The 57,671-nt window shown below is 74.4% G+C and carries 45 protein-coding genes (1 of these 45 running past the window's edge); 22 read left to right on the forward strand and 23 right to left on the reverse strand.

Annotated features, from left to right (window positions below):
• The coding region (locus RND61_RS16085; protein WP_315878642.1) for a transposase at positions 1-330 on the forward strand (330 nt) is incomplete at its 5' end.
• A 783-nt stretch (positions 331-1,113) separates the two neighbouring features.
• Here the strand turns inward: RND61_RS16085 and RND61_RS16090 are convergent.
• Both RND61_RS16090 and RND61_RS16095 read right to left on the reverse strand, forming a co-directional pair.
• Positions 1,114-1,692, reverse strand: a complete 579-nt coding sequence (locus tag RND61_RS16090; RefSeq protein ID WP_315878643.1) for an HD domain-containing protein — start codon at positions 1,690-1,692, stop codon at positions 1,114-1,116.
• Positions 1,693-1,708: 16 nt separating this feature from the next.
• A complete protein-coding gene (locus tag RND61_RS16095; RefSeq protein ID WP_315878644.1) occupies positions 1,709-2,704 on the reverse strand; it encodes an XRE family transcriptional regulator in 996 nt (331 codons plus the stop codon).
• A 263-nt stretch (positions 2,705-2,967) separates the two neighbouring features.
• Between RND61_RS16095 and RND61_RS16100 the strand changes: the two genes are divergently transcribed.
• Both RND61_RS16100 and RND61_RS16105 read left to right on the forward strand, forming a co-directional pair.
• Positions 2,968-3,129 carry a hypothetical protein gene (locus RND61_RS16100; protein ID WP_315878645.1) on the forward strand — a complete coding sequence of 54 codons (162 nt, stop codon included), beginning with the start codon at positions 2,968-2,970 and terminating at the stop codon, positions 3,127-3,129.
• Positions 3,130-3,196: 67 nt separating this feature from the next.
• Entirely contained in the window at positions 3,197-3,532 is a 336-nt protein-coding gene (locus RND61_RS16105) for a DUF6415 family natural product biosynthesis protein (RefSeq protein ID WP_315878646.1), read from the forward strand.
• Between the two features lie 689 nt (positions 3,533-4,221).
• Here the strand turns inward: RND61_RS16105 and RND61_RS16110 are convergent.
• Positions 4,222-4,497: a hypothetical protein gene (locus tag RND61_RS16110; protein WP_315878647.1), complete on the reverse strand. Its 276-nt coding sequence runs from the start codon at positions 4,495-4,497 to the stop codon at positions 4,222-4,224.
• Between the two features lie 134 nt (positions 4,498-4,631).
• Here RND61_RS16110 and RND61_RS16115 point away from each other — a divergent pair, with 134 nt between their 5' ends.
• Positions 4,632-4,994: an arsenate reductase family protein gene (locus RND61_RS16115; RefSeq protein ID WP_315878648.1), complete on the forward strand. Its 363-nt coding sequence runs from the start codon at positions 4,632-4,634 to the stop codon at positions 4,992-4,994.
• Positions 4,995-5,168: 174 nt separating this feature from the next.
• Here the strand turns inward: RND61_RS16115 and RND61_RS16120 are convergent, their stop codons facing one another.
• A complete protein-coding gene (locus tag RND61_RS16120; RefSeq protein ID WP_315878649.1) occupies positions 5,169-6,059 on the reverse strand; it encodes a Gfo/Idh/MocA family protein in 891 nt (296 codons plus the stop codon).
• A gap of 207 nt (positions 6,060-6,266) precedes the next feature.
• Here RND61_RS16120 and RND61_RS16125 point away from each other — a divergent pair, with 207 nt between their 5' ends.
• From RND61_RS16125 to RND61_RS16160, 8 genes are all read left to right on the forward strand, one after another.
• Positions 6,267-7,682 carry a hypothetical protein gene (locus RND61_RS16125; RefSeq protein ID WP_315878650.1) on the forward strand — a complete coding sequence of 472 codons (1,416 nt, stop codon included), beginning with the start codon at positions 6,267-6,269 and terminating at the stop codon, positions 7,680-7,682.
• Positions 7,679-8,863: an ARPP-2 domain-containing protein gene (locus tag RND61_RS16130; RefSeq protein WP_315878651.1), complete on the forward strand. Its 1,185-nt coding sequence runs from the start codon at positions 7,679-7,681 to the stop codon at positions 8,861-8,863. Before RND61_RS16125 ends, RND61_RS16130 begins: the two co-directional genes overlap by 4 nt.
• A gap of 93 nt (positions 8,864-8,956) precedes the next feature.
• Positions 8,957-9,988 (forward strand): glutamine synthetase, encoded by a 1,032-nt coding sequence (gene glnII / locus RND61_RS16135; RefSeq protein ID WP_315878652.1) that lies wholly within the window; start codon positions 8,957-8,959, stop codon positions 9,986-9,988.
• A gap of 652 nt (positions 9,989-10,640) precedes the next feature.
• Positions 10,641-11,636, forward strand: a complete 996-nt coding sequence (locus RND61_RS16140; protein WP_315878653.1) for an NAD-dependent epimerase/dehydratase family protein — start codon at positions 10,641-10,643, stop codon at positions 11,634-11,636.
• Between the two features lie 353 nt (positions 11,637-11,989).
• Positions 11,990-13,240: a sensor histidine kinase gene (locus RND61_RS16145; protein ID WP_315878750.1), complete on the forward strand. Its 1,251-nt coding sequence runs from the start codon at positions 11,990-11,992 to the stop codon at positions 13,238-13,240.
• A complete protein-coding gene (locus RND61_RS16150; protein WP_315878654.1) occupies positions 13,225-13,875 on the forward strand; it encodes a response regulator transcription factor in 651 nt (216 codons plus the stop codon). Before RND61_RS16145 ends, RND61_RS16150 begins: the two co-directional genes overlap by 16 nt.
• Positions 13,876-14,063: 188 nt before the next feature.
• The gene (locus RND61_RS16155) at positions 14,064-17,183 is read left to right on the forward strand and encodes an alpha-N-acetylglucosaminidase (RefSeq protein ID WP_315878655.1); all 3,120 of its coding nucleotides are present in this window, start codon (positions 14,064-14,066) and stop codon (positions 17,181-17,183) included.
• Positions 17,180-19,174 carry a hypothetical protein gene (locus RND61_RS16160; RefSeq protein WP_391653548.1) on the forward strand — a complete coding sequence of 665 codons (1,995 nt, stop codon included), beginning with the start codon at positions 17,180-17,182 and terminating at the stop codon, positions 19,172-19,174. The genes RND61_RS16155 and RND61_RS16160 overlap by 4 nt, the downstream gene beginning before the upstream one ends.
• A 26-nt stretch (positions 19,175-19,200) precedes the next feature.
• Here RND61_RS16160 and RND61_RS16165 read toward each other — a convergent pair whose 3' ends face one another.
• Complete coding sequence (locus RND61_RS16165; RefSeq protein WP_315878656.1) at positions 19,201-19,581, reverse strand: hypothetical protein; 381 nt, start codon at positions 19,579-19,581, stop codon at positions 19,201-19,203.
• Between the two features lie 62 nt (positions 19,582-19,643).
• Between RND61_RS16165 and RND61_RS16170 the strand changes: the two genes are divergently transcribed.
• Complete coding sequence (locus RND61_RS16170; RefSeq protein WP_315878657.1) at positions 19,644-20,414, forward strand: TetR/AcrR family transcriptional regulator; 771 nt, start codon at positions 19,644-19,646, stop codon at positions 20,412-20,414.
• Here the strand turns inward: RND61_RS16170 and RND61_RS16175 are convergent.
• The 9 genes from RND61_RS16175 to RND61_RS16215 all read right to left on the reverse strand — a co-directional run bounded on the left by RND61_RS16175 (position 20,399) and on the right by RND61_RS16215 (position 35,690).
• The gene (locus RND61_RS16175) at positions 20,399-20,749 is read right to left on the reverse strand and encodes a 5-carboxymethyl-2-hydroxymuconate Delta-isomerase (protein WP_315878658.1); all 351 of its coding nucleotides are present in this window, start codon (positions 20,747-20,749) and stop codon (positions 20,399-20,401) included. The two genes, RND61_RS16170 and RND61_RS16175, sit on opposite strands and share 16 nt — an antisense overlap.
• Positions 20,750-20,856: 107 nt before the next feature.
• A complete protein-coding gene (pulA, locus tag RND61_RS16180; protein ID WP_315878659.1) occupies positions 20,857-26,223 on the reverse strand; it encodes a pullulanase-type alpha-1,6-glucosidase in 5,367 nt (1,788 codons plus the stop codon).
• Between the two features lie 134 nt (positions 26,224-26,357).
• Positions 26,358-28,070 (reverse strand): carbohydrate-binding module family 20 domain-containing protein, encoded by a 1,713-nt coding sequence (locus RND61_RS16185; protein WP_315878660.1) that lies wholly within the window; start codon positions 28,068-28,070, stop codon positions 26,358-26,360.
• A gap of 648 nt (positions 28,071-28,718) precedes the next feature.
• Complete coding sequence (locus RND61_RS16190) at positions 28,719-29,273, reverse strand: GNAT family N-acetyltransferase (RefSeq protein ID WP_315878661.1); 555 nt, start codon at positions 29,271-29,273, stop codon at positions 28,719-28,721.
• 292 nt (positions 29,274-29,565) lie between these two features.
• The gene (locus RND61_RS16195) at positions 29,566-30,633 is read right to left on the reverse strand and encodes a LacI family DNA-binding transcriptional regulator (RefSeq protein ID WP_315878662.1); all 1,068 of its coding nucleotides are present in this window, start codon (positions 30,631-30,633) and stop codon (positions 29,566-29,568) included.
• Positions 30,621-32,273 carry a glycoside hydrolase family 13 protein gene (locus tag RND61_RS16200; protein ID WP_315878663.1) on the reverse strand — a complete coding sequence of 551 codons (1,653 nt, stop codon included), beginning with the start codon at positions 32,271-32,273 and terminating at the stop codon, positions 30,621-30,623. The genes RND61_RS16195 and RND61_RS16200 overlap by 13 nt, the downstream gene beginning before the upstream one ends.
• Before the next feature lie 131 nt (positions 32,274-32,404).
• Positions 32,405-33,346 (reverse strand): sugar ABC transporter permease, encoded by a 942-nt coding sequence (locus tag RND61_RS16205; RefSeq protein ID WP_315878664.1) that lies wholly within the window; start codon positions 33,344-33,346, stop codon positions 32,405-32,407.
• Positions 33,343-34,329 carry a carbohydrate ABC transporter permease gene (locus tag RND61_RS16210; protein ID WP_315878665.1) on the reverse strand — a complete coding sequence of 329 codons (987 nt, stop codon included), beginning with the start codon at positions 34,327-34,329 and terminating at the stop codon, positions 33,343-33,345. Before RND61_RS16210 ends, RND61_RS16205 begins: the two co-directional genes overlap by 4 nt.
• Before the next feature lie 83 nt (positions 34,330-34,412).
• Positions 34,413-35,690, reverse strand: coding sequence for an extracellular solute-binding protein (locus tag RND61_RS16215; protein ID WP_315878666.1), 1,278 nt, complete (start codon positions 35,688-35,690; stop codon positions 34,413-34,415).
• Between the two features lie 337 nt (positions 35,691-36,027).
• Here RND61_RS16215 and RND61_RS16220 point away from each other — a divergent pair, with 337 nt between their 5' ends.
• The 3 genes from RND61_RS16220 to RND61_RS16230 are packed head-to-tail and all read left to right on the forward strand — an operon-like array spanning position 36,028 to position 39,727.
• Positions 36,028-37,683 carry a glycoside hydrolase family 13 protein gene (locus RND61_RS16220; RefSeq protein ID WP_315878667.1) on the forward strand — a complete coding sequence of 552 codons (1,656 nt, stop codon included), beginning with the start codon at positions 36,028-36,030 and terminating at the stop codon, positions 37,681-37,683.
• Between the two features lie 25 nt (positions 37,684-37,708).
• The gene (locus tag RND61_RS16225; RefSeq protein WP_315878668.1) at positions 37,709-38,779 is read left to right on the forward strand and encodes a LacI family DNA-binding transcriptional regulator; all 1,071 of its coding nucleotides are present in this window, start codon (positions 37,709-37,711) and stop codon (positions 38,777-38,779) included.
• Positions 38,780-38,815: 36 nt separating this feature from the next.
• The gene (locus RND61_RS16230; RefSeq protein ID WP_315878669.1) at positions 38,816-39,727 is read left to right on the forward strand and encodes a phosphatase PAP2 family protein; all 912 of its coding nucleotides are present in this window, start codon (positions 38,816-38,818) and stop codon (positions 39,725-39,727) included.
• Positions 39,728-39,761: 34 nt separating this feature from the next.
• Here the strand turns inward: RND61_RS16230 and RND61_RS16235 are convergent, their stop codons facing one another.
• From RND61_RS16235 to glnA, 3 genes are all read right to left on the reverse strand, one after another.
• The gene (locus tag RND61_RS16235) at positions 39,762-42,749 is read right to left on the reverse strand and encodes a bifunctional [glutamine synthetase] adenylyltransferase/[glutamine synthetase]-adenylyl-L-tyrosine phosphorylase (protein ID WP_315878670.1); all 2,988 of its coding nucleotides are present in this window, start codon (positions 42,747-42,749) and stop codon (positions 39,762-39,764) included.
• Between the two features lie 86 nt (positions 42,750-42,835).
• Positions 42,836-43,447, reverse strand: coding sequence for a dihydrofolate reductase family protein (locus RND61_RS16240; RefSeq protein WP_315878671.1), 612 nt, complete (start codon positions 43,445-43,447; stop codon positions 42,836-42,838).
• A gap of 191 nt (positions 43,448-43,638) precedes the next feature.
• Positions 43,639-45,000, reverse strand: a complete 1,362-nt coding sequence (glnA, locus tag RND61_RS16245) for a type I glutamate--ammonia ligase (RefSeq protein WP_315878672.1) — start codon at positions 44,998-45,000, stop codon at positions 43,639-43,641.
• Positions 45,001-45,148: 148 nt separating this feature from the next.
• On the opposite strand from glnA, the gene RND61_RS16250 reads away from it, so the two are divergent.
• The 3 genes from RND61_RS16250 to RND61_RS16260 all read left to right on the forward strand — a co-directional run bounded on the left by RND61_RS16250 (position 45,149) and on the right by RND61_RS16260 (position 47,494).
• A complete protein-coding gene (locus RND61_RS16250) occupies positions 45,149-46,249 on the forward strand; it encodes a PP2C family protein-serine/threonine phosphatase (protein ID WP_315878673.1) in 1,101 nt (366 codons plus the stop codon).
• Positions 46,250-46,480: 231 nt separating this feature from the next.
• Positions 46,481-46,876, forward strand: a complete 396-nt coding sequence (locus RND61_RS16255) for a DUF3105 domain-containing protein (RefSeq protein WP_315878674.1) — start codon at positions 46,481-46,483, stop codon at positions 46,874-46,876.
• Positions 46,877-47,074: 198 nt separating this feature from the next.
• Positions 47,075-47,494, forward strand: a complete 420-nt coding sequence (locus tag RND61_RS16260) for a CBS domain-containing protein (protein ID WP_315878675.1) — start codon at positions 47,075-47,077, stop codon at positions 47,492-47,494.
• Between the two features lie 95 nt (positions 47,495-47,589).
• On the opposite strand, the gene RND61_RS16265 is transcribed toward RND61_RS16260, so the two are convergent.
• On the reverse strand, positions 47,590-48,444 hold the full coding sequence (locus RND61_RS16265) for an alpha/beta fold hydrolase (protein WP_315878676.1): 855 nt from the start codon (positions 48,442-48,444) through the stop codon (positions 47,590-47,592).
• A complete protein-coding gene (locus tag RND61_RS16270) occupies positions 48,441-49,076 on the reverse strand; it encodes a DUF998 domain-containing protein (RefSeq protein ID WP_315878752.1) in 636 nt (211 codons plus the stop codon). Before RND61_RS16270 ends, RND61_RS16265 begins: the two co-directional genes overlap by 4 nt.
• An 852-nt stretch (positions 49,077-49,928) precedes the next feature.
• Here RND61_RS16270 and RND61_RS16275 point away from each other — a divergent pair.
• The gene (locus tag RND61_RS16275; RefSeq protein WP_315878677.1) at positions 49,929-51,704 is read left to right on the forward strand and encodes an NAD+ synthase; all 1,776 of its coding nucleotides are present in this window, start codon (positions 49,929-49,931) and stop codon (positions 51,702-51,704) included.
• Positions 51,705-51,793: 89 nt separating this feature from the next.
• On the opposite strand, the gene RND61_RS16280 is transcribed toward RND61_RS16275, so the two are convergent.
• Positions 51,794-52,819, reverse strand: coding sequence for an endonuclease/exonuclease/phosphatase family protein (locus RND61_RS16280; RefSeq protein WP_315878678.1), 1,026 nt, complete (start codon positions 52,817-52,819; stop codon positions 51,794-51,796).
• A gap of 425 nt (positions 52,820-53,244) precedes the next feature.
• Positions 53,245-54,885 (reverse strand): MFS transporter, encoded by a 1,641-nt coding sequence (locus RND61_RS16285; RefSeq protein ID WP_391653558.1) that lies wholly within the window; start codon positions 54,883-54,885, stop codon positions 53,245-53,247.
• 154 nt (positions 54,886-55,039) lie between these two features.
• Here RND61_RS16285 and panB point away from each other — a divergent pair, with 154 nt between their 5' ends.
• Both panB and RND61_RS16295 read left to right on the forward strand, forming a co-directional pair.
• Positions 55,040-55,927: a 3-methyl-2-oxobutanoate hydroxymethyltransferase gene (panB, locus tag RND61_RS16290; RefSeq protein WP_315878679.1), complete on the forward strand. Its 888-nt coding sequence runs from the start codon at positions 55,040-55,042 to the stop codon at positions 55,925-55,927.
• Between the two features lie 186 nt (positions 55,928-56,113).
• Positions 56,114-56,920: a site-2 protease family protein gene (locus RND61_RS16295; protein WP_315878680.1), complete on the forward strand. Its 807-nt coding sequence runs from the start codon at positions 56,114-56,116 to the stop codon at positions 56,918-56,920.
• Here RND61_RS16295 and RND61_RS16300 read toward each other — a convergent pair.
• Both RND61_RS16300 and npdG read right to left on the reverse strand, forming a co-directional pair.
• Complete coding sequence (locus RND61_RS16300; protein WP_315878681.1) at positions 56,910-57,080, reverse strand: hypothetical protein; 171 nt, start codon at positions 57,078-57,080, stop codon at positions 56,910-56,912. The two genes, RND61_RS16295 and RND61_RS16300, sit on opposite strands and share 11 nt — an antisense overlap.
• A 69-nt stretch (positions 57,081-57,149) precedes the next feature.
• Positions 57,150-57,671 carry the 3' portion of an NADPH-dependent F420 reductase gene (gene npdG, locus RND61_RS16305; RefSeq protein ID WP_315878682.1) on the reverse strand. 195 nt of this gene lie beyond the right edge of the window, so only the last 522 of its 717 coding nucleotides appear in the window; its start codon lies off the right edge, out of view; the stop codon is at positions 57,150-57,152.

Raw genomic sequence — 57,671 nt, forward strand, 5'->3', positions numbered from 1 at the left:
GCGGTCGTCGCGGACAAGGCGTATTCGTCCCGGGCGATCCGCCAGTCCCTGCGACGCAGAGGCATCCGGGCGGTGATCCCGGAGCGGGCGGACCAGAAGGCCAACCGCCTGCGGCGAGGGAAGGCCGGCGGCAGGCCGCCGGCCTTCGACCGCGAGCTTTACAAGGCCCGCAACGTGGTCGAGCGCTGCTTCAACCGCCTCAAGCAGTTCCGCGCGATCGCCACCCGCTTCGACAAACTCGCCACCCGCTACAAGGCCGGAGTCCACCTCGCCTCACTCATCCTCTGGCTCCGCGAACCCAACCAAGATCCTTTGTCAGACAGGACCTAGTACGCGCACGCCATTCGTCCCACTGCACTGCCAGCAGAAAGCACTCATGTCGTGATTGAGATCCCTGTGGCTGGGAGCACCAACATGCCTTGGTGGGCGGCCTGCCTACTCGTCATATTCTCTGCCTTGACCTACTTTTGCCTTCGGGCCATTCGGCTCCTCATTCCAGACAGATCTAGCGACCGACTGAAGTGGTGGATCGCAGTCCTCGAACACTGTCGCCGCACTACTGGGGACACCGGACAGCTGCAACGATCCACTAAGAAATGCCACGGGGTGTGCCAGCGGAAGAGCGAGGACCGTAGTCGCACCGGCTGATGTGCTTGTCATCAGCTGTGCACCGCAAGGCCGTGTGATGAGGGGTCTACTCAGGTCAAAGTGTCCCTGTAGCTCTACTTCGACCTGTGAGCCGCGGGCCCGGCCCCGCGCCGGACAGCCGATGAGGGCCGCCACCCCCGGGGTGGCGGCCCTCGCCGTGCGGGCTCCCCATGAGGAGCGAGCGGAACTAGGCCGCCGGCGGCTCGGGACGCGCCAGGTGATGTGGAACCGCTGGTCCGGCGGGAGCCCGAATCTGCCCACCGGGCGGATCTCCTTGATGAGGTAGCCGAAGATCTGGTGGTGGGCCTCCTCGGAGAGCTCGTGCCAGGTCTCCGGGGTCGCGGTCATGGTCTCCCGCATCAAGGACGTGTCCGACTCGGCGCGCAGCCCCTCGACGCGGTCCCCACAGTGCGTGGTCTCGTCGGCGTGCACAGCGCTGAATCGATCGCCGGCGGAGGTCGGCGGTCAGTTCAGGAAGGTCTTGCGCCACTCCAGCGGGGACATCGTCAACGCGGCCTCCGCGAGGGCCCGTGCCGAGGCGGTCTTGAGGCTGTTCAGGGACGTGTCGATCCAGTCCTGGACGAGCGTGTTGCCCTGCGCCCGGTACTCGACCGCCTGAACCAGGCACTCCAGCTTGTCCGCGTCCTTGGCCAGGATCGCCTCCGGGGTGTCATTGGCCTCGTACTCCTCGACCACCCGCTGCACCCCCGCCCTCACCGCCGGGTGCGCGGCCGAGACCTGGTCCGCGGTGACCGCCTCGTTCGCCGCGGCGTCGATGTAGCGGCGGCCGATGTGTGGAATGTCGCCGATCCGGGTCTCCTGCGTGTCGTGGAAGAGGCACAGAAGGGCGACCTTCGCCGGGTCCACGCCCTCCATCATGGCCAGGACGGCGCCGATGATCCCCACGCGGAACGAGTGTTCGGCGACCGACTCGGGGTTGTTGTTGCCGGTGAACCACCATCCGGTCCGCTTGGCGTTCTTGAGCACTCCCATCTCGAAGATGAACCCCGCCGTGCCCCGGGCGTCGGCCGTCTCGTCTGCCATGTGGTGACCTCCGGTCTCAAGTGCGTTCGCGAAGAACGTAGTGCACGGTGGTGAGTTCGCGACGGGACCTTGCCGTGATCCTGTCGCCGTCGAGCAGGTCCTCGGTACGGGTCCTCAGGTCTGCGGCCAGCACCTGGGACGCCTGCGGAAGCCAGGGGCGGGCTGTCAGGAGCGCCCAGAGGGTGTGTGCGTAGAGATCGAGGTACCCGGGGGCGTGGTGCAGCCCGTACGTGAGCCCACGCAGCAGGGTGAGGGGATCCCAGGCGGTCAACTCGCGTTCCTGCATGAATCGGTCGTCGGACTGCGGCAGGCGCACCCCGCCTAGCCAGTACGCCCAGTAGTTAAGGTTTGCGGCCTCGGCCGTGTCGTCGCCCGCCAAGGACCGCTCGATGAAATCGAGCAGGGGTTGAGGATCACCGAGCCGGGCGAGTGCCGTCGCCGTCGAACGCGCCTGCGCCCAGTGCTCCGACCACCCCCGTCGCGTGAGGTTCCCCCGTCGCCCGTGCAGCGCGTGAGCCGTCCAGGAAACAGCGCCGGAACTGCGGTCGTACGAGGCGAGGTAGAGCGCTTGGCGGCACAACAACGCCTCACCCGGCCGCCGGGCCGCTTCTGCGGTCTCCCGAAGGTGGTCGAAGATCTGCGCCCGGTCGCTTGCACCCAGTAACGGGGCAGCGGCCGAAGGCCCTCGGCGGGAGGCGGGAACGCGTCCGGCCAGTGCGGAGGGCGTTACCCCCGTCAGGGCCCAGGCCAACATGTGGGCGGTTTCCCTGGTGTGCACCCACGTCGCCAGCGGGTGAAGATCCGCCGATTCCGGAGGGTCCAGTGCAGCGCCGATGACCTGGTCGGCGTCCATCGCCGGATCGAGCAACCCCAGCACGCCGGGCGCCGCGCCCATCGCCCCCAGCCGCCGGCGGAGTCTCAACAGTGCTGCGGCCTTCATATTGCCCAGGGGGCGTCGTCCGGACTCCCAGCCCTGCACGGTTCCCAGGTCGACGCCCAGAGCCTCAGCCATGGCCGACTGCGTTCGCGGAACACTCTCCCGCACCAGCCGTAACACGAACCCCGAAACGACTCCCGTGGCCGCACGTCCCCGCGCGGGCGGTCTCGCCGGCATACCCAGCTCCCTGCGAACGCCCCGTTCCCCACACGTACTGGCAGTCAGTCCTACCGCATCCTCGCCGACCGTACGTTCAAGACACCACGACGGACAGTACCCGTACGGGTACCGCCTGTTGACGCTTCCCATGCTGTCGCCTTCCCACCGAGGAGAAGCCGATGACCACACCCCTCACTCGTCGCACGGCGGACGACGCTGATGGCCAGCCGTACGGCAGGCCGAGCCCCGGTCTGATGGCCCGCGCCGAATCCGGCTTCGAGAAGTTTTGGGAACGAGTGGGCGCGAACGACCGCCAGGCCGACGAGGAGCCGGAGCAGTGACGGTCGCGTCCGTCTCCTTCGGGCACGAGCACCACCCGTGGACCGGTCGGGCCGTTGGAGGGTCGCGATGACGGAACGGCACCTCACGCCCGTCATGGTCGCGGCCATGTACAGCGACAGCGAGCTGGCCCTGGTACTCGCCGACGGGCAGGCCACCAGCCCGGCTGCCGACGCACTTCGTGACCGGCTGCGCCAGCACCTTCGGGATCTGGTCGGCCCGGCGGAAATCCACGCCACGCGGCTGGCGGACGGTCGGGCCCGGGACATCGTGGAGCACACCATCCGACACGCCCAGGCCCTCGCCCGAGATCCCGGAGGGGACCCTGCGATCATGCTGCGTCTCCTCGCCAAGGCGACCATGTTCCTGCTGCGGTACGCACACGAGGCGCAGCGGTCTCCATAGGAGCCCACCCCTGAGTCCCGTCCGGCTTCTGCCAACGCTGCACGGCAATGCCCCGGTGCTGGTTCAGTCCGGTTCTTGCAGGTGATCGAAGAGACCGCCGGCAGGAAAGGCATCGGTGGGCCCCCTCGGTTCCCTGAAGCCACACACAACGGCTCCACCAGCCGATCGCTCCCACAGCACGAGCCGGGGCGCGGGACTCGCCTTCGCCCGCGAAAGCGGAAGCCGAAGAACAAGAAACGTCCATGACCGCTGAGAAGGACCCCACCGGTGAGCGGCCTCACCGCCCTCGGAACTCCTTGCTGAACAAACGCCGGAAGTGCGACGGACCCTCGCTCAGCGCGCACAGGACTGTGGCGCGGACCACTCGGCGGGCCCAGCGCGGGCGGGGTCGGGACACGGGCCTGGACGGTCGCTGTCGCCATGGGCCCGTGGTGGGCATGGGGGCGCCCCGGGTCTCGTTCGGTGGGATGGACCTCCTGCCCCGTGTGGGGGAGGCAGATGACTGACGGATGACGGCCCCGGCAGGCGGTCCGCGGGACTCCGGGCGCGGCAGGCTCGGTCGTCGGGGGTCCGCACCCCGGTGTGGGCCCTGCTGTACCGCCTCCAGGGCCGGACGGTCCAAGCTCCCGGGCACGGGTAGGAGGGCCCCGGCGGGTGCGGGGCGTCGCCCGCCCGCCGGGGCGGGATGGTCAGTGGGTGGCGCGGATCAGGGTGCGGACCAGGCGGCACGTGGTGTCGGAGGGCGGGTGGATGCCGAGGTTCTCGGCGGTGGCGCGGATCGTGTCGTCGTCGGCCTTGGAGGCGGCGTACACGCCCGAGTCGAGCAGGGCTATCGCGAGGCGCATGGCCTTGAGGTGGCGGTTGTGGGACACGTACCACTCGCGCGGCCGGCCGGCCGGGAGCGGCTTCTTCCGCAGGGGCTTCCAGGGTTCGAGCGGCAGCGGCGTGACGGTGGCGACGGCCATCGGCGACCTCCTGGTGCGGGGTGCGGGGGCCCTCCCCGGACCCTCACTGACTGCTTCGATTCTACCGGGGGGCACTGACAAACGGCCCTGGCCAGACGGGGTGCGGAGCGGTTCCCGGCGGGTACGGTGGCGGCATGGAGATCTGGATCAACCCCGCCTGTTCCAAGTGCCGTGGCGCGCTGAACCTCCTCGACGAGGAGGGCGCCGAGTACACGGTCCGCCGGTACCTGGAGGACGTGCCGTCCGCCGACGAGATCCGCGACGTCCTGGGCCGGCTCGGCCTGGAGCCGTGGGACATCACCCGCGTCCAGGAGGCCGTGGCGAAGGAGCTGGGGATGGCGGACTGGCCCCGCGACGAGGCGTCCCGCGGGCGGTGGATCGAGGCGCTGGCCGCGCACCCGAAGCTCATCCAGCGGCCCATCATCACCGCCGACGACGGCACGGCGGTCGTCGGCCGGTCGGAGGAGGCCGTCCGGGACGCGCTCTCCCGGTCCTGAGCCACGCCATGCCCGCCATGCCCGCCATGTCCGCCATGCCGCCGGGGCGCCGGGGCCGGCAGGGCGGGGAGGGCTCGGTGGGCGGGGCGCGGCGGGGCTGGGGGCGCGGTACCCAGACCGCCCAGGCCCCACCGGGCCCCCAGGCCCTTGAAGCCCCGCAGGCCCCCAAGCCGCTCAGGCTCCCGTCTGGCCCTCCGCCTCTGCCAGGATCTCCGTCATCCGCAGGCCGAACCGTGCGTCGCACCCGTGCGGCACGCCCGTCCGCGCCGCGGCCAGCAGTGCGTCCACCGCCGCCGCGAACGACCCGACCGCGTCGTCCCAGCGCGGCATGGCCACCTGCCCCCGGTCGCCGTACAGCGTGATGCCCGCGTCCGCCGCCGCGACCGGGACGCTGAGCGAGAGGGCCGCCGAGCTGGCCGCGCCGCCCGCGTGCCGCAGCGCCAGTTGCCGGGTGTCGTCCGGGCCCGCCGCGGCCACCACCTGCGTCACGTCGCCCAGCACCGGCAGCAGCACCGACAGGACGTGCGGGCCCACGTCCCACAGGGCGCCCTTCTCCCGCCGCCACGGCGACGCGGCGTACGCGCTGGTCGAACCGGGCGAGAACAGCGCGCCCAGCCAGTGGGCCCGCGCCAGGTACCAGCCGCCCGCCGCCGCCTGCTCCTCGATCCACGGCGCGGTGCCCGCCGCGAACCGCAGCGTGCAGAACACCACGGACGCCACCCCGGACTTCTCCGCCGCCAGCGCCACCTCCCGCGCGCCCGCCACGCTCGTCGCGACCGGCTTGTCCAGCAGCAGGTGGCACCCGGCCGCCGCGGCCCGCACGGCGAACGGCGCCTGCACGTCGGGCGGCAGCGCGACCGCCACGGCGTCGCTCGCCGCGAACAGGGCGTCGACGTCCTCGTACGCGCGCGTGCCGAACTCCGCGGCGAGCCCGGCGGCGGCGTCCGGGCGTCTCCCCCACACGCCGCTGAAGTCGACGCCCGGGTGCGCCGCCAGCGCGGGGGCGTGCGTGCGGGTGGCCCAGGGGCCCGTGCCGAGGAGTCCGATGCGTGTCGCCTTCGTCATGTCCGCAAGTCTGCCCGCTGCTCGAAAACCATGCCGGGCCGGGCCGCGTCCGGTGCTACGTTTCTCGGGCCGGCCGCGGGACTCCGGCGTGACTTCCGGGACCTGCTCTGTAAAGCAACGCTTTCGCTGTTCACGCCCCCATTCCCCGGCCGGCGCACCACCACGCCGCACCGAGACCGACCGGCCGGCCGGCCGACCGGGGGGACCATGGCCGAGACCTTCTCCGACCTCGTCGCCGCCGAGGACGTGCTCCTCTTCGTCAACGCCGCCGTCACCGCGACCGGGCAGCGCGAGTTCCGGTCGTCGGCGGACGAGCAGCGGCTGTCGCTCGACTTCCTCCACGCGTACGTGCGCGTCAACTACCGCCCCCTGTACGCCGCGTCGCTCGCCCTCGACATCAACGACCACAACGCCGCCCTCGTCGTCGAGCGGCTGCTGCGCCACGCGGACGAGGCCGGTCCGCAGGAGAAGCGGCTGGAGGGGCGGCTCATCGCGGCCCGGCTCGCCACGCTGCCCCCGCAGCGTGTGTACCGGCTGTTCGGCGCCCTGCGCGCCGCCCGGGTCAACAACCGGCGTACGCGGGCGCTGATGCGCGACTGGCTGGCGGCCCGCCCCGACCCCGCGCACGACGCGGTGAAGTACCGGGCCGGGCTGAAGCGCGCCGCCCGGCACTCGCACCTGCTCCCCGGCGGCGCGGAGCTGGGCGACTTCCTGTTCGCGCCGCGCCGCCGCGCCCGCTACGAGGACCCGCGCCTCGACGCGTACCGCCGGGCCCGCCACGAGCAGGCCGCGCTGTACGCGCTGCCGTTCACGGTCGCCGAGGGGTTCGCCGCCCGGCACGGCGTACCGCGCGCGGTGTTCCTGGAGCGGATGGCGCCCCGCATGACCCGCCTGGAGCGGCTGCGCGCACAGGGCCGGGCGGGGGCGCCCGGGGCCGACCTGGCGGCGATGCCGCTGACCCGGCTCGCGCTGTACGCGCTGTCGCTCGGGTTCGGGGAGCGGGCGGCGCGGCGGGCGGAGCTGACGGGCGCGCTGCGGGCGGCGGCGCGCCGGGCGGCGGGCCCGTACGCGGGGACGTGGGGGCGGGTCGCGGCGGTGCTGGACGACAGCTACTCGTCGTACGGGTCGGGCGTGAAGCGGCGCCGGCCCCTGGCGGTGGCGCTGGGCTGCCACTTCCTGCTGGAGGCGCTGGCCCGGCCGGGCGGGTACGCGCCGCTGTGGACGTCGGGCTCCACGGACCCGCTGATGGCGCGGCCCTGGGGGCCGACGCCGCTCGGCGCCCGGATCCTGGACGCGCTGGAGACCGACCCGGAGCGGCTGCTGATCGTGTCGGACGGCTGGGACAACGCGCCGCCCGGCCTCGCCGGCGAGGTGCTGCGCGTGTGGCGGACCCGGCTGGACCCGGAGCGGCGGACGAGCGTGGTGCACCTGAATCCGGTGTACGACGCGGACGGCTTCGACGTGCGGCGGCTGGCGCCCTGCGTGCCGACCGCCGGGGTGCGGGACGCGGAGGACCTGCCGTCGCTGGTGGAGATCGCCCGGTTCGCGGAGGGGCGCACGGGGCTCGCCGAGCTGCGGGCGTACCTGGACCGCCGTGTCGCGCTCTTCCTGGGGGACGCGTGACCCGGATCGACCTGGCCGGGCTGGCGGCCGGGCCCGCGCAGGTGTGGGGCGGCGTCCGGCTGGTGCCGCTGCTGCGGGAGCGGCCGATCGAGGGGCTGCGGCTGCACGAGGAGCTGTACGGCGACGCGTACGGGCGGGTCGCGCTCGGCCCGCGGCACACGTACACGTCGTACATCCCGCACGGCTTCGTCGCCGACTGGTCCCCCGGCGGGAGCGGGAACGGCGGCGGGGGCGGGGGCGACCGGCGGCGGGGCGCGGCGTACGGGACGGGGCTGGGCGTCGCCGCGCCGGTGTGCGTGCCCGTGCGGACGCACCACCGGCTGGCCAAGCGGGTCCGGGACGGCGGCGGGGGGCGGCTGCGGTTCCTGCCGCTGCACCTGGCGCTGGAGGGGTACCTGGCGCTGCACTTCGGCGGGCCGTCCGTCGTGTGGGACGAGTGGTCCCGGCAGGCGGTGCGCCGGGGGCTGTCGCCGCGGGAGGAGGACGCGTACGCGGGGCGGTCGGTGCGGGGGCTCGCCGAGGCGCTGCGGGTCTTCGAGATCCACCCGGGGCAGTGCGGCGTGATGGTGTACGCGGCGGACGCGCTCGCCGCGGCGTTCGTCGTGCCGCACCCGGACGACTACCGGGCCCTGCACCCGTCGCTGGTGCGGGACCTGTACGGCGAGCTGGTGCACCAGTACGCGCTGTACGGGCGGCCGGTGCCCGAGTTCGCCGCGCGGATCGACGACGCCGCGGGCCGGGTCCGGACCCTCGCGGACCTGCGGGCCGCGGCGCGCGCCGAGGAGCGCGCGTGGCGGGCGGCGCACGACGGGCTGATGGCGCGCGACCTGCTGGAGACGTCGTACGCGTGGGAGCGGGTGCGCGGGGCGGGGCCGTTCACGCTGTACCGCTTCCTGCCGCCGTTCCGGGCCGGCCGGGGCGGTCAGCACATCGGTGAGGTGATCACGGACCGGAAGGGGCGGACGGCGTACCTGAAGACGTTCCGGCTGTCGGAGAACCAGGTCCGGCGCGGTTACGTGCTGCGGCGGCTGGCGGACTGCGACTGGGACCCGGCCCGTACGGCGGAGGCGCTCGGGACGGGGTACGAGGAGCTGGTCGCCCGGGTCCGGCGCGCGGGTTTCGGGGCGCTGCTCGACGCGCACGGGGTCGCACAGCGCGCGCGTGCCCTGCGGGAAGGCTGAGTAACACGGGGTTCACACACGGGCAATGGCCGGGAAATCCCCCGTTGCCAAGCTGCGCGGCATACCGCTGCACCCGCAAAAGGATGAGGCCCCGTGACCATCAAGGCTGAGTACATCTGGATCGACGGCACCGAGCCGACCGCCAAGCTGCGCTCGAAGACGAGGATACTGACGGCCGCCGTCGCGGACGTCGCCGAGCTGCCGATCTGGGGCTTCGACGGGTCCAGCACCAACCAGGCCGAGGGCCACTCCTCCGACTGCGTGCTGAAGCCGGTCTACTCCTGCCCGGACCCGATCCGCGGCGGTGAGCACGTCCTGGTGCTGTGCGAGGTCCTGAACACGGACATGACGCCGCACTCCACGAACACCCGGGCGCAGCTGGCCGAGGTCGCGGAGAAGTACGCCGCCCAGGAGCCGATCTTCGGCATCGAGCAGGAGTACACCTTCTTCAAGGGCCACCGCCCGCTCGGCTTCCCCGAGGGCGGCTTCCCCGCCCCGCAGGGCGGCTACTACTGCGGTGTCGGCGCGGACGAGATCCACGGCCGCGACATCGTCGAGGCGCACCTCGACCACTGCCTCGCCGCGGGCCTGGGCATCTCCGGCATCAACGCCGAGGTCATGCCGGGGCAGTGGGAGTTCCAGGTCGGCCCGCTCGACCCGGTCACCGTCGCCGACCAGCTGTGGATCGCCCGCTGGCTGCTCTACCGCACGGCCGAGGACTTCGAGGTCTCCGCGACGCTGCACCCGAAGCCGGTGAAGGGCGACTGGAACGGCGCGGGCGCGCACACCAACTTCTCCACGAAGGCGATGCGCGAGGGCTACGACGCGATCATCACCGCGTGCGAGGCGCTCGGTGAGGGCTCCAAGCCGCTCGACCACGTCAAGAACTACGGCGCGGGCGTCGACGAGCGCCTGACCGGCCTGCACGAGACCGCCCCGTGGGACCAGTACAGCTACGGCGTCTCCGACCGCGGCGCGTCGGTCCGCATCCCCTGGCAGGTCGAGAAGGACGGCAAGGGCTACATCGAGGACCGCCGCCCGAACGCCAACGTCGACCCGTACGTGGTGACCCGTCTGCTGGTGGACACCTGCTGCGAGGCGCTGGAGAAGGCCGGCCAGGTCTGATCCCGCCCGTACGCGACGAGGGGGTGCCCCCGGCCGGAGCCGTCCGGCCGGGGGCACCCTCCGTGCTGGTACGGGGGCACGCCGTACGGGGGTGAGCGGCGCGGCGGCGGGAGACGGCCGCCGGGGCGGGGCGAACGCCGTGCGGGCGAGGTGGGGGAAGACCCTCCCGCCGCGCGGGCCGGGCGCCGCGGACGGCCGCGGCCCCGAGGCGCGCCAGGAGCGTGCCGTCCGGGGGCGGTGGGGCGGGCGCCTCGTCGTGGCCGAAACGGCCCGGACGGGCCGCGTGGCCGCGGTGACCCCGAGCCGCCGGGACCATCGGGTGTGGGGCCGCCCGCACGGCGACCGGCCCGGTTCCGATCACCGGGGCGCCCCGTCGGCGGCCCGCCGCCGCCCGGGCGAGTGCCCAGGTCAGGGCGAAAGCACCCGGCAGCGAGCGCACCGGCACGGGGTGGGCGGCCTGGAGGGCGTGCCCGGTCCGCGTACAGCACCGCGCACACCGCGGCGAACAGCGCGGCGTGCAGGGCGCGCACCGGCGAGCGGGACGCGGTCGTGGCCGGAATCTGCCTCCACCCGGGGGAGGTTCCGCTTCCGGCTGTTCCTCCGGTAGCGGAAGCGGTGGGCGGGGCGGGGGCACCGGGGCAGAGTCGGGGACATGAGGCTTTTGATCCTGGGTGGTACGGAGTTCGTGGGGCGGGCCGTGGCCGAGGCCGCGCTCGCCCGTGGCTGGGAGGTGACGGTGTTCCACCGGGGGCGGCACGAGCCGCCTCCCGGCGCGGCGGTGCTGCGCGGCGACCGGTCGGTGCCGGACGGGGCGGGTCTGTCCGCGCTGCGCGGGGGCACGTGGGACGCGGTCGTCGACACGTGGTCGGGCGCGCCCTTCGCGGTGCGGGACGCGGCCCGGCTGCTGGCGGGGCGGGCGGGGCGGTACCTGTACGTGTCGAGCTGCTCCGTGTACGAGTGGCCGATGGTGGCCGAGTTGCGCGAGGACAAGCCGGTCGTGGAGGCGTCGCCGGACGACGGGGACGACGTGCCGTACGCGCGCGCCAAGCGGGGCGGGGAGCTGGCGGCCGTCGGGGCGTTCGGCCCCGAGCGGACGCTGCTGGCGCGGGCGGGGCTGATCCTGGGCCCGTGGGAGAACGTGGGCCGGCTGCCGTGGTGGCTGAACCGGATCGCGCGCGGCGGCCCGGTCCTCGCGCCGGGGCCGCGCGACCTGCCGCTGCAGTACATCGACGCGCGGGACCTCGCCGGGTGGCTGCTGGACGCCGCCGAGGGCGGGCTGGCCGGCCCGTACGACCTGGTGAGCCGGCCGGGGCACACGACGATGGGCGGACTGCTGGAGGCCTGCGTCCGGGCGACCGGGTCGGACGCCGAACTGCGCTGGACGCCGCCCGACCGGATCCTCGCCGCGGGCGTCGAGCCCTGGACGGGGCTGCCCGTGTGGGTCCCGCCGGGCGAGGCGCACGACGCGATGCACGGCGCCGACGTGAGCAAGGCGCTCGCCTCCGGCCTGCGGTGCCGCCCCGTCGAGGAGACCGTCGCCGACACGTGGGCGTGGCTGCGCGGCCTCGGCGGCGAGGCGCCGCGGCGGCCGGACCGGGACCCGGTGGGGATCGATCCCGAGCTGGAGGCGAAGGTCCTCGGGCTGTAGGGGCGGGCCGGGGGCCTGGTCCCGGGCCGGGTCCTGAGCCGGGCCGGGCGCCGGGTCCCGGGCCGGGCGCCGGTTCCTGGTCCGGGCCGGGGTTCCTGGTCGGGGGTTCCGGACCGGGGTGGTGCCAGGTACACCCCGGGTCGGGTGCCCGGCCCCGTGACCCGCCCCCGCCCCGACCGGGAGACTGGGGCTGCGGCGCGACACGGGGCGCGCCGCGGGCACGGGCGCGGGAGGCGACGGTGGCGAGGACGACGGTGGCGGGGACGAGGACGACGGGGACGGCCGGGGCGGGGAACGCGGGTGCGGCGTACGGCGGCGGGGGCGGCGCCCCGGCCGGCCGGGCGCGGGCGGCCCTGCTCGCCGCGGTACGGGGGTTCGCGGTGGCGCTGGTCGCGCTGCCCGCGTCGGTCGCCCTCCTCGTGTGCACCCTGGTGTCGGTGGCCCTGATCCCGCTGGGCGTCGGCGTGCTGACGACCCCGCTGGTACTGGCGCTGGTGCGCTCCCACGCCCGGGCCCGGCGGGCGCTGGCGGCCCGTTGGGCGGGGGTGCGGATCCCGGAGGCGTACCGTCCGCCGCCGGCCGACGCGCGGGGCGGGCTCGTCGGATGGGCGGAGCGCTGCGCGCACCTGCTGAAGGACCCGGCGACCTGGCGGGACGTGCTGTGGCTGGTCACGGACCTGTCCGCCGGGTTCGTCACCGCGCTCGCCCCCGCGCTCGTCCTCGCCTACGGCGTGGAGGGCCTGGTGCTGGCGGCGGGCCTGTGGCGGGCGTTCGACGCGGGCGCCGACCCGTACTGGTACGCCTTCGTGCCCGTGGGCGGTCCGGGCACGGCGGTGGCGGCGGGCGGGCTCGGGCTGGTCGTCCTCGCCGCGGGGCTGCGCTTCGGCCCGGCGCTGCTGCGGGGCCACTTCGCGCTGACGGGGGCGCTGCTGGGTCGGCCGCCGGAGGCGGAGCTGCACGAGCGGATCGACCGGCTCACCGAGACCCGGCACGACGCCGTCGACGCCTCGGCCGCCGAGCTGCGCCGCATCGAGCGGGACCTGCACGACGGGGCGCAGGCGCGGCTGGTCGCCATGGGCATGGACCTCGGCACGATCGAGGCGCTCGTCGAGAAGGACCCGGTGCGGGCGAAGGCACTGCTGGCGAAGGCCCGGCAGGACTCGGCCGCCGCCCTGGCCGAACTGCGCGACCTGGTGCGGGGCATCCACCCGCCCGTCCTCGCCGAGCGGGGCCTGGGCGACGCCGTCCGGGCCCTCGCGCTGCGGCTGCCGCTCCCCGCCGAGGTGGAGGTGGACCTGCCGGGCCGGGCGGAACCGCCGGTGGAGTCCGCCGCGTACTTCGCGGTGAGCGAGATCCTCACCAACGTGATCAAGCACGCGCGGGCGGACCGCGTGTGGATCGACGTCCGGTACACCGGCGTCATGCTGAGCGTCACCGTCACCGACGACGGGATCGGCGGCGCCGGGGCGGGGGCGGCCGGGGGCGGCTCCGGGCTGAGCGGGATCGAGCGGCGGCTCGGTACCTTCGACGGCATCCTGGCCGTCAGCAGCCCCGCCGGCGGCCCGACCGTGGTGACGATGGAGATCCCGTGCGTGTTGTCCTAGCGGAAGACCTGTTCCTGCTGCGGGACGGGCTGGTACGGCTGCTGGAGGCGTACGGCTGCGAGATGCTCGCCGCCGTCGGGACCGGCCCCGAACTGTCCCGGGCCCTCGCGGAGCTGGAGCCGGACGTCGCGGTCGTCGACGTCCGGCTCCCGCCGTCGCACACCGACGAGGGCCTGCAGTGCGCCCTCGCCGCCCGCCGGACCCGGCCGGGGCTGCCGGTGCTGGTGCTGTCGCAGCACGTCGAGCAGTTGTACGCGCGGGAGCTGCTGGCGGACGGCGACGGGGGCGTCGGGTACCTGCTGAAGGACCGGGTGTTCGACGCGGACGGGTTCGTCGACGCGGTGCGGCGGGTGGCGGCCGGTGGTACGGCGATGGACCCGCAGGTCATCTCGCAGCTCCTGGACCGGGGCCGGGCGCGGGACGAGCCGCTGGGCCGGCTCACGCCGCGCGAGCTGGAGGTGCTGGAGCTGATGGCGCAGGGCAGGTCCAACACGGCCATCGCCGCGCAGCTCCGCGTCACCGAGCGGGCCGTCGCGAAGCACACCTCGAACATCTTCGCCAAGCTGGACCTGAAGGTGTCCGACGACGACAACCGCCGGGTCCTCGCCGTGCTGGCGTACCTCGACCGGACCTGAGCCCCGCGCGCGCCCCCTCCGCACTGATCCGCACGAATCCGTACGGATCCGCACGGAACGGCCCGCCCCCCGCGGGCGGGGCCCGGCCGCACGGGTTCGCCCCGTACGCGTCCGCCGCGGTGCCGTTCCGCGTCCTCGCTCCGGGGGCGGGACCCGGCTAGCCTGCGACGGTGCCCGAACCTTCCAGAATGTCCCGCCGTGCCCTGATCGGGGCGGCCGGAGCGACCGCCGCGCTCACCGGGCGCGCCCCCGCGGCCGTGGCCGCGGTCCCCGCGCCGCCGCACCCCGACCCCGTCGCCGCCGCGCGCGCCGCCCTGCACCGCCTCCTGCCCGCCCACGCCGACCGGTTCGACCTCGTGCGGCTGCCCCCGGGCCCCGAGCGGTTCCGCGTCACCGGCGCGCGGGGGCGCGTCCGGGTCGCGGGGACCGGCCCCGTCGCGCTGCTCACCGGCGTCCACTGGTACCTGAAGTACGTGTGCCGGGCGCACGTCTCCTGGTGCGGCAGCCGGCCCGACCTGCCCCGCACCCTGCCCGCGCCGCCCGCGCCGCTCGCCCACCGCGCCACCGTCCCGCACCGGTTCGTCCTCAACGACACCCACGACGGCTACACCGCCCCGTACGCGGACTGGTCGCACTGGGAGCGGCTGATCGACGTGCTGGCCCTGCACGGCTGCAACGAGGTGCTGGTCACCGCCGGCACGGAGGCCGTGTACCACCGGCTGCTCCTGGAGTTCGGCCACACCGACGCCGAGGCGCGCGCCTGGCTCCCGGCGCCCTCGCACCAGCCGTGGTGGCTGTTGCAGAACATGAGCGGGTACGGCGGGCCGCCCGCCCCGGACCTCCTCGCCCGCCGGGCGGCGCTCGGCCGCCGCGTCGCGGACCGGCTGCGGGAGCTGGGCATGTCCCCGGTCCTGCCCGGCTACTTCGGCACCGTCCCGGACGGCTTCGCCGACCGCGTCCCGGGCGCCCGCACGATCCCGCAGGGCACCTGGGCCGGGCTGCCCCGCCCCGGCTGGCTGGACCCGCGCACCGGCGCGTTCCGCCGGGTCGCCGCCGCCTACTACCGCCACCAGCGGGAGCTGTTCGGGGAGGTCCGGCACGTCAAGATGGACCTGCTCCACGAGGGCGGCGACCCCGGCGACGTGCCCGTCCCGGACGCCGCCCGCGCCGTCGAGGCGGCCCTGCGCACGGCCCTCCCCCGGGCGACCTGGGTGCTCCTCGGCTGGCAGGCGAACCCCCGCCGCGAACTGCTCGACGCGCTCGACCGGTCACGGCTCCTCGTCGTCGACGGGCTGTCCGACCTGGAGGCGGTCACCGACCGGGAGCGCGACTGGGGCGGCGCGCCCTACGCGTTCGGCACGATCCCCAACTTCGGCGGTCGCACCACGCTCGGCGCCGCGACGCACCGGTGGGCCGAGCGGTTCACCGCGTGGCGCGACCGGCCCGGCTCGGCGCTCGTCGGCACCGCGTACATGCCGGAGGCCGCCGGGCGGGACCCGGCCGCCTTCGAGCTGTTCTCCGAACTGGCCTGGCGGGAGCGGCCTGTGGACCGCGCGCGGTGGTTCGCGGACTACGCCGACCTGCGCTACGGCGGCCCGGACGCCGCGGCCCGCGCCGCGTTCGCCCGCCTGAGCACCACGGCGTACCGGCTCACCAGCGACGACGGACGGCCGCACGACTCGGTGTTCGCCGCCCGGCCGTCCCTGTCGGCGCGCTCCGGGGCGCACCACGCGACCCGCTCCCCCGCCTACGACCCGGCGGCCTTCGACGGGGCGCTCACCGCGCTGCTCGGCGTGCGGGAGGAACTGCGCCGCTCCGACGCGTACCGCCACGACCTGACGGACGTGACCCGGCAGGCGCTCGCCAACCGGTCCCGGCAGTTGATCGGGGAACTGGACGCGGCGTACGCGGCGGAGGACCGGGCGGCGCTGCGGACGCTGGCCGGACTGTGGCTGCGGCTGATGCGGCTGGCCGACGAGGTGGCGGGCGCCCACCGGGCGTTCCTGCTGGGCCCCTGGCTGGCAAACGCCCGGCGCGAGCGCCTGGAGCACACGGCGCGGGCCCTCGTCACGTCGTGGGCGAACCGGGCGGCGGCGGACGGCGGACGGCTCGCGGGCTACGCCAACCGGGACTGGTCGGGGCTGATCGCGGACGTGTACCTGCCGCGCTGGCGGGCGTACCTGGAGGAGCTCCAGGACGCGCTCGCCGAGGGCCGCGAGCCCCGGCCGGCCGACTGGTACGCCGCCGAGGAGACCTGGAGCCGGGGCACGGAGCCGTATCCGCTGCGGCCGTCGGGCGACCCGTACCGCACCGCCCTGCGCGTGCGCGACGTGCTCGCCCGCGCCCCCCACCAGGGGGCCGTCACCGTCACCTGCGACCCGCCGGCGCTCGCGCCGGGCGGCACCGCCGAGGTGACCGTGACGTTCCGCAACACCAGCGGCCTGGGCGGCACCGGCCCCGTCGACCTGGTCCTCGACGGCCCGGCGCCCGGCGGGCTGCCGCCGCACCGCACCGGCCCCGTCCCCGCCGCCGGGTCCGCCGCGGCGTCCTGGCGGGTCACCGCGCCCGCCCGGCCGCTCACCGACCCGGTCGAGCCGCTGCCCTACACGGTGCGCGCGACGTACGGCACCGGGGGCGGGCCGCCGGTGACGGCGGTGCGGCGGGGCGAGCTGTACGTGGCGGGGCCGCTCGGCGACACGTGGCGCACCCACACGTCGAACGACGCGGTGTTCGGGCGGCTGGGCGGGCGGTTCGCGGTCAACGGCGGGGGCCGGGACCTGTGGCGGCGCGTCGCGGAGTTCGGCGTGTCCTACCGGGAGGGCGCCCTCGCGGAGGGCGGGGTGCTGGAGGCGCGGGTGGAGGCGCAGACGGCGACGGGGCCGTGGGCGCGCGCCGGGATCGCCGTGCGCGACGCGCTGGGCGTGCCGGGGGCGCCCGGGTTCCTGTACCTGGCGGTGACGCCGGCGCGGGGCGCGGTGCTGGCGTGGGACGCCGACGGCGACGGCGCCCTCGACGCGTACCGGCAGCTCCCGGGGGTGGCGGCGCCGGCGCTGCTGCGGTTGTCGCGGTCGTCGGGCGTCTTCACCGGGACGTGTTCGGCGGACGGCGGCACGACGTGGCGCACCGTCGCCGCGGTGCCGGCCGCCGGGGTGCGGGCGGCGCCCGTCCAGGACGCCGGGGTGTTCATGACGGCCGCGCACGGCGGGAGCGGGGCGCGCGGCACGGCGGTGTTCGGCGGGCTCGCGGGGTGGGGGGGCGTGAGGGGGCGAGGTGACCAACCCCACCGTCGCTCGTTGCGTTGGGCGTGAGCACCCAGGAAGCCCAGCACACCCGAAAGGCCGCGGAGCCGGGCGTCGCGGCCTGCGCCGTCGCTCCCGTCGACGTGGAGCAGGCCGAGGCGGCGCTCGTCGAGCACTACCCGCGGCTGGTCCGCATCGCCTATCTGGTGCTGCCGCCGTCCCTCGGCCGCAACCGGCGCGTCCTCACCGCGCACGCGCTGGTCCAGCGGTCGCTGCCCCGGCGCCGCACGGCGGTGGGCGACGAGGCGGCGATGCCGGTGCAGCGGCGGCGCCCGGAGGACGTCGTGGACCCGGGGTACGCGTACGTGCGCGGGCGGGTGCTGCGGCAGGCCCTGGAGGCCGGACTGCCGCTCTGGCGCCGGGCGTGGCCGAAGCGGGCGCAGTTGCCGCCGCTGCTGCCGATGGTGTGGGGGCTGCGGTTGTTCCCCCGGTCGGGCGGTGCCGACGAGCTGGCGCTGGACCAGCGGATGGCGGCCCTGTCGGGTGCCGGCCGGGCCGCGTACGTGCTGCGCTGCCTGGAGCGGCAGGGCGACGCGGAGGTGCGGCGGATGCTGGCCGCGGCGGGGGTCGCGGACCCGAGGGCCGCCCTGGCGGAGGCGGACCGGGTCGGGGCGGCGGGCGGGGCGGACGGCGGGGCGCTGCTGGAGTCGCCGGAGTTCGACCCGTGCACGCTCCAGGCGCGGCCCACGGACCTGATGCGGCGGCGGCAGCACGCGAAGGCGGCGCTCGCGGCGGGCACGGCGGCCGTCGTGTGCGGGGCACTGCTGGGGCTGCCGGGCGAGGGCTGGGGGCGGGACGGCGCGGCGGCGCCGCCGTACGCGCGCAACCCGGTGTCGGAGGCGGCGTTGGACCCGGCGAAGCTGCGGCGGATCGCGCCGGCCGCGTGGCAGCGCTCGTCCCGCACGGACTTCTCGGTGTGGCCGGCGCGGGGCGGGCTGACCGGCGACGAGGCGTTGCTGCGGCGGGCGCTCGCGGTGTGGGCGCGGCCCGGTTCGCGGGTGCGGGCGTCGGCGACGCCGGGCACGCTGCCGGGTCCGCCGATGGGCCCGCCGCAGCTCCTGTTCGCGGACGAGGTGGACGGCGCGCGGGTGGTGCTGTTCCACGACGGGCTGCGCGCGGTGCGGTACGCGGAGCCGACGGACGGCACGGAGGTGGCGGCGCTGGACTTCGCCCGTACGGACGGGGCGGACACGGCCGCGTCGGCGGCCCTGGTGGTGGGGCGCACCCACGCCAACGTGCGGTACCTGACGGCGCCGTGGGTGCGGGGCGTGGCCGTGCGGGACCTGCTGGTGCCGGACGGGGGCACGCGGCCGCTGGAGCGGGACGCGACCGGGGTGACCGCGCCGATGCAGAGCCCGGCCGCGACGCGGGACTGCCGGTCGTGGGACGTGCTGGAGGTGCGGGACGGGGTGGCGACGCGGGTCCTGACGGACCTGGGCGAGCTGACTCCGGCGCGGCTCACGTCGGGTCCGCCGGCGAAGCCCGTGGACGTGACGGACCGGGGCGCGCTGCGGGAGTGGGCACGTACGGCGTGTCTGCTGCCGGTGATGCGGGCGCGGGGCGTGCGGTCGGTGAACTCGTGGCGGTTCGCCGAGCAGGACCTGCCCGGTTCGGGCACCGGGACGGCGGCGTGGCTGTGTACGCGCGCGGAGACGTGGCGGGGGCCGGGCAGCAGGGTGCTGGCGCAGTTCCAGGCGCCCGCGCCGGACGCCGGGCCGGGCGAGCCGCTCGCGGCCGGGGCGCTCGCGGCGAAGGCGGAGGACTCCCCGGCCTGCGGCACGCGCGAACCACACGTACTGGCCGGGGTGTTGTGGAAGGGCCCGGGCGGCCGGTGGTACGTCCTGGCGGCGGGCAGCCCGCGGGTGGCGTCGCTGGCCACGTCCGGCGGCGTCGAGGGCGGCGCCGAGGGGCGGCTGCTGGCGGTCGAGGCGGAGCCGGGCGCGCGGGCGGAGCTGACCGGGAGGCTGGAGGACGGGACCCGGATCGGCACCCTGCGCTGAACGGCCCCGGCGGTTCCGCCGGGTGGCTAGGGCAGCAGGAGCCAGTCGGCGGCGAGGGCGGCGAGGAGGCCCGTACCGAGGAGCCAGGTGCCCAGGCGGGTGCGGCCGTGGCGGCTGAGCTCGATCACCACTCCGCACAGGATCATCGCCAGCCCGTACACGCCGACGACGAGGACCGACGTCCGGCTCGCCAGGCGCAGCGCGAGGACGGCGGCGAGGGTGACCAGCAGGACCGTCGCGACGACGATCCGCAGCCGGCGCGCCTGGCGCGGGGTGAGGCCGTCGTGGGACTGCTCGGGCGCGTCGTCCCCGGCGGGCTCCGGCGCCGCCGCCTCCGGGAGGTCCGGGGTGCCCGGGGTGTCCGGGGCGTCCGCCGTACCGGGGGGGTCCTGGTCCGCTGTGGTCATGTCCCGGAGCGTAACGGACCGCGTGTCCACCGCTGTTCGAAGGGCGCCGTTAGGCTGTTCGCATGACGACCGGGGTGCGCCGACGGATGGGCGTCGAGGAGCGCAGGCAGCAGTTGATCGACGTGGCGCTGGAGTTGTTCGGCCACCGCTCCCCCGAAGAGGTGTCCATCGACGAGATCGCCGCCGCGGCGGGCATCTCCCGGCCGCTCGTCTACCACTACTTCCCCGGCAAGCAGAGCCTGTACGAGGCGGCGCTGCGGCAGGCGGCGGACGAGTTGGCGAGCCGGTTCGTGGAGCCGCGCGAAGGACCGTTCGGTGCGCGGCTGCTGCGGGTGACGGGTCGGTTCTTCGACTTCGTCGAGGAGCACGGGCCGGGTTTCGCTGCGCTGATGCGCGGCGGCCCCACGCGCCCCACCGGTACGGGCCGTTCCACCGGTACGGCCCGCCCGGCCGGTGCGGCGCCGACCGCGCACGCGGTGATCGACGGGGTGCGGCAGGCCGCGTACGACCACGTCGTAGCGCACCTCGGGGTGCGCGGGCGGCCACCCGCCCGGCTCGACCTGGTGGTGCGGTCGTGGGTGGCGCTGGCCGAGTCGACGGCGCTGTTCTGGCTGGACGGGCGGCGCGTCCCGCGCGCCGAGCTGGAGCGGCAGTTGGTGCACGACTTCGGGGCGCTGGTCGCGGTGAGCGCCGCGTACGACGGGGAGATGGCGGGCCTCATGGCCGGCCTGCTCGCGGACGAGCCCGCCGACGGGCCGTTCGGCGACCTCGTCGGGCGGCTCGTGACGCTCCTCGCGGGCACGCCGGCCGTGCCGGCTCAGGCCTTGCGGTAGGACGCGTCGAGATCGCGGATCTCCGCGGAGACGTACACGGTGAGTTCGTCGTCGGGCTTCAGGAAGTCCCGGGCGAGGGCGGCGGCGGCCTCGGCGAGGCGGGCCTTCGCCTCGTCGGTGCGGCCCGCGAGGAGGGCGATCTCCACGTAGACGATGGCGGCGTCGGCCGTTCCGTCCCCGGCGGTGAAGTCGTCGATGCGGCGGGTGCGGGTCCTGCACGCCTCGACGCGGGTGGCGACGGTGTCGGCGACGACGGGGTGCAGGGCCCTGGCGTAGCCCTTCCGGTCGAAGGTGTCGTCGAGGGCGGCGGAGTAGTCCACGGTGATCTGCGGCATGGCCCCACCTTCACCCCGCCCGGCTCCCCGGCACAAGCGCCGCCCGGATGTCGGAACGGCGCCCCGCCTCCCGTGTGGGAGGCGGGGCGCCGCGGTGGCGGGGCGGGTCAGCGGGCGGTGAAGACCGCGACCGTGCGCGCCGGGACCGTGAAGGTGCCCGAGGCCGTGTCGTACGCGGCCGTCCTCACCACGGCGTCCGCGCCGCCGGCCTGCACCGGGTGCAGGGCGTAGCCCTTGCCGGAGAGGGCCGGGACGGTCTGCCGCTGCCGCTCGGGCGTGGCGTTGAAGACCACGACCAGGTCGCCGAGGCGCATGGTGATCACGCCGGGCGTCTCGTCCCGCCCGGACAGCGGGAACGACAGGTCCGACTGGACCCGGTCCGCGGTGGCGAGGCTGAACGCCCGTTCCGTGGTGCGGATCCGCAGCAGGTCCCGGTAGGCGGCCGAGGCGCCCTCGATCTGCGGGCAGCCCGCCTTCAGGGACGGCGAGGACAGCAGCGGCTTCGCGTACGCCCACTTGTCCTGGTTGTCGGCGGCGGGCGGCAGTCCGCGCCCGAAGCCGTTGCCGAGGCGGCAGTCCCAGTGGAGGGCGTTGAACCAGTCGCCGCTGTCGTACGAGTTGCGGTCCAGGGACTTGGAGCGCAGCAGGTCGGTGCCGGCCTGCGACAGGGCGGGGCCCTGGGAGAGCGCGGCGGTGGCCATGGCGAGGACCTGCATCCTGGCCCGGTCGTCCGGGGAGGTGCCGGCCGGGAGCTTGAACGCCAGCGCGTCGTACAGGGTCTCGTTGTCGTGGGCGTCCGCGTAGGCGAGGGCGTCGCCGGGGGCGGCGGCGTAGCCGGCGGGGGCGCCGTTGTAGTCGACCTGGGAGCCCTTGACGCGCTTCCCGGACGTGTCGGTGAAGGTGTAGTCGGCGAGGTTGCCGCTGAGGCCGACCTTGATCAGGTCCTGGTAGTGCAGGAGGCGGGCCTTCTGCTCGGCCGGGGTGCCGTTGGCGGCGGAGCCGTTGGGCTCGGTGTACAGGCCGGAGGCGAAGCCCTGGACGCCGGGGTCGGCGTCGAAGGGGCCGCCGCCGCGGACCGCGTCGCGGGCCCGGTCGGAGAAGGTGGCGATGCCGGTGCCGGCCATGTTCTTCTGCGTGGCCTGGACGAAGCGGGCGTCGTCGGCGACCTCGCCGAAGTTCCAGCCCTCGCCGTACAGGATGACCTTCTTCCCGTCGACGCCGTCCTTCTCGACGGTCAGGGCGTCCAGCGCCTCGCGGACGGCGAGGATGTTTTCCTTCGGGTGGTGGCCCATGAGGTCGAAGCGGAAGCCGTCGACCTTGTACTCCTTGGCCCAGGTGACCACCGAGTCCACGACGAGCTTGCCCATCATCGTGTTCTCGGGCGCCGTGTTGGCGCAGCAGGTGGAGGTGGCGACGGACCCGTCGGCGAGGAGCCGCTGGTAGTAGCCGGGCACGATCCGGTCGAGGACGGACTTGTCGTCCTGGCCGGCGGCGACGGTGTGGTTGTAGACGACGTCCATCACGGTGCGCAGGCCGGTGCCGTTGAGGGACTGGACCATCCGCCGGAACTCGACCGTGCGGCGGGTGCCTTCGGGGTCGGAGGCGTACGAGCCCTCGGGCACCGTGTAGTGGAGCGGGTCGTAGCCCCAGTTGAAGGCGTCCTTCGCGGCGACCTTCGCGATGCACTTCTGCTGCTCGTCGGAGTCGGCGGCGTACGCCTTCAGGTCGCAGTCGGGGGTGGCCCGGCCGGACTTCCGCTCGGGGACGGTGCCGATGTCGAAGGCCGGGAGCAGGTGCACGTGGGAGGTGCCGCTGCGGGCCAGCTTCGCCAGGTGCCTCACGCCGTCCGAGTCGCGGTCGGTGAAGGCGAGGTAGCCGCCGGGGTGCTTCGCGGTGGGGTCGGAGGCGGAGAAGTCGCGGACGTGCAGTTCCTGGATCTGCGCGTCGCGCAGCGGGACCGCGGCGGGCTTGCGGAGCGTCGCCCAGCCCTCGGGGGCGAGCTCGGGGGCGGACAGGTCGACGACGAGGCTGCGCGCCGAGTCGGTGGTGAGGGCCGTGGAGTACGGGTCGGTGACCTTGTTGGTGACGACCTTCTGGACGCTGGGCGCCCAGACCGTGACGACGTACCGGTACGGCTTGCCGGTCCAGGACGGGGAGCCCTTCACGGACCAGACGCCGGTCGTGTCGTCGCGCTTCATCCGGACGGCGCGGCCGTCGAGTTCGAGGGCGACGGACTGCGCGGTGGGAGCCCAGACGGAGAGGGTGGGCGTGCCGCCGCGGAAGACCGGGCCGAGGGCCTTCGCCTTGGCCTTCTCGCCGTACAGGGCGTCGAGGACGCCGGCGGTCTGCACGCCGGTCGCGGTGAGCAGGGCCCCGTTGGCGGCGCGCTGGGTGGCGACGAGCTGGCCGCGCAGGGCGGTGCGGATCCGGTCGCGGTCGCGCGGGTCGACGGAGTACGCGGTGTACTTCGCCAGGTGCGGGAAGGCGGCCTTCTGCGCGTCGGTGAGCGCCGTGCGGTTCAGGCGGAGCCAGTGGGCGCGGTCCTCGCCGGTGAGGGCGCCGTCCTCGACGGCGAGGGAGCCGGTGGGCGAGTGGACGAGCTGGCTGGAGGCCGCGGCGGGCGAGCCGTTCCAGGCGACGGTCGTCCCGTCGATCCACACGGCCGTGGACTTGGCGAGGTCGAGGGCCGCGCCGCCGCCCTTGGGCTGCGGCAGCAGGTACTTCTGCTGTCCGGCGAGCATCCACACCTCGTGGCCGTCGGCGGTGAGGTCGAGGGACTGGTCGGCGGGCAGGTCCTTCTCGTCGCCCTTGTGGAGGATGTAGCTCAGCGACGTGGCGCCCTTGGCGAGGGGCACCTCGTAGACCGCCCCGTACGCGTCGGTGCGGACGGGCAGGAGCGGCTTCGACCAGTCGGTGGGGGCGGCGGCGCCGTTCCAGACGTGCAGGCCCCAGCCGTCGTAGGCGCCGTCGGGGCGGTGGTAGTGCAGGACGGCCTTGGAGGTGTCCTGCGGCGGGTAGGCGCCGGCGGGCGGCTGGTCGAGGGCGGCCTCCTTGCCCTGTTCGATCCACACCTCGCCGGTCTTGGACAGGTCGACGGCGCGGTCGGCGGAGACGTCCTTGTTGCCGTCCCCGTCGATGACGAGGTAGCCGACGCTGGAGGCGCCCGGCTTCAGCTTGACGTACGCGAAGGCGCCATAGGCGTCGCGGCCGGTGAAGGGGTGGCCCTCGGGCCAGGGGGTGGCCTCGCCCTCGGCGATGTCGCCCCAGGCGTACAGGCGCCAGTCGGCGTAGTCGCCGTCGGCGCGCTTGTAGTGGACGATCGCGTGGTCGCGCTGGGTGGCGGTCGGGGCCGGGGTGGCCGGGGCCCGGCCCGCGGTGGTGGCGGCGAGGTCGCTCGCGGTGCGGCCGGCCGTGTCGACGGCGACGGCCTTGTAGCGGACCGGGGTGCCGGCCGGGGCGGTGATCGTGTGGCTCACCGTGTAGGGGGCGTGGTCGGCGGTGCCGAGGACCTGCCACTTCCCGGTGCCCTGCTGGGCGGCGAAGACGACCCGGTTGAGCTGTCCGCCGTCGACGTCGGCGGTGACCTGGACGGTGCCGGAGGCGCCCGCGGCGGGGGCCTTCAGCTCGACGGAGGGCGCGGCCGCCGGGGCGGCGAGGGGCTTGGCGGCCTTGAGGACGACGGCCGACAGCGCCGGGACGGTGACGGTGATCTTCTTGTCGGCGCCGCTGGTCACGGCGCCGGTGTCGCCGTGGACGGGGCGGAAGGCGGTGCCGGCCGACTCGGTGGCCAGCTCGGCGGTCTTCGGGCCCGTGGCGTTGTTGACGGCCACGACGTACTCGGTGCGGGCCTTCGCGTCGATGCGGGAGAACGCGTACACGCCCGCGCCCCGGTCGGCGTGCCGCTCGATCTGCACGCCGTCGGCGAGCGCCGGGTGCGCCTCGCGGAGCTTCGCGAGCGCGGCGATCTGCCGGTACAGCGGGTGGCGGGGGTCGTACGCGTCGGCGGCGTGGGTGCGGTCGGTGCCGATCTGGTCGTCGTCGAGGTAGTCGGCGGTCCTGGAGGCGAAGAGGGTCTGGCGGGCGTCCTTGTCGCCGCCGGGGCCGGTGAAGCCCTGCTCGTCGCCCGCGTAGACGACGGTGTTGCCGCGGCTGAGGAACATCAGCTCGTTGGCGAGGGCGTACCGCTTGAGGAGTTCCGCGTCGGACGCCCCGGCGTTGTCCTGCTTGAGGAAGGCGCCGAAGCGGCCCATGTCGTGGTTGCCGAGGAAGTTGACCGTCTCGTAGGCGTTGGCCTTGTCGGTCGTGTACTTGTGGTCGTCCCCGAACAGCGCGGCGAGCTTCGCCGCGGAGCCGCCCTGGGAGGCGTACTGGCGGGCGGCCTCCTGGAACGGGAAGTCCAAGGTGGCGTCGAGGCGGCCCTCGCGCACGTAGTGCGAGGTGACGGAGGTGTCGGAGGAGTACACCTCGCCGAACATGAAGAAGTCGTCGCGGCCCCGGTCGGCGGCGTACGCGTCGAGGGCGGTGGCCCACTGGGTCCAGAACTCGGTGTTGACGTGCTTGACCGTGTCGATGCGGAAGCCGTCGATGTCGAAGTCGCGCACCCAGCGCTGGTAGATCTTCTCCATGCCCTCGACGACCTCGGGGCGCTCGGTCCACAGGTCGTCCAGGCCGACGAAGTCGCCGTGGGTGGAGGACTCGCCGGCGAAGGTCGAGTCGCCCCGGTTGTGGTACATCGACGGGTCGTTGAGCCACGCCGGGACCTTCAGGTCCTTCTTGTCGGCGGCGACGACGGGCGTGCGCGGGAAGGAGTCGAGGTCCGTCCGGGGGAAGCGGCGCGTGCCGTCGGCGTAGTCGGCGTCGTCGAAGGGGCGGCCGTCCTTCGTCAGGTACGGGAAGGCGCCCTTGGAGAGGTACTCGTAGGACTTCTCCTCGTAGTCGACGACGTCGGCGGTGTGGTTGGTGATGACGTCGAAGAAGACCTTCATGCCCTTGGCGTGGGCCTTGTCGATGAGCCGCTCCAGGTCGGCGTTGGTGCCGAAGTGCGGGTCGACCTGGGTGAAGTCGGTGATCCAGTAGCCGTGGTAGCCGGCGGAGGCGCTGTCGCCCGTGCCCTGCACGGGCTGGTTCTTGAAGATCGGGGCGAGCCAGATCGCGGTGGTGCCCAGGCCCTTGACGTAGTCGAGCCGCTCGGTGAGGCCCTTGAGGTCGCCGCCCTGGTAGAAGCCCTTGTCGGTGGGGTCGTAGCCGGTGGTGAGCCGGGTCCCGGTGAGCCCGCCGCGGTCGTTGCCCCGGTCGCCGTTGGCGAACCGGTCGGGCAGGACGAAGTAGAACTGCTCGCGGGTCAGGTCGTGCCGCGCGGGCTCGGCGGCCAGCCGTCGGTCGGACGGGGGCTCCGGGGGCCGGGGCGCGGCGCTGGCCGGGGCGGCGGCGGGGACGGCGAGCGCGGTGATCGCCGCCGCCGCGAGGGCGGCCACCGATCTGTGCGTCGGGCGCCGCCACCGGTGGCGTGCCGGGGGGCTCAGGCGTGTCAAGGCGGGTTCTCCTCGGTGAGGGTGGTACGGAGAGGAGGCCCCGCACCCGGGCGGGTGCGGGGCTCGGTGGTGCGGGGTCAGTTGCGCCAGGTGTCGCTGAGCGTCACCTTGCCGCTCGCCGGGACGGTGGCGGTGCGGTTGGCGCCGCTCTCCCAGGTGACGTTTCCGGCGGCGTCCTTGCGGATGTACTTGTACGCGAACGCGGTGCCCGCGGGCAGGTTCACGTCGAGCTTCCACACGGGGTAGGCGGCCGGGTCGAGCTTGAGGGCGCTACCGGGGTTCCAGTTGCCGAGGGCGGCGTGGTCGCCGGTGACGTAGATGTTCTGGCCGGGGGTCGTGGTGGCCGTCACGTTGAACGAGGCGCCGCTGGTGGCGGGCGGCGGGGTGGTGGGGTCGGTGGAGCCGCCGCCGCAGGACGTGGCGCCGGTGTGGAGGGCGAGCGCCGTGTTGGCGCCGAGGGTGGCGGTGAACCGGCCGGAGCCGTCGACCGTGACGGGCTTGCCGCTCTGGACGTCGCAGTACGTGCCGGCGGGCAGCGAGGTCTGGAACGTCTGGGTCAGCGGGCCGGTCTCGTGGTTGATGGCCACGTACGCCTTGGTGCCGCGCCCGAAGGCGATGGCGTTGTTGCCGTTGTCCCACCAGTTCGTGACGCCCTGACCGCGGGCCACGTTCCGGAAGGCGACCATCGACTTGATCTCGGTCCAGGCGTGCTGGCACTTCCAGCCGTCGCTGTAGCAGGCGTTGACCTGCCCGCCGGCCGGGGCGCCGGCGTCCTTGTGGGACCACTCGTAGCCGGAGTGGACGTCCGGGGAGCCGTAGGGCCAGGCGAGCATGAAGACGTTCGCGAGGGTGTAGGTGGCGCCGCTCTTGTAGTTGAGGGTGTCGCCGTTGCGCTCGGTGTCGTGGTTGTCGACGAAGACGCCGGACTGGCCGGAGGGCATGTACCCCCACGCCTCGCCGAAGTTCTTCAGGTGGGCGAGCTTCTCGCCGTTGAAGACCCGCTTGAGGTCGCGGGCGTAGCGGAACTCCTGCACGTCGCCGTTGCCGAGGTACTCGCTCGGGGAGACGGCCTCGCCGGCGCCGTGTATCGCCTCCTGCTTCCAGTAGGCGTTGGGGTTGGTCAGCCGGGACTTGATGTTCGCCAGGTCGGCGGCCGGCATGTGCTTGGCGGCGTCGATGCGGAACCCGTCGACCCCCAGCGACAGCAGGTCGTTCATGTACGCGGCGATGCGGCTGCGGACGTACTCCTCGCCGGTGTCCAGGTCGGCGAGGCCGACCAGCTCGCACTGCTGGACGTTCCAGCGGTCCTGGTAGTTGTTGATCTCCGCGGTGCAGTTGTCGAAGTCGGTCGCGGAGTAGGTGCCGGGGTAGGTGTACTTCGTGTACGACGACCCGCCGGTTCCCGTGCCGCTGCCGGAGGTCATGTGGTTGATGACCGTGTCGGCGACGACCTTGACGCCCGCGGCGTGGCAGGTGTCGACCATGCTCTTGAAGGCGGCGCGGTCGCCGAGGGGGCCGGCGATGCGGTAGCTGACGGGCTGGTACGCCGTCCACCACGCGGAGCCCTGGATGCGCTCCTGCGGGGGCGAGACCTGCACGTAGCCGTACCCGGCGGGGCCGAGCGTGTCGGTGCACGCCTTGGCGACCGACGCGAACTTCCACTCGAACATCACCGCGGTGACGTCCTTGTCTCCGGGCGCGGCGGCCTGGGCGGTCTGGCTCGGCGCCGTGACGCCGACTGCGGCTCCCGCCGCGAGGGCGAGTGCGGCGGCCACGGTTCTTCTGGCCATGTTTCCTCCTGGGGAGGGGAGGTGCGGATGCGGTGGGGGCAGCCTCGTACGGCAACGCGCCGTGCCCGCAAGGCCGGTTGAATCTTCTTGCTGCAAGACGGCAGCAACAGTTTTCGGTCGTGACCGTACGAGCCCCCCGGCGCAAGGTCAACCCCTCCGACACACTCCACTTACTTCCGGGTCACAACACGGAAACCAGCGCGTTCAGAGGATTGCAAGGGCTTTCGCAAGGTATTGCAGCAGTGTTACGTTCCCTCACGACTCCGGTCCGGTCGGCCGGGGGTTCGGCCGCTCCGGCCGGCCCCACGCGCCCGGCCGGCCGGGCCGGTCGCGTACCGGGAGGTCCGGGGCACGAAAAGCCCCCGCCGCCCCGCAAGGGCAGCCCCGGGCCTCCTGGCTCCACGAACCACACCCCCGGCCGGAACACCGACACGCGACGCACACGCCCTCCGGCACGCCGTGCCCGGCGGCGGATCCGGGAACGCCGAGCGCGAGCGCGTGCCCCATGAGGTGCCAGTCCCGGATCAGCCGGTCCGGCACCGCTGCTCCTCGGTGACCGCCCGCTCCACGCCCCCCGCCCACCGTCTCCCCGCCCCTCCGCGGCGCCCGGGCGTCACCCCCGCCTCGGCCGCTCTTGCGCGGGCGCGGTCAGCGCAGGTCGAGCAGCATCACGTCGTGGAGGTCGGCACCCTGCCACGGGCGCGCCTCGCCGACCTTGCGGTACCCCCACGCCCGGTAGGCGGCCGAAGCGGCCCTGCTCCCGGGGTGGACGTTGAGCAGCACGCGGGCGGCCCCGACGCCGTCGAGCAGCGTCGCGTGCAGCCGGCGTGCCACGCCCCGCCCGCGCCAGGGCCTCCGTACGGCGAGTTCCATGAGCCCGAAGGTGCGGTGGCCGTCCTCGCGGCGCATGTCGTCGGACACGGGTTCCACGAGCCGGTCCCACCAGACCGTGTCGACTCCGAGGCAGTGGCCGTACGCCATGTCGACCGGCTCGCCGTCCTCGGCGCGGGCCAGGGCGGCCCGGAAGGACTCCTTGCGGCACTGGGAGCGGAAGCGCCGGAAGGTCGCCGCCACGTCGTCCGCGGTCTCGTCGTACGGCGGATCGGCGAACACCTCCGCGTAGACCAGCCTGAACGCGTCCTGTGCCCGTACGGCGGACGGCCCGTCCACACGCTCTACGGTCACGGCGCCCTGCCACGTCATGTCGCGCTCCCTCGAACGGTCTCGCGGATGCGCTCGACGCACTCGCGGGGCAAAGCGCTGTCCACTCCCGCGGCAGCCCGCCGAAACTGCTTCACCTTGCCCATCAGGCGAGGAGACGAGATACCTCCGCACGTCGGTACCGCGCTCACTTCCGCGCACGCCTCATCGGCCTCCCCACCGGCGAGGAGCACCCGGGCGAGCTCGACCCGGTGCGTGGCGCCGTTTCGGGCGCGCCGTCCCGCCTCGTGCGAGGCGGGTGCCGGGCCCGCCGTCCTCGGGCGGCCCCGGCCGCTTACCTCGGCGGGGCCGACGTGGAGCCGCGGACCACCAGTTCCGGCTGGAAGACGAACTCCGTGCGCTGCACCGGGTTCCCCTCGATCTCCTCCAGCAGCGCGTCCACCGCCGCCGTCGCCATCGCCCGCACCGGCTGCCGCACGGTCGTCAGCGGCGGGTCCGTGAAGGCGATCAGCGGCGAGTCGTCGAAGCCGACCACCGACACGTCCGACGGCACGTCGAGCCCGCGGGCGCGGACCGCGCGGATCGCGCCCAGGGCCATCAGGTCGCTGCCGCACACGATGCCCGTGCAGCCCTGGTCGAGCAGGACGCTCGCCGCCGCGTGGCCGCCCTCCACGCCGAACAGCGTCGGCTGGACGTACGCCTCGGCCCGTTCGCGTTCCACGCCCAGCATCCGGTGCAGCGCGGAGACGAAGCCCTCGGCCTTGCGGCGGGAGGGCACGTACCGGGTGGGGCCGATGGCGAGGCCGACGCGCTCGTGGCCCAGCTCCACCAGGTGGCGCACGGCCATGCGGGCCGCGGCCCGGTCGTCGGGCGAGACGAAGTGGGCGTCGATGTGCTCGTTGAAGCCGTTGATCAGGACGAACGGGACGCCGCGCGCGGCGAGCCGCTCGTACCGGGAGGGGTCCGCCGACGTGTCGGCGTGCAGGCCGGACAGGAACACGATGCCGGTGACGCCGCGCTCCTCCAACTGCTCGACCAGCTCGTCCTCGGTGGCCCCGCCCGGCATCTGCGTGCACAGCACCGGCGTGTACCCGTAGCCGGCCAGGACCTGCTCGATGACCTGGGCGAACGCCGGGAAGATGGGGTTGGTCAACTCGGGGATGAGGAGCCCGATGAGGCCCGCGCTGCGCTGCCTGAGCCGTACGGGACGCTCGTAGCCGAGCACGTCGAGCGCCGCGAGCACGCGGTGGCGGGTGGGTCCCGCGACGCCCGCCTTGCCGTTGAGGACCCGGCTGACGGTCGCCTCGCTCACCCCCGCCTGGGCCGCGATGTCCGCGAGCCGCGGGGCGCCGACGGTCAGGTCGCCGGCGCCCCGCGACGGGGGAAGGGTCACACCGCCCACCAGACGGTCGTGTCGGCGGGCAGTTCGACCGTGCCGTCCACGCTGGTGCGGACCGGCTTGTTGGAGAGCAGGACCCGGCCGGGCGCGTCGACGCGGACCGGCTCGCCGGTCGTGTTCGCGGTGCACACGAACCCCTCGCGGCGGAACGCCAGGACGCCCTCGGGCGCCTCCAGCCACTCCACCGCCCCGCCCGCGCCGAGGCCGGGCTGCTCGCGGCGGACGCGCAGGGCGGCGCGGTACAGCTCCAGGGTGGAGCCGGGCACGCCGGTCTGCGCCTCGACGCTCAGGGCGCCCCAGGTGGCGGGCTGCGGCAGCCAACTGCCGCCGGAGCCGAAGCCGTACGAGCTGCCCTCGACGGTCCACGGGATCGGGACGCGGCAGCCGTCGCGGAAGCCGTCCTGGCCGCTGGCGCGGAAGAACGACGGGTCCTGGCGGACCTCGTCCGGCAGGTCGGTGACGTCGGGCAGGCCGAGCTCCTCGCCCTGGTAGACGTACGCGGAGCCGGGCAGGGCCAGCATCAGCAGGGTCGCCGCGCGGGCGCGGCGCAGGCCGAGCTCGCGGTCGCCGGGCACGCGAAGCTGGGTGCCGAGGCCGGGCGGGTTGGCGAAGCGGGTGGCGTGCCGGGTGACGTCGTGGTTGGAGAGCACCCAGGTGGCGGGGGCGCCGACGGGGCGCATCGCGGCGAGGGACGCGTCGATGACCCGGCGCAGCTCGACGGCGTCCCAGTGGGTGCCCAGGTACTGGAAGTTGAACGCCTGGTGCATCTCGTCGGAGCGCACGTAGTTGGCGGTGCGCTCGACGGTGGGGGTCCACGCCTCGGCGACGAGGACGCGCTCGCCGTCGTACTCCTCCAGGACCTTGCGCCAGCTCCGGTAGATCTCGTGGACGCCGTCCTGGTCGAAGAACGGCATCACGTCGTTGCCGAGGAGCTTGAGCTGGTCGTGGGCGCCGATGTCGGGCAGGCCGGGCGCCTTGACCAGGCCGTGGGCGACGTCGACGCGGAAGCCGTCGACGCCCATGTCGAGCCAGAACCGCAGGATGGAGCGGAACTCGTCGTGGACGGCGGGGTGGTCCCAGTTGAAGTCGGGCTGCTCGGGGGCGAACAGGTGGAGGTACCACTCGCCGTCCTCGACACGGGTCCAGGCGGGGCCGCCGAAGATGGACTCCCAGTCGTTGGGCGGGAGTTCGCCGTTCTCGCCCTTGCCGGGGCGGAAGTGGTAGCGCTCGCGCAGCGGGGAGCCGGGGCCCTCGCGCAGGGCGCGCTGGAACCACTCGTGCTGGTCGGAGGAGTGGTTGGGGACGAGGTCGACGATGATGCGCAGGCCCAGCTCGTGGGCCTCGCGGACGAGGGCGTCGGCGTCGAGGAGGGTGCCGAACATCGGGTCGATGGCCCGGTAGTCGGCGACGTCGTACCCGGCGTCGGCCTGCGGCGACGCGTAGAAGGGGCTCAGCCAGACGGCGTCGACGCCGAGCTCCTTCAGGTACGGCAGGCGGCTGCGGACGCCCTCCAGGTCGCCCATGCCGTCGCCGTTGCCGTCGGCGAAGCTGCGCGGGTAGACCTGGTAGATCACCGCTTCTCTCCACCAGCCGGTGTCCGTGCCGGTGGTCGGGGCGGCGGGGGCGGCAAGGTGCTGGGTCATGTCTTCCCTGGGTGGAGTGGGATGGGGGCGGTGCCGGGTCCGGCGACGGGGCTGTCGGGCCGGACCGGCACCGCCGTCTGGGGGCGCGGGCGGGTCGGACGGGTCCCGGTGGGGACGGGTCCGGGCGGTGCTCAGCCCTTGGTGCCGCCCGCCGTGAGGCCGGCGACGAGGTTGCGCTGGACCAGGAGGAACACCAGGCCCGCCGGGATCGTGATGATCACCGCGGAGGCCGTGAGGTAGCCCCACTCGGCCTTGTGCTGGCCGATGAAGCTCTGCAGGCCGACCGAGAGGGTGAGCATCGAGTCGGTGGAGAGGAAGGCGCGGGCGAAGGCGACCTCCCCCCACGCGGTGAGGAAGGAGTAGAACGCGGTGACGGCGAGGCCGGGCTTGGCCAGGGGCAGGATCAGCCGGTAGAAGGTGCCGAAGGGGGTGAGCCCGTCGACCCGGCCGGCCTCGTCGATCTCGTGCGGGATCGTGTCGAAGTAGCCCTTCATCATCCAGGCGCAGAACGGCACCGACACCGAGCAGTACGTGAGGATCAGGCCCAGGTACGAGTCGAGCAGGCCCATGCTGCCGAGGATGTTGTACAGGGCGACGATCAGCACGGCGACGGGGAACATCTGCGTGATGAGCAGCACCCACATCAGCGACTTGTGGCCGGGGAAGCGCATCCGGGAGATGGCGTAGCCGGTGGAGGCGGCGACGAAGACGCCGACGAGCGTGGTGCCGGCGGCGACGAGCAGCGAGTTGGCGAACCAGCGCGGGAACTCGGTCTCGCTCAGCACGTACGCGTAGTTGCTGATCTCCAGGCCGCCCTCGGCGCTGGTCGGCCTGGTCCAGCCGCTCCGGCCGCGCAGCGAGATGAAGACCATGTACGCGATCGGGAAGACCGCGACGAGGCTGGCGAGGACCAGCGCGCCGTGCAGTCCGGCCGAGGCGAGCGGGGAGCGCTCCTCACGGCCGCGGACCTTGCGGGGGCGGGTGCCGCCGGAGCCGGAGCCGGCGGCGCCGGGCGCGCCGGCCGCGGCGCGGGCCGCCGGGGCGTTCTTCCGGGGTTCGGTCACCGTGCTCATCGGACGGCCTCCTGACGGTCGAGGATCCGGCGGTAGAAGACGGCGAAGACGAGGAGCATGGAGAGGATGAGGATCCCGTACGTGGCGGCGCCCGCGTAGTCGCGCACGGAGCCGAAGGCGAGCCGGTAGGCGTAGGTCACGAGGATCTCGCTGTGCAGGGCGTTCGCCTCACCGAGCATCAGGTAGATGATCGGGAACATGTTGAACGTCCAGATGGTGCCCAGCATGATCACCGTGGCGCTGACCGGGCGCAGTCCCGGCAGGGTGACGTGGCGGAACCGCTGCCAGGGGGTGGCGCCGTCCATCTCGGCGGCTTCGTACTGCTCGCTGGAGATGGCCTGGAGGCCGCCGAGGATCGCGACCATCATGAACGGCACGCCGAGCCAGACGTTGACGCCGATGACGGCGACCTTCTGCATGAAGGTGTCGCCGAGCCAGTCGACGGGGCCGATGCCCAACTGGCCGAGGACGGCGTTGAAGATGCCGGACTCGGAGTTGTACATCATGCGCCAGACGTAGGTGGCGACGAAGGCCGGCACCGCCCACGGCAGGATGAGCAGCACGCGGTACAGGGAGCGGCCCTTGAGCTTGCGGTTGAGCAGCAGGGCCAGGCCCAGGCCGATCGTGTAGTGGAGGAACACGCAGGACGCGGTCCACACCACGGTCCACAGGAGCTTGGGGTAGAACTCGCCGTCGGCACCCGACAGCACCCGCCAGTAGTTGTCGAAGCCGACGAACTGGTAGGTGGCCGGGATCTCGGTCGCGCCGAGCTGCTTGGCGACGTTGAGCTCGTTGGCGTCGGTGAACGACAGGTAGACGCCCCGGCCCAGCGGGTAGGCGATCAGCACGCCGATGACCAGCACCACCGGCAGCACCATGGCCCAGGCGTACCAGTGCCGGTCGTACGAACGCTTCATGCGGGTGAGCAGCCCGGCCCGGGCAGGCCGCGCGGCCGTGGCGGGATCTGCGGTGGCTGTCTTCATGGAAGTTGTTTTCCCTCAGTGCGTACGGGTCCGGCCCGGACCGGCGTCCGCGTCCTCGCGGTGCCGGTCCGGGCCGAAGGGGCTCAGTCGACCGAGTACTCCTTGAGGGAGTTGATGTTGGTCTTCCACTTCTCGGCGGTGGTGTCGAGGCCCTTCTCGACGGTGGTGTTGCCCTTGAGGATCTCGATGTACTGCTTGGTCCACTCGGTGAACATGTCGCTCACGCCGGAGACGGCGGGACGCGCGGTGGAGTCGGCCAGCACGTTCTTGAAGGAGGCGCGGATCGGGTCGGCGACGACCTTGACGGTGTAGGCGTCGTCACGGGTCGGCAGGACGCCGGTCTCGGTGGCGGCGAACTCCTGCGACGCGGCGGAGGTCATGAACGCCACGAACTTCTGGGCGGCCGTCTTGTGGGCGGCGTCGGCACCGTTGTAGACGACCAGGTTGTGGCCGCCGGTGGGCGTGCCGGCCTTGCCGGCGGAGCCGGACGGGACCGGGGCGACGCCCAGGTTGTCCTTGTTCTTGAACGCCTTGCCGGTGAGGTCGTCGGCCGTGGACCACGGGCCGTTGACGACCATGGCGACCTTGCCGTCCTTGAAGGCGGCCTGCATGTTGTTGTAGCCGTCGGTGAAGTCCGGCTTGACGGCGACACCGCTCTTGACCATGTCGACGACGGTCTGGAGGGCCTTCTTGCCGGCCTCGTCGTTGACGGTGATCTTCTTGGTCCCGGTGTCGACCATCGTGCCGCCCTCGCCGTAGAGGAACGGCAGGGCGAAGTAGCTGTCCGGGTTGAGGTAGATGCCGTCGACGCCGGTCTTCTGCTTGATGGTCTTCGCCGCGGTGCTCAGCTCGGCCCAGGTCTTCGGCGGCTGGACGCCGGCCTTCGCGAAGACCTCCTTGTTGTAGAGGAGCGCGAGGGCGTCGGTGACCTGCGGGACGCCGTACAGCTTCCCGTTGACCTTGGCGCCGTCGACCAGGCCCTGGTTGAAGGAGTCGATCTCCTTGGTGGCGGGCGTGCCGTCGAGCGGGGCGAGGTACTGGTTCTCGGCGAGGCCGGCGGTCCAGCCGACGTCGGCGCGCAGCACGTCGGGGGCGTTGCCGGCCTGGGCGGCGGTCTTGTACTTCTGCTCGGCCTCGGCGAACGGGACGTTCTGGTACGTGACCTTGATGTCCTTGTGCGCGGCCTCGAACTTCTCGATCAGCTTCTTGTAGGTCGGCGCCTCGTTCGTGGCATCCGAGGTGTCCCACCAGGTGATGGTGACCGGGCCGCCGGCCGCCTTGTCCTCACTGTCGCCGCCGCAGGCCGTCGCCGCGAGGGCCAGGCTCGCGACCAGCGCGGTGGCCGCTATGCCACGCCGCATGTGAACTCCTTCAACTGATCCCGGGAAGACCGAGGCGGAAGGTCTTGCGAAGACTTGCCACCTGCCGACCGCTCCTTCGCGGCGCGCCGGGTTGCCAGGAACGTAACAGGGATGAAAACGAGCCGAAAGACCTTGCGGCAAATTTCTGCAAGGCCAGGGGATCGTTACATCCACGTGTCCCTACAGTTGCCGTCGCATCGCTTGACACTCCAGGCGCGAGCGCCCTCGCGCCCTTCCATGCGCCCCCGCAACCGGCCTTGCGGAGCCCCGGAAGGCTCTGCAAGCCTTTTCACACCGCTTGCAGAACGTCGCGTTCCGGACGAGAGGCACCGCGCCCATGGCCCACGAGCTGACCGCACCGGCCCGGACGTCGCAGGACCGGCACCCCGCTCCGCCCGACCGCCCCGACTGGTGGCGGGACGCCGTCATCTACCAGGTGTACGTGCGCTCCTTCGCCGACAGCGACGGCGACGGGATCGGGGACCTGCGCGGCGTGCGGGAGCGGCTGCCGCACCTGGCGGGGCTGGGCGTGGACGCGGTGTGGCTCACCCCCTTCTACGTCTCGCCGCAGGCGGACGGCGGCTACGACGTGGCGGACCACCGCGCGGTCGACCCGGTCTTCGGGGAGCTGGCGGACGCGGACGAGTTGGTCCGGGCGGCGCACGAGCTGGGCCTGCGGGTGATCGTCGACGTCGTCCCCAACCACACGTCCGACCGGCACCCCTGGTTCCAGGAGGCCCTCGCCGGCACGGGCCGGGACCGGTACCACTTCCGCCCCGGCAAGGGCCCGGACGGGTCGCTGCCACCCAACGACTGGGAGTCCGTCTTCGGCGGCCCGGCCTGGACGCGGGTGCCGGACGGCTCCTGGTACCTGCACCTGTTCGCCCCGCAGCAGCCGGACCTGAACTGGGAGAACGAGGAGGTGCGGGCCGAGTTCGCGTCCGTGCTGCGGTTCTGGCTGGACCTGGGGGTCGACGGGTTCCGCGTCGACGTCGCGCACGGGATGGTGAAGGCGCCGGGGCTGCCCGACATCGGCCACCGCGAGCAGGCCCGGCTGATCGGCGCGCAGCGGCTGCCGTTCTTCGACCAGGACGGCGTCCACGAGATCCACCGCGACTGGCGGCGCCTCCTCGACTCGTACGGGGGGCAGCGCATCGCGGTCGCCGAGGCGTGGGCGCCGACACCGGAGCGGATCGCCCTGTACGTACGCCCCGACGAGCTGCACCAGGCGTTCAACTTCCCCTACCTGCGGTGCCCGTGGGAGGCCGACGCGCTGCGCGCAGTGATCGACGCGTCGCTGCGCGCGACCGCGTCGGTGGGCGCCCCCGCGACCTGGGTGCTGTCCAACCACGACGTGGTGCGGCACGCGACGAGGCTGGGCGGCCTGCGCAGGGCGCGGGCGGCGGCGCTGCTGATGCTGGCGCTGCCCGGCTCCGCCTACCTGTACCAGGGCGAGGAGCTGGGGCTGCCGGAGGTCACGGACCTGCCGGACGAGCTGCGCCAAGACCCGGCGTTCCATCGCGGCGAAGGGCAGGAGGGGCTGCGGGACGGCTGCCGGGTGCCGATCCCGTGGACGCCGGACGGCCCCTCGTACGGGTTCGGGCCGGGCGGGAGCTGGCTGCCGCAGCCCGAGGGGTGGGGCTCGCTGTCGGTGGCGGCCCAGACCGGCGACCCGGCGTCGACGCTGGAGCTGTACCGGACCGCCCTGGCCGTGCGCCGCGGACACCCCGCGCTGGGCGCGGGCGGCCCGGTGGAGTGGCTCCCCGTGCCGCGCGGGCTCCTCGCGTTCCGGCGGGTCGCCCGGGGCGGCGGCGTGGTGTGCGTCGCCAACACCACGGACCGCGCGGTGGAGCTCCCCCGCCCCGGCGGTCCCGGCGGGCGGCCCCTGCTGACCAGCGACGCGGAGGGGGAGACCGCGCCCGGGGACGGTCCGGACGGCCCGGCGGACACCGTCGTGGCCGCCCCCGACTCCTGCTCCTGGTGGGCAATCTGACGTGCGCCCGGTACAGTCCCACCACATGACCGCGCGGCTAGCCGACATCGCAGCCCAGGCGGGGGTCAGCGAAGCCACAGTCAGCCGCGTGCTCAACGGCAAGCCCGGTGTGGCCGCGGCCACCCGCCAGTCCGTGCTGGCCGCGCTGGACGTCCTCGGCTACGAACGGCCGGTGCGGCTGCGGCAGCGCAGCGCCGGACTCGTGGGGCTGATCACACCCGAGCTGGACAACCCGATCTTCCCGGCGCTGGCCCAGGTCATCGGCCAGGCCCTGACCCGTCAGGGATACACGCCGGTCCTCGCCACGCAGACACCGGGCGGATCCACCGAGGACGAGCTGACCGAGATGCTCGTCGAGCGCGGCGTCTCCGGCATCATCTTCGTCTCCGGCCTGCACGCCGACACGACCGCCGACACGCAGCGGTACGACCAGCTGCGCGGCAAGGGCGTCCCGTTCGTCCTGATCAACGGCTTCTCGCCGCAGATCCAGGCGCCGTTCGTCTCCCCCGACGACCGGGCCGCGATGAAGCTCGCCGTCACGCACCTCGCCTCCCTCGGCCACACCCGGATCGGCCTCGCGGTCGGGCCGAAGCGGTTCGTGCCCGTCCTACGCAAGATCGAGGGCTTCCACGCCGGGATGCGGGAGCGGCTCGGCCTCTCCCCGGAGCGGATCGAGGAACTGATCCAGCACTCCCTGTACACGCTCGAAGGCGGGCAGGCGGCGGCGGGCGCGCTCATCGAGCGGGGCTGCTCGGCGATCGTGTGCGCCAGCGACATGATGGCGCTCGGCGCGATCCGCGCGGCCCGGCAGCGGGGGCTGCGGGTGCCGGGGGACGTGTCCGTCGTCGGCTTCGACGACTCGCCCCTCATAGCCTTCACCGACCCGCCCCTGACCACGATCCGGCAGCCGGTGCAGGCGATGGGGCAGGCGGCGGTGCGGGCGCTGCTGGAGGAGGTCGGCGGTACGCCCGCCCCCCACAGCGAGTTCGTCTTCATGCCCGAGCTGGTCGTGCGCGGCTCGACGGCCGCGGGGCCCCGGGGTCAGCGGTCCTCCGGAAGGCGGACTGATGGCGACGAGAATCCGATTGAAGGATGATCGACCTACAGGGCCTTTCTGGCAGACTCTCCGCTCATGGGTGACAGGATTTTGACCACGTTGGAAGGCCGTTCGGCGGGGCGCCCGGCCGCGTGGCGCCGGCTGCGTTCCCCGCGCCATCCGCGCATCTGGGTCGAGCTCCTGCTCCTCGCGGTCAGTTACGGCGTGTACTCGCTCATCCGCAACGCGGTACCGGAGCAGAAGGCGAAGGCGCTGCGCAACGCCGACTGGATCTGGCACGCCGAGCACCGCCTGGGCCTGGCCTTCGAGAAGGCGGTCAACCACGCGGTGAACTCGGTGGACTGGCTCATCGTGTCGATGAACTACTACTACGCGACCCTGCACTTCATCGTCACCATCGGCGTGCTGGTGTGGCTCTACCGCCGGCACCCGGGCCGTTACGCGGCGATCCGCATGATCCTGTTCTCCACCACCGCCGTGGCCCTGCTCGGCTACTACCTGTACCCGCTCGCTCCCCCCCGGTTGATGGAGAGCGAGGACTTCGTCGACACGGTGCTGGTCCACCAGACCTGGGGGTCCATGGCCTCGGGCGACCTGAAGCACATGTCGAACCAGTACGCCGCGATGCCGTCGATGCACATCGGCTGGTCCCTGTGGTGCGGGCTGGCGATATTCGCCCTCGCCAAGGCGCCGTGGGCACGGATCCTGGGGCTGCTGTACCCGGCGGCCACGCTGGTCGTGATCGTCGCGACCGCCAACCACTTCTGGATGGACGCCGTGGGCGGCATGCTCTGCCTCGGCTTCGGCCTCGGCCTCGTGTACGCCTGGTACGGGGCGCTGCCGCACCGGCTGCCGCGGTACGCGCGCGGTCGCACCGCGCGGGGGGACGCCGGCGCCGGTGCGCAGCCGGTCGCCGCGCCCGCCATCGGCGCGGGCGGCTCCGGGGACCCGGCGGCGTCCGCGGTGGGCGCGGCCCACGCGCCGTAGGGCGGCGGGCCCGCGCCCGGCGGGCGGCCGGGGCTCACCCCCCGTAGAACAGCTCGTCCACCACGGCCCGGGCGCGGCGCGTCGTCCGCCGGTAGTCGTCCACCATCTCCCCGGCGTGACCGGGCTCGTACCCCAGGTAGCGGCCCACGGCGGCCAGTTCCCGCGCGTCGGCCGGGAACATGTCGCCGGCGCGGCCCCGCACCAGCATCACGCCGTTGCGGACGCGGGTGGCCAGGACCCACGCCTCGTCGAGGGTCCGCGCGTCCCGCTCGCTGATCAGCCCCGCGTCGCGTGCGGCGGCCAGCGCCCCGCGCGTGCCGGTCGTCCGCAGGCCCGGCACCTCGTGGCCGTGCCGCAACTGCATGAGCTGCACCGTCCACTCCACGTCGGACAGGCCGCCCCGGCCCAGCTTCGTGTGCAGGGTGCGGTCGGCCCCGCGCGGCAGCCGCTCGTTCTCCATCCGGGCCTTGAGGCGGCGGATCTCGCGCACGGCCGCCTCGTCGAGGCCCTTCGCCGGGTACCGGAGCGGGTCGACGAGCTCGATGAACCGGCGGCCCAGGTCGGGGTCGCCCGCCATCGGCTCGGCCCGCAGCAGGGCCTGGCTCTCCCACCCCAGCGACCAGCGCCGGTAGTACGCCTCGTACGACCTGAGCGTGCGCACCAGGGGCCCGCTGCGGCCCTCGGGGCGCAGGTCCGCGTCGATCAGCAGCGGCGGGTCGGCGGTCGGCAGTTGCAGCAGCCGGCGCATCTCGGCGACGACCCGGTTCGCGGCGCGGGCCGCCTCCTGCTCGTCGACGCCGTCGCGCGGTTCGTGGACGAACAGCACGTCGGCGTCGGACCCGTAGCCCAGCTCGTGGCCGCCGAAGCGGCCCATGCCGATGACCGCGAAGCGGGTGGGGAGCGCGTCGCCCCACTCGGCGCGCACGGCGGCGCGCAGGGCACCGGCGACGGTCGCCGCGTTGAGGTCCGTGAGGGCCCGGCCCACCCGGTCCACCAGCGCGCCCGCGTCCGGGTGTGCCGGGGCCTCCTCGGTCCCGTACGACGCGATGATGTCGGCGGCGGCCGTGCGGAACAGCTCCCGGCGGCGGACCCCGCGGGCCGCGGCCACCGCCTGCTCCGGGGTGTCGGCGCGGCCGACCGCCGCGAGGATCTCCGGCTCCAGGTGGCTGCGGCGGCGCGGCTCCAGGCCCTCCCGGGCGCCCAGGATCGCCACCGCCTCGGGGGCGCGCAGCAGCAGGTCCGGGGCGAGGCGGCCGGCGGACAGCACACGGGCCAGGTTCTCCGCGGCGGCGCCCTCGTCGCGCAGCAGCCGCAGGTACCAGGGGGTGGTGCCGAGCGCGTCCGACACCTTCCGGAAGCCGAGCAGACCGGCGTCGGGGTCGGCGGAGTCGGCGAACCAGCCCAGCAGCACCGGCAGCAGGGTGCGCTGGATGGCGGCCTTGCGGCTCACCCCGGACGACAGGGCCTCCAGGTGGCGCAGGGCGGCCACCGGGTCGGCGTACCCGAGCGCCTCGAGGCGCTGCCCGGCCGCCTCGGGGCTGAGCCGGGTCTCGCCGGGGGCGAGCTGGGCGACGGCGTCGAGCAGCGGCCGGTAGAACAGCTTCTCGTGGAGGCGCCGCACGACGGACGCGTGCCGCTTCCACTCCCGGTGCAGCTCCGCGACGGGGTCCGCGCGCAGCCCCAGCGAGCGGCCCAGGCGGCGCAGGTCCTCCTCGCCCTCCGGGACCAGGTGCGTGCGGCGCAGCCGGTGGAGCTGGATGCGGTGCTCCATGGCGCGCAGGAACCGGTACGCCGCGTCGAGCTGCGCGGCGTCGGTCCGGCCGACGTAGCCGCCGGCGGCGAGGGCGGCGAGCGCGTCGAGGGTCGTGCCGCTGCGCAGCGTCGCGTCGCTGCGGCCGTGGACGAGCTGGAGGAGCTGGACGGCGAACTCCACGTCGCGCAGGCCGCCCGGGCCCAGCTTGAGCTCCCGCTCCAGGTGGGCGGGCGGGATGTTGTCGACGACGCGGCGGCGCATCTTCTGCACGTCGGTGACGAAGTTCTCCCGCTCGGCGGCCTGCCAGACCATCGGGGACAGCGCCTCGACGTACGCGGCGCCCAGCTCGGTGTCGCCGGCGACCGGGCGGGCCTTGAGCAGCGCCTGGAACTCCCAGGTCTTCGCCCAGCGCCGGTAGTAGGCGACGTGGCTGGAGAGGGTGCGGACGAGGGGGCCGTTGCGGCCCTCGGGGCGGAGGTTGGCGTCGACGGGCCAGATCGCGCCCTCGACGGTGGTCTCCGAGCAGATCCGCATCAGGTGGGAGGCGAGGCGGGTGGCGGCCTGGAGCGCCTCCCGCTCGTCGGTGCCGTCGACGGCCTCCCCCACGAAGATCACGTCCACGTCGGAGACGTAGTTCAGCTCGTGGCCGCCGCACTTGCCCATCGCGATGACCGCGAGCCGGCACCGCGCGGCGTCCTCGGGGGCGGCGGCGCGGGCGAGGGCGAGCGCCGCGCGGAGCGTCGCCGTGGCGAGGTCGGCCAGCTCGGCGGCGGTCTGGGCGACGTCGGTGGTGCCGCACACGTCGCGGGCCGCTATGGCGAGGAGGCTGCGGCGGTAGGCGACGCGCAGGGAGACCGGGTCGGTGGCGGCGGCGAGGTCGCGCTCGAATTCCGTGACCCCGGGGTGCAGGTCGGCCGCCTCGTACGTGACGAGGGCCCGCCAGTCCAGCGGGTGCCGCGCCAGGTGGTCGCCGAGCGCCTCGGAGGCGCCGAGCACGCCGAGGAGCCGGTCGCGCAGCGGCTTCGCGGAGACCAGCGTGGACAGCAGCTCCTGCGGCCCGTCGGGCTGCGCCTCCGCGAGCCGCACCAGGCCGCGCAGGGCGAGGTCCGGGTCGGCGCTCGCCCCGAGGGCGTCGAGGAGGACGGGGTCGGCGCGGACCGGGGCCAGGGCGGGGCCGGCGAGGAGCCTCTCGGCGGTGGACGCGTCGGTGAAGCCGTGCCGCAGCAGCCGTGTGAAGGTACTGCTCCTACGCCCCGGCGCCGTCGTCATGTCGGCCTCTCCCTCCACGCGTTCACGCTGGGCCCGAGCCTATCCGCCTCCGTGGCGCGGGGTGCCCGCGGCCGTCCGCGCGCCGGTCAGCGGAGGGTCCGGTACCGCAGGTGCGTGACGTCCGGGGCGTCGACGACCCGGTCCTTCGCCAACCGCAGCGCGGGGTCGACGCCGTCGAAGAGGCGGACGCCGGCGCCCAGCACCAGCGGGACGACGTGCAGCTCCAGCTCGTCGACGAGGCCCGCGTTCAGGTACTGGCGCACGGTGTGCGCCCCGCCGGAGATCTGCACGTCCTTGCCGTCGGCCACGGCGCGCGCCTGGTCGAGGGCGGCGCGGACGCCGTCCGTGACGTACGTGAAGACGGTGCCCCCGCGGACCCACGCGTCGCGCGCGCTGGTCGTGAGGACGAACACGGGCGCCCGGAAGGGCGGCGGGTCGGGCCACGCCCGCTCGCCCTCGTCGCACATGCGGCGGCCCATGACGTACGCCCCGGCGCGGTCGAAGTTCTCGGCGACGACCAGCCCGGAGCGGCCGGTCTCCCCGCCGCCGGGCTCCCGGCGGTCCCGCCACGCCCCGACGGCGTCCTGCCAGGCGTGGAGGCGCTCCCCGCCGTCCCCGAGGGGGTTGCCGGGCCCGGCGTGCGGCCCGGCGACGAAGCCGTCCAGGGACATGCCGAGGCTCACGAAGACCTTGCTCATTCCCCCATGCTGACCCGGCGGGCCCCCCGCCGCACCGCGGGACGCCCGCGCGCCCGGGCCCCGGTGCGCCGGCGGCCTGGTCCCGGGGGCGGTCCGGGGCGGCCCAGGGCCGTCGAGGCGGCTCCGGGCCAGCGGCTGACCGCCGCTGGCCCGGGTTATCGATTCTGCTGGGTACCGCCTCCGACCTGCGGCTACAGCACAGGAAGGTTCTTGCGGAGTTCGAAGGCGGTGACCTCGGAGCGGTACTCCTCCCACTCCTGCTTCTTGTTGCGGAGGAAGAAGTCGAAGACGTGCTCGCCCAGGGTCTCCGCGACCAGTTCGCTGCGCTCCATCAGGGAGATCGCCTCGCCCAGGTTCTGCGGGAGCGGTTCGATGCCCATCGCGCGGCGCTCGCCGTCGGAGAGGGCCCACACGTCGTCGTCGGCGCCGGGGCCGAGCTCGTAGTTCTCCTCGATGCCGCGCAGGCCCGCGGCGAGGAGGACGGCGTAGGCGAGGTACGGGTTGCAGCCGGAGTCGAGGGAGCGGACCTCGATGCGGGACGAGCCGGTCTTGCCGGGCTTGTACATGGGGACGCGGATCAGCGCGGAGCGGTTGTTGTGGCCCCAGCAGATGTACGAGGGGGCCTCGCCGCCCGACCCTGCGGTGCGGCTGGAGCCGCCCCAGATGCGCTTGTACGAGTTGACCCACTGGTTGGTGACGGCGGAGATCTCCGCGGCGTGGCGCAGGAGGCCCGCGATGAAGGAGCGGCCGACCTTCGAGAGCTGGTACTCGGCGCCGGACTCGTAGAACGCGTTGCGGTCGCCCTCGAAGAGGGAGAGGTGGGTGTGCATGCCGGAGCCGGGGCAGTCCGAGAAGGGCTTGGGCATGAACGTCGCCTGGACGCCCTGCTCCAGCGCCACCTGCTTCATGACCAGGCGGAACGTCATGATGTTGTCGGCCGTCGACAGGGCGTCGGCGTAGCGCAGGTCGATCTCCTGCTGGCCGGGGGCGCCCTCGTGGTGGGAGAACTCCACGGAGATGCCCATGGACTCCAGCATCGTGATGGCCTGGCGGCGGAAGTCCATGCCGACGTTCTGCGGGGTGTGGTCGAAGTAGCCGGAGTTGTCGGCGGGGGTCGGCCGCGAGCCGTCGACGGGCTTGTCCTTGAGCAGGAAGAACTCGATCTCGGGGTGGGTGTAGAAGGTGAAGCCGAGGTCGGAGGTCTTCGCGAGGATGCGCTTGAGGACGTAGCGGGGGTCGGCGAACGACGGGGAGCCGTCGGGCATGAGGATGTCGCAGAACATCCGGGCCGTGCCGGGGGCCTCGGCGCGCCACGGGAGGATCTGGAAGGTGGCCGGGTCCGGCTTGGCGATCATGTCGGACTCGTACACGCGCGCGAAGCCCTCGATGGCGGAGCCGTCGAAGCCGATACCCTCGTCGAACGCCTGTTCCAGTTCGGCGGGGGCGACGGCGACCGACTTGAGGAAGCCGAGCACGTCGGTGAACCACAGGCGCACGAAGCGGATGTCGCGCTCCTCCAGGGTTCGGAGCACAAATTCCTGCTGCTTGTCCATTTCCACACCCATCCTCGCTGATCACGGCCAGCATGCCACCACATGGTTTCGTGCGCGTTGCGAACCCATAGTGCCCGGCCGGGTGTGGCACGCGTAACGCCAGGGGCCGTGGAGGGCGGGCGGCCCGGGGTTCGCGCAGACTGGGGCCATGGACCGTGTCCCGAAGGAACTGCCCGGTGCCCGGCCGCCGCGCTGGCTGCGCGTACTGCCCTGGGTGCTGCTGCTGTGCGTGCTCGCGGCGCAGTTCCTGACGCCCGAGACGGTGCAGCTCAGCTTCGCGTTCGCCGTGGTCGCGCCGCTGGCCTCGCTGGCGTACGGGGTGCGCGGCACGTCGCTGGTGGCGGCGGCGGTCATGCTGGCGCTGGTCGTGCCCTACGCGCGGGCCGCGCACGTGAGCGGCGGCGACCTGCTGGCGCTCGGGCTGATCGGGGCGGTGAGCGTGCTGCTCGCGTGGGCGCGGGCCCGGCGCGAGGCCCAGTTGGTGACGGTGCGCACGGTCGCGGAGGCCGCCCAGTACGCGGTGCTGCCGCCGCTGCCGCCGCAGGTGGGGCCGGTGCGGTGCGGGGCGCTGTACCGGGCGGCGGTGCGAACGGCGCTGGTCGGCGGGGACCTGTACGACGTGCAGCCGGGCCCGTACGGGGTGCGGGCGATCGTGGCGGACGTGAAGGGGCACGGGCTGTCGGCGGTCTCGACGGTGGCGGCGCTGCTCGGCACGTTCCGGGAGGCGGTGCTGGACGAGCCGGAACTGGCGGGGGTGGCCGCGCGGCTGGACCGGCGGCTGGTGGTGGACTCCTCGCGGGGGGAGGAGACGGAACTGTTCGCCACGGCCGTGCTGATGGAGATCCCCTGCGACGGGCCGGACGGGGAGCCGGGCGACGGGTCGGGCGGGAAGGTCACGACGCGGGTGCTGAGCTGCGGCCACCCCCCTCCGCTCCTGGTGACGCGGGGAGGGGCGCGGGAGGTCGAGGTGGAGTCGGGCCCGCCGCTCGGGCTGGGTCTGACGGAGTTCGCGGCACCGGTGCCGGTGACCGTGCCGCTGGAGCCGTCGTGCGTGCTGCTGGCGCACACGGACGGGGTGACGGAGGCGCGCAACGCGGCCGGGCAGTTCTACCCGCTGATGGAGCGGATCCGGCCGGAACTCGACCCCGTGGCGCTGGTGCGGTCCGTGTGGCGGGACCTGTCGTCGTACACCAGCGAGATCGTCGACGACGTGGCGCTGCTGGCGCTGCGGGTGAGTCCCCGCGACTGAGCGCCGCACCCGCGTCCTCACCCCGACCCTGAGCGCCGCCGCCGTCGCCGGCCTGGCCGGCTTCGTCGGCTTCATCGGCTTCATTCGGCTTCGGCGCGTACGTGCTCGACGAGGAGTCGCGGGAGGAGCGGCAGCAGGAGGCCGCGGCCAGGCCCCATCGAGGACGGGAAGCCGTGGGACGGGAAGCCGTGGGACGCGAAGGAGCTGGGCCGCGACCACGTCACGCGGGCCGTGACGTACCCGATGCAGCCGCCGGTCGGCGGTGACCGCCACCAGGTCTGGACGGACTGCGACGGCACCGTCCACGAGGAGCCCGCCCCCGGGGTGGACGCCGTCCACTCGCCGGAGCACGGCGCGGTGGGGGTGACGTACGGCGGCAAGGCCCCGGAGGACGCCGTCGAGGCGCTGGAGGAGAAGGTCGCCCGGACGCCGTACGCGCACGACGATGAGCCCGGTCCCGGACCGGGCGGGCGCGATCACGCTGTCGGCGCGGGGCGAGCAGGTCACCGTGGACGAGCCGACGACCCGCGCGTGAACCGGTTCCTCGCCGCGTACGCCCAGGGCCCGTGGACGCCCGAGCCGGGCGCGGCGTGCACGGGCGGGACGAACGGGACGGCGGGACGGTGACCCGTACGGGCCCGGGCCGGGTCGTCCGGCCTGCGGCGGGGGGCGGTGGTGTCGGCGCTGCCGTTCGCGGGGTGGGCCACGGTCACGGCGCCGGGCCGGGACGCCGGGCGGCCGCAGCGGTCGCGGGGGTGGAGGGGCGCGTCCAGAATGGAGGGGCTCGGGGAGACGACGTACGCCCTTGACGGAGGAACGCACCCCATGACCACCGCCCGAGACATCATGCACCCCGGGGCCCACTGGATCCCCGCCCACGAGACCCTGGACCGTGCCGCGCAGGTGATGCGCGAGCAGGGCGTGGGCGCACTGCCCATCGCCGACGAGAACGAGCGGCTCTGCGGGATCGTCACGGACCGCGACATCGTCGTCAAGTGCGTGGCCGCGGGCCACGACCCGTCGCGTGTGGCGTGCGGCGACGTGGCGGAGGGCACCCCCCGCTGGATCGACGCGAACGCGGACGTGAACGAGGTGCTGCGCGAGATGCAGGGCCACCGGATCAAGCGCCTCCCGGTCATCGACAACAAGCGGCTGGTCGGCATCATCAGCGAGGCCGACCTCGCGCGGCACCTGCCGCAGGACAAGGTCGCAGAGTTCGCCCAGGGCGTGTACGCGCGGGGCTGACCCGGCGCGGGCCTGACCCGGTACGGACCTGTCCCGGCGGGGCGGACGCCCGTCCGGCCTCACCCGCCCCGTCCGGCTCACCGACCCCGTCCGGCTCACCGGCCCGGCGGGTGGAGGACCGCCTCGGCGACCGCGCCGGGGCGGTCCAGCATCATCAGGTGGCCCGCGCCCCGTACGAGGGTGAAGCGGGCGTCCAGCGCGGCGGCGAGGCCCCGCTGGCGGGCCGTCCAGCGGTCGGTGCCGTCCGGGGAGTCCGGCGCGGCCAGCACCGTGACGGGGAGCGCCCGGGGCAGCGGACGGCGGGCGCGCAGGGCGAGCACCCCGGCGGCGACGGCCCGGTAGTGCGCGTTCTCCAGGAGGGCGCCGTCCAGGACCCGGCGAGTGCGGTAGCAGCGGCGCACCCGCTCGCGGCCGGCCGGGTCGAGCGCGCGCCCCGCGCGGGAGAGGCGGACCAGCGCGCGCCGGGCGTACGGGCCGAGCGCGGCGGGGGCGCCCGTAGCGGTGAGCAGGGCGCCCGCGGTGCGGGCCAGGGTCGTGTGGAGCGCGGCGGTGCGCGGGGCGGGCGGGCGCGCGTGCTCCTCCACGGACGCGTCGGCCAGGACCAGCGCCGCCGTCCGCGCCGGGTGCAGCCGGGCGAACGCCTCCGCGTGGAGCCCGGCGAGGGAGTGCCCGACCACGGTCACCCGTTCGCCGCCCATCCCCAGCGCGTCCAGCAGGGCCGCGATCCGGTCCGCCTCGCCCCGCGCGGTCGGCGCCGCCCCGGCCGGGCCGCTCAGCCCGTGGCCGGGCCGGTCGAAGCGGACGACCGTGCGGTGCGGCGCCAGCAGCGGCACCACGGGGTCCCAGTCGAACCAGCACAGCCCCAGCCCGGCGCTCAGCACGCACACCGGCCCCGAGCCCTCGACGACCACGTGGTGGGGCACGCCCCCGACCCGGACGAAGCGGCTCACCGGCGCCGCCCCCTGCGGCGCGGCAGCGACCGGGCCAGCAGGAGCAGCCAGACCGCCACCAGCAGCAGTTGCGCGCGCTGGCCGGCACCCAGCGCCCAGTGGCCGCGCCCCGCCTCGAACGCGGCGACCGCGACGAGCGTCCAGGCCGTGGCGGCGAGCTCCAGCACGACGAGGACCGGTCCCGTACGGGCGAGGGGTGGCCACCAGCCGTAGCGGCGGGCGGCGACGGTGAGCGCGACGACCGCCGTGACGGCGCCCGCCATCGCGAGGCCGGAGCTCACGGCGTGCGCGGCGTGCGCGGCCGGGACCAGGCCGGCGTCCTCGCGGGCCGCGCACGCGGCGTCGGCGGTGGGCGCGCAGCTGAGCGGCAGCCGGGAGTCGACGGCGGTGGCCGCGCCGAACACGGCGAGGGCCGCCCATCCGGCGACCGCCCAGAACCGGCGCCCGGCCGCGGCCAGCCCGGGCAGCGCGGCGGCCAGCAGCAGGACGCCCGCGACCAGGTCGGCGGTGCGGAACAGGGCGCCCAGCGGTTGGTCGGCGGCGGCCAGTTCGCTGACGTACGACCGGAGGGGGTCCAGGCCGGTGGCGAGCGGCAGTTCGACGACCCAGGCGCTGTAGGACAGGGCGCCCAGGACGAGGAGGGCCGCGACCGGCCACCCCGGCCGCCCCGGCGCTTCCGGCCGCCCCGGTGCCCCCGGCCCGGCGGGGGCGGGGCGCGCGGTCCCGGCGGCGCGACGGGCTCCCGCGCCCCGCACGCCCCGCGGGGGCAGGCTTCGCCCCATGGCCACCGGGGCGGGCGGACGGCGCGCGGGCGGCGCGCCGGGGTACGGGGGGCTGCTCGCCGCCCTGCTGCTCGGCATCGTGACGATGCGCACGTGGGGCCGTCCTTCGGAGCATGCGGGTGCGCGCTCGGTGGCGGCGCCCGCCCACGGCCCGGTGCCCCGACGTCCTCCGGGTCCCGGCCGCGCACGGGGCCCCGGCGCCTGACGCCCCTGAAGACGCGCCGCCGGGCGGTTTGGATGCGGCCCCGGTGCGCCCCGCCCCGATCGGCACGCCCGGAGCCGCCCCGGCCGGACCCGGCGCGCTGCGGCTGTCGCGGCACGGCCGGAGCGCGGCACGCGACCCCGGCCCGCACGGTCCGTCGCAGGGCCGGTGCGCACGGTCCCCCGCAGGGCCGGTGCGCACGGACCGCCGCAGAGCCGGGGCCCGCGGCCTGCCGCGAAGCCGGTGCCCGGCACCCCACGGCTCCCGCCCCGCCCCACTCCGCCCCGCTCCGCCCCGGCGTGCGGCCCTCGCAGAAGCCCCCGTACCGCAGGCCCCGGGACAGCACGACAGGACGCCCGCCCCGACCCGACACAGTCCTCGCAGAAGCCCCCGTACCGCAGGCCCGGGGACGGGCGCGGCACGGCGCCCGCCCGTGTCCCCCCGCTCCCCCGCCCCGCCTCCCCAGGACATCGCGTCGATTTGACGATTAGACTGGGGACGTGCCTCAACTACGCCTCGCCCTGAATCAGATCGACTCGACCGTCGGCGACCTCGCCGGCAACGCCGAGACGATCGTGCACTGGACCCGGCACGCCGCCGAGCAGGGGGCGCACCTCGTCGTGTTCCCGGAGATGGCGCTGACCGGGTACCCCGTCGAGGACCTCGCCCTGCGGTCGTCGTTCGTGGAGGCGTCCCGCGCCGGGCTGCGCGCGCTCGCCGCCCGGCTCGCCGCCGAGGGCTTCGGGGACCTGCCGGTGGTCGTCGGCTACCTGGACCGCTCCGAGCGGGCCCGGCCGAAGTACGGCCAGCCCGCCGGCGCGCCGCAGAACGCCGCCGCCGTGCTGCACGGCGGCGGGGTGGCTCTGACCTTCGCCAAGCACCACCTGCCGAACTACGGCGTCTTCGACGAGTTCCGCTACTTCGTGCCGGGCGACACGCTGCCGGTCGTCCGGGTCCGCGGCGTGGACGTGGCGCTGGCGATCTGCGAGGACCTGTGGCAGGACGGCGGGCGCGTCCCGGCCGCCCGCAGCGCGGGCGCCGGGCTGCTGGTGTCGATCAACGCCTCGCCGTACGAGCGGAACAAGGACGACACGCGGCTGGAGCTGGTCCGCAAGCGCGCCCAGGAGGCCGGCTGCACCACCGCGTACCTGGCGATGATCGGCGGCCAGGACGAGCTGGTCTTCGACGGCGACTCGATCGTCGTCGACGCCCACGGCGAGGTCGTCGCCCGCGCCCCGCAGTTCGCCGAGGGCAGCGTCGTCCTCGACCTCGACCTGCCCGCCGCGGCCGGCGAGCCGGCCGCCCACGGGCAGCGGGTCGACGACGGGCTGCGCGTCGAGCGCGTCGTGCTGTCCGAGGAGCCGCTTCCCGCGTACGAGCCGGAGCTGACCGGCGGCTACGCGGACCGCCTCGACGACGACGAGGAGGTCTACACGGCGCTGGTCGTGGGCCTGCGCGCGTACGCCGCGAAGAACGGCTTCCGGTCCGCGCTGATCGGCCTGTCCGGCGGCGTCGACTCGGCGCTGGTCGCCGCGATCGCCTGCGACGCGCTGGGCGCGCGGAACGTGTACGGCGTGTCGATGCCGTCGAAGTACTCGTCGGAGCACTCCAGGAGCGACGCGGCCGAGCTGGCGCGCCGTACCGGGCTGAACTTCCGCACCGTGCCGATCGAGCCGATGTTCGACGCGTACATGGGGTCGCTGGGGCTGACGGGGCTCGCCGAGGAGAACCTCCAGTCGCGGCTGCGCGGCACCCTGCTGATGGCCCTCTCCAACCAGGAGGGCCACATCGTCCTCGCGCCGGGCAACAAGTCCGAGCTGGCGGTGGGCTACTCGACGCTGTACGGCGACTCGGTGGGCGCGTACGGGCCGATCAAGGACGTGTACAAGACGACGGTGTTCCGGCTGGCGAGGTGGCGCAACCGGGCCGCCGAGGAGCGCGGCCAGACCCCGCCGATCCCGGAGGGCACCCTCTCCAAGCCGCCCAGCGCCGAGCTGCGCCCGGGCCAGGTCGACACGGACTCGCTGCCGGACTACGACGTGCTCGACCGGATCCTGGAGCTGTACGTGGACCGGGACCGGGGCAAGGACGCGATCGTCGCGGCGGGCTTCGACGAGGAGCTGGTGGCGCGGACGCTGCGGATGGTGGACGCCGCCGAGTACAAGCGGCGCCAGTACCCGCCGGGCACGAAGATCTCCGCGAAGGGCTTCGGTAAGGACCGGCGGCTGCCCATCACCAACCGGTGGCGCGAGTCGACGGCGTCGTCCCGGGGCTGACGGCACGCGCGAAGGGGGTCTTCCGCCGGCGGGAGGCCCCCTTCGCGCGTCAGCGCGCCTCCGCGGGCGCCGGCCCGCGGCGCGGCGCGTCAGAACGTGACGCGGGCCGCGATCGGCAGGTGGTCGCTGTCGGTGCGCGGCAGGGACCAGGAGGCGACCGGTTCGACGCCCCGGACCAGGATCTGGTCGATGCGGGCCATCGGGAAGCCGGCCGGCCAGCTGAAGCCCATGCCGTCGCCGGCGGCTCCCTGCGTGGAGCGCATCTGGGACGTGACGGCGTTCAGGGACCGGTCGTTCATGGTGCCGTTGAGGTCGCCGAGGAGGATCACCCGGCGGTGGGGTTCGGCGGCGATGGCCTCGCCGAGCCGGTCGGCGCTGCGGTCGCGCTGGTTGGCGGTGAACCCGGCGTCCAGCTTGACCCGCACGGACGGCAGGTGGGCGACGTACACCGCGACGGGCCCCTCGGGCGCGAAGACGGTGGCGCGCATGGCGCGGGTCCAGCCGAGCCGGATGTCGACGGGACGGCTGTCGCCGAGCGGGTACCGGCTCCACAGGCCGACCGTGCCGCGCACCGAGTGGTACGGGTACGCGCCGGCCAGCGCCTCCTCGTACACGGGCACCATCGCGGGCTTCAGCTCCACCAGGGCCAGCACGTCCGTCTCCGAGGCGGCGACGGCGCGGGCGGTGCCCTCGGGGTCCGGGTTGTCGGCGTTCACGTTGTGCGAGACGACCATGAGGTCGCCGCCGGCGCCGTTCTTGTCCGTGACGAGGCCGCCGAAGAGGTTCAACCACACGACGGCCGGGACGAGGACGGCGATCAGCGCGGTGGCCGAGCGGCGCAGCAGCGCGAGGCCGGTCAGGAGCAGCACGCACAGGCCGAACCAGGGCAGGAACGTCTCGATGAGGCTGCCCAGGTTGCCGATGGCGTTGGGGATGTGGCGGTGCAGGCCCATCAGCAGCGCGAGCAGGAGCGCGCACGCGGACAGCACCGTGCCGCGCCGCCAGACGCCGGGGCCCCGCCACCGGCGGGCGACCGCCGAGCGGACCCGGGATCCCGCGCGCCGGTCCTCCGCGGCGCCGCTCCCCGTCTCCGTCATGCCGTCCACCCGCGCCATTCCGTCGTCCTCACGTGCCTCTGGTTCCTTCGCGTGCCGAATCCCGACCCTAGGGGATCGTCCGGGGATCACCGCACGGCCGTACTGCTTGGGGGACGAAGGCGGCCCCCGGGCGGGTTCCTGGGGGTACGGGCAGCGGGCGGGTTGTAACGAAACGCGCACATTCACGATCGGGACCGGTGGCCGGGGCGGGACGAGGGCCCGCGAGGGCGGGGCGAGGGGCCGCAGGGACCGGGATCCGCGAGAGGGCCGGCCGGGAACCCGCGGGAGTGGCGCGGCGGCGCCTCCCGAACGCGTACGGCTGCCCCGAGCCCGGCCGGCCGGGCCGGTGGAGCCCGCGCCGCGCCGCCCCGGGCGCACACGGCTGCCGGGCGCGAGGACGTCCACGCCGACAAGGCGCCGGACGCCTCCCCCGGCGCGTACGGCTACCGGGGGACCGCCTCCCGCGCGCCGCCCTCCGCCGCCCGCTCCCGGCCCCCCGGTGCCGGGCGGCGGCCCGGCAGGAACGCGGCGACCACCGCCGCCCCCAGCGCGGCGACGCAGGCCGCGCACAGGGCCGTCACGTGCATCGCCGCCAGGAACGCCGCGTGCGCCGGGGCGACCAGCGCCTCCCCCGCCGGGCCGAGCTGCCGCGCGGCGGCGAGGGTGGCCTCGACGGACTCGCCCGCCGCCGCCCGCTCGCCCGGCGGCACGGCGCCCAGGTGCCCCTCGATGCGGCCCCGGTAGACGGCCGACAGCAGCGAGCCGAGCACGGCCACGCCGAGCGCCCCGCCGATCTGCCGGAACGTGTTGTTGACGGCCGACCCGGAGCCGGCCTTCTCGCGCGGCAGGGCCTGCATCACGGCGACCGTCACGGGCGGCATGACGTGGGCCATGCCCGCGCCCTGGGCGAACAGCACCAGCTCCACCACCCACACCGGCGTGCCCGTGTCGAAACCGGCGAACGCGGCCAGGCACGCGGCCACCACCAGCAGCCCCGCCGCACACACCGTGCGCGCCCCGAACCGCCGCACCACCAGCCGGGAGCGCGGCGCGAACAGGAGCTGCGTCACCGCCAGCGGCAGGAGCAGCAGCCCGGCCTGGAGCGGGCTGAAGCCGCGCACGCTCTGCAGGTAGAACACCGAGACGAAGGTCACGCCCATCAGGGCGAAGAAGACCAGCGCGATCCCGCCCACCGCCGCCGAGAAGACGGGCTTGCGGAAGTACGCCATGTCGAGCGCCGGGTGCGGGCTGCGCCGCTCGTGGACGACGAACCCGACCAGGACCAGCACCCCGCCCACGACGGGCAGCAGCACGGTCGGTTCGGTCAGGTCGGCCAGCTCGCCGCCCCGGATGATGCCGAACACCAGCAGCACCAGGCCGACGATCGACAGCGCCACCCCGCCCGGGTCGACCCGCCCGGGCGCGGGGTCGCGGGACTCCGGCACCAGCAGCGCCACGGCGACCAGCGAGACCGCCACGACCGGCACGTTGACCAGGAAGATCGACCCCCACCAGAAGTGCTCCAGCAGGAGCCCTCCCAGGACCGGGCCGACCGCGATGGCCACGCCGACCGCGCCGACCCACACGCCGATGGCCCGCGGCTGCTCGTCGCGCTCGAAGACGTTCATCAGGATGGCGAGCGTCGCCGGCATCACGAACGCGGCCCCGAACCCCATCACCGCCCGGTAGGCGACCAGCTCGACCGGCGAGTCCGCGAAGGCGGCCAGCGCCGAGGAGATCCCGAAGACCACCGTGCCGAACAGCAGCGTCCTGCGGCGGCCCAGCCGGTCGCCGAGGAGGCCCGCCGTGAACAGCAGTCCCGCGAAGACCAGGGCGTACGCGTTGACGGCCCACTCCAGCTGGCTCTGGGTGGCGCCGATCCCGACGGGCGGCGGGCTCGCGACGGTCTTCACCGCCACGTTGAGGATCGAGTTGTCCAGCACCACGAACAGCAGGCTCAGCATCAGCACCGCGAGGATCGCCCAGCGGCGCCGGTGCACGTCCGGCGGCACCTCCGGCACCCGGTCCGGTACGCCGTCGTGGGAGGGGCGCGGGGCGTGCGGCGGGGGCGGGGGCCGGTCCATGGGCCCACCGTAGGACGGATTCCGGGACGGCGCCGTCCCGGATTGCTCCCCCCGCGTGCTCCCCCACTTCCCCCCGTACGGCACGAAGTGCCACCATGGACGTGGTCCGGGGACGCCGTCAGGGCGCCTCGAGATGACGAAGGAGCCGTTTCACATGACGCTTCAGCCTGCCCGGAAACAGCCCGGCGACAGCAGCGCGGAGCAGGGCGCCACCCACCCCAGGGCGCTGTACGGCGGTAAGGGCACGCGCCGCATCACCGTCCACGACATCGCCGCCGCCAAGGAGCGCGGCGAGAAGTGGCCCATGCTGACCGCGTACGACGCGATGACGGCGTCGGTCTTCGACGAGGCCGGCATCCCGGTCCTCCTCGTCGGCGACTCCATGGGCAACTGCCACCTCGGCTACGAGACCACCGTGCCCGTCACGATGGACGAGATGGCCCTCCTGTCCGCCGCCGTCGTCCGGGGCACCAGGCGCGCCCTCGTCGTCGGCGACCTGCCGTTCGGCTCCTACCAGGAGGGCCCCGTACAGGCCCTGCGGTCGGCGACGCGGCTGGTGAAGGAGGCCGGCGTCGGCGCGGTCAAGCTGGAGGGCGGCGAGCGCTCGCTGCCCCAGACGCGGATGCTGGTCCAGGCCGGGATCCCGGTGATGTCCCACCTCGGCCTGACCCCGCAGTCCGTGAACACCATGGGCTACCGGGTGCAGGGCCGCGCCGACGAGGACGCGCACCGGCTGCTGCGGGACGCCAAGGCGGCGCAGGACGCGGGCGCGTTCGCGGTCGTCCTGGAGCTCGTACCGGCCGAGCTGGCCGCCGAGGTCACCCGCTCCCTGCACATCCCGACGATCGGCATCGGCGCGGGCCCGGACACGGACGCGCAGGTCCTGGTGTGGACGGACATGGCCGGCCTGACCGGCGGCAAGGTGCCGCGCTTCACCAAGCAGTACGCCGATCTGCGCCGCACCCTGGGCGACGCGGCGCAGGCGTTCGCGCAGGACGTCGCCGGCGGCGCGTTCCCCGCCGAGGAGCACACCTTCCACTGAGCCGCCCCGCCGAGGAGCGCACCCTCCACCGAGCCACTGCGGCACGGACGACAGCCCGCCGACTTCCCCCATCGGCGGGCTGTCGGCACGCCGCGGCCCCGCCGCCGGCGAGGGGCCCCTCCGGCCCGGTCCGCCCTCCGGCGCGGGGCGGTACGGTCGTCGTCCCCGACCGAGGAGGCTCCGCCCGTGGCCGTCGCAGCACCCCGCCGGATCAGCCCCGTGTTCCTCGGGATCGCCGCCGTCACCGCGGTCGCCGGATGGGCGGTCTGGAGCCGCCCCGGGGCCGGGCCCGGGCTCGGCGTCGCGGTGTTCCTGTTCGTCACCGGGGCGTGGGTCGTGTCGCTGTGCCTGCACGAGTACGCGCACGCCCGGACCGCGCTGCACGGCGGCGACGCGTCCGTGGCGGCGAGGGGCTACCTGACGCTGGACCCGCTGAAGTACACCCACGCCGTGCTGAGCGTCCTGCTGCCGGTGCTGTTCCTGGTGATGGGCGGGATCGGGCTGCCGGGCGGGGCCGTGTTCGTCGAGCGGCACCGCATCCGGGGCCGTCTGCGGCTCAGCCTGGTCTCGGCGGCGGGGCCGCTGGCGAACGCGCTGTTCGCGCTCGGGTGCGCGGCGCCGTTCTGGCTGGGCGCGCTCGACGGCGTCCCGGTGGGCTTCCGGTTCGCGCTGGCGTTCGTGGCGCTGCTCCAGGTGACGGCGGCGGTCCTGAACGCCCTGCCGGTGCCGGGGCTCGACGGGTACGGGGTGGTGGAGCCGTGGCTGCCGGAGCGGGTCCGGCGGGGGGTCGAGCCGTTCGCGCCGTACGGGCTGCTCGCCGTGTTCGTGCTGCTGCTCGCGCCGGAGGTGAACCAGGTGTTCTTCGGCCTGGTCGACGGGGTGCTCGGCGCGCTGGGCGTCGCCGGGGCGGAGTCGTCCTGCGGACGGGACCTCTACCGCTTCTGGCAGGAGGCCGACCCGGTCTGCGCGTTCCTCGTGGACGTCACCCGGTGACCTGGCGGGAGCGCCGCCAGTAGTACCAGGACATGTTGGAGGAGACACCGGCGAGCAGCACCCACACGATGCCGAGCCAGTTGCCCTGGACGAACGAGACCACGGCCGCGACGGCGGCGAGGACGCAGACGGCGAGCGCGTAGAGGGCGAGGCGGGGCATGGGGGTCGGCTCCTGTCCGGTGCGGGGGGCGGTCCCGTCCAGTGTCCCCCATGCGCCCCGGTGGCCCGCTCAGCGGTCCCGCGTCTCCTGGACGTCGGTGACGCGCAGCCCGGCGTGGGCCTTGTAGCGGCGGTTGACGGCGATCAGGTTGGCGACGAGCGACTCGACCTGGTGGGCGCCCCGGAGCCGGCCCGCGTAGACGCCCCGCATGCCGGGGATCCGGGCGGCGAGGGCCTGCACGAGGTCCGTGTCGGCGCGCTTCTCGCCGAGGACCATCACGTCCGTGTCGATCTCGTCGACCGTCTCGTCCTGGAGCAGCACGGCCGACAGGTGGTGGAACGCGGCGGTCACCCGCGACTCGGGGAGCAGCGCGGCGGCCTGCTGGGCGGCGCTGCCCTCCTCCGGCTTGAGCGCGTACGCGCCCTGCTTGTCGAAGCCGAGCGGGTTCACGCAGTCGACGACGAGCTTGCCGCGCAGCTCCTCGCGCAGCGCCGCGAGGGTCGCGGCGTGGCCCTCCCAGGGCACGGCCACGATCACGATGTCGCTGCGACGGGCGCACTCGGCGTTGTCGGTGCCCTCGACGCCGAGGCC

The sequence above is a fragment of the Streptomyces tamarix genome (genome assembly GCF_032423885.1).
GTDB lineage: Bacteria > Actinomycetota > Actinomycetes > Streptomycetales > Streptomycetaceae > Streptomyces > Streptomyces tamarix.

What these genes read in the sequence shown, in the direction of transcription:
- RND61_RS16090 (WP_315878643.1), bottom strand. Translation starts at nt 1,692, where the DNA reads ATGGCAGACGAGACGGCCGACGCCCGGGGCACGGCGGGGTTCATCTTC.
- RND61_RS16095 (WP_315878644.1), bottom strand. Translation starts at nt 2,704, where the DNA reads ATGGCTGAGGCTCTGGGCGTCGACCTGGGAACCGTGCAGGGCTGGGAG.
- RND61_RS16100 (WP_315878645.1), top strand. Translation starts at nt 2,968, where the DNA reads ATGACCACACCCCTCACTCGTCGCACGGCGGACGACGCTGATGGCCAG.
- RND61_RS16105 (WP_315878646.1), top strand. Translation starts at nt 3,197, where the DNA reads ATGACGGAACGGCACCTCACGCCCGTCATGGTCGCGGCCATGTACAGC.
- RND61_RS16110 (WP_315878647.1), bottom strand. Translation starts at nt 4,497, where the DNA reads ATGGCCGTCGCCACCGTCACGCCGCTGCCGCTCGAACCCTGGAAGCCC.
- RND61_RS16115 (WP_315878648.1), top strand. Translation starts at nt 4,632, where the DNA reads ATGGAGATCTGGATCAACCCCGCCTGTTCCAAGTGCCGTGGCGCGCTG.
- RND61_RS16120 (WP_315878649.1), bottom strand. Translation starts at nt 6,059, where the DNA reads ATGACGAAGGCGACACGCATCGGACTCCTCGGCACGGGCCCCTGGGCC.
- RND61_RS16125 (WP_315878650.1), top strand. Translation starts at nt 6,267, where the DNA reads ATGGCCGAGACCTTCTCCGACCTCGTCGCCGCCGAGGACGTGCTCCTC.
- RND61_RS16140 (WP_315878653.1), top strand. Translation starts at nt 10,641, where the DNA reads ATGAGGCTTTTGATCCTGGGTGGTACGGAGTTCGTGGGGCGGGCCGTG.
- RND61_RS16155 (WP_315878655.1), top strand. Translation starts at nt 14,064, where the DNA reads ATGTCCCGCCGTGCCCTGATCGGGGCGGCCGGAGCGACCGCCGCGCTC.
- RND61_RS16165 (WP_315878656.1), bottom strand. Translation starts at nt 19,581, where the DNA reads ATGACCACAGCGGACCAGGACCCCCCCGGTACGGCGGACGCCCCGGAC.
- RND61_RS16170 (WP_315878657.1), top strand. Translation starts at nt 19,644, where the DNA reads ATGACGACCGGGGTGCGCCGACGGATGGGCGTCGAGGAGCGCAGGCAG.
- RND61_RS16175 (WP_315878658.1), bottom strand. Translation starts at nt 20,749, where the DNA reads ATGCCGCAGATCACCGTGGACTACTCCGCCGCCCTCGACGACACCTTC.
- RND61_RS16185 (WP_315878660.1), bottom strand. Translation starts at nt 28,070, where the DNA reads ATGGCCAGAAGAACCGTGGCCGCCGCACTCGCCCTCGCGGCGGGAGCC.
- RND61_RS16190 (WP_315878661.1), bottom strand. Translation starts at nt 29,273, where the DNA reads ATGACGTGGCAGGGCGCCGTGACCGTAGAGCGTGTGGACGGGCCGTCC.
- RND61_RS16200 (WP_315878663.1), bottom strand. Translation starts at nt 32,273, where the DNA reads ATGACCCAGCACCTTGCCGCCCCCGCCGCCCCGACCACCGGCACGGAC.
- RND61_RS16205 (WP_315878664.1), bottom strand. Translation starts at nt 33,346, where the DNA reads ATGAGCACGGTGACCGAACCCCGGAAGAACGCCCCGGCGGCCCGCGCC.
- RND61_RS16210 (WP_315878665.1), bottom strand. Translation starts at nt 34,329, where the DNA reads ATGAAGACAGCCACCGCAGATCCCGCCACGGCCGCGCGGCCTGCCCGG.
- RND61_RS16215 (WP_315878666.1), bottom strand. Translation starts at nt 35,690, where the DNA reads ATGCGGCGTGGCATAGCGGCCACCGCGCTGGTCGCGAGCCTGGCCCTC.
- RND61_RS16220 (WP_315878667.1), top strand. Translation starts at nt 36,028, where the DNA reads ATGGCCCACGAGCTGACCGCACCGGCCCGGACGTCGCAGGACCGGCAC.
- RND61_RS16225 (WP_315878668.1), top strand. Translation starts at nt 37,709, where the DNA reads ATGACCGCGCGGCTAGCCGACATCGCAGCCCAGGCGGGGGTCAGCGAA.
- RND61_RS16230 (WP_315878669.1), top strand. Translation starts at nt 38,816, where the DNA reads ATGGGTGACAGGATTTTGACCACGTTGGAAGGCCGTTCGGCGGGGCGC.
- RND61_RS16235 (WP_315878670.1), bottom strand. Translation starts at nt 42,749, where the DNA reads ATGACGACGGCGCCGGGGCGTAGGAGCAGTACCTTCACACGGCTGCTG.
- RND61_RS16240 (WP_315878671.1), bottom strand. Translation starts at nt 43,447, where the DNA reads ATGAGCAAGGTCTTCGTGAGCCTCGGCATGTCCCTGGACGGCTTCGTC.
- glnA (WP_315878672.1), bottom strand. Translation starts at nt 45,000, where the DNA reads ATGGACAAGCAGCAGGAATTTGTGCTCCGAACCCTGGAGGAGCGCGAC.
- RND61_RS16250 (WP_315878673.1), top strand. Translation starts at nt 45,149, where the DNA reads ATGGACCGTGTCCCGAAGGAACTGCCCGGTGCCCGGCCGCCGCGCTGG.
- RND61_RS16260 (WP_315878675.1), top strand. Translation starts at nt 47,075, where the DNA reads ATGACCACCGCCCGAGACATCATGCACCCCGGGGCCCACTGGATCCCC.
- RND61_RS16280 (WP_315878678.1), bottom strand. Translation starts at nt 52,819, where the DNA reads ATGGCGCGGGTGGACGGCATGACGGAGACGGGGAGCGGCGCCGCGGAG.
- RND61_RS16285 (WP_391653558.1), bottom strand. Translation starts at nt 54,885, where the DNA reads ATGGACCGGCCCCCGCCCCCGCCGCACGCCCCGCGCCCCTCCCACGAC.
- panB (WP_315878679.1), top strand. Translation starts at nt 55,040, where the DNA reads ATGACGCTTCAGCCTGCCCGGAAACAGCCCGGCGACAGCAGCGCGGAG.
- RND61_RS16300 (WP_315878681.1), bottom strand. Translation starts at nt 57,080, where the DNA reads ATGCCCCGCCTCGCCCTCTACGCGCTCGCCGTCTGCGTCCTCGCCGCC.